We start from the raw sequence: 57,671 nt of genomic DNA, 5'->3' as shown, positions 1-57,671 counted from the left end.
AGGCGATGACCAAAGCTGAGATTGATTATATTGTGCAGGCATTTGCTTTGGCGAGCCGCCGTGCAAAAGAGTCAGGCTTTGATGGCGTTGAGATCCATGCGGCGCACACTTATCTGATCAATCAATTTTTGAGCCCATATTACAACCAACGTCAAGATGAATACGGCGGCAGTCTTGAGAACCGTATGCGATTTTTGCTGGAGATCTATACTGCGATCCGTAAGTTGGTTGGCGATGACTATCCGATCTTAGTTAAGTTAACCGCCTCTGAGTTTTTCGATGGTGGCTTAACCTTCGATGACACGCGAGCTATCTGTAAAAAGCTGGAAGCGGTTGGCGTTGATGCGATTATTATCTCTGGCAACATTCATGGTAATGCTAATTCTGTAGTGGGTGAACAATTTGATGGTTATACCATTCAAAGTGAAGGTTACTTCCGTGAGTATGGTGCAGTTGTTAGCCAAGAGGTTGGAGTACCGATTATTACTGTTGGTGGTTTGGCCGATATTGCTGCCATTGACGAGATAGCGACTACCACCAATATTCAATATTTTGCTCTTTCACGACCACTTTTAGCTGAACCGCATTTAGTAAAGCGTTGGCAGGATGGTTGTAGTAAAGAAGTCGACTGCGAGCGCTGTTCAAAGTGTCGTACTAAACGTGGTAATTTCTGCGTGGTATATAAGAAGCGCTAAACAGTAGATAATGTTGATGCTAATTATGGCTAATTGGCGTCAACACCCCCTCCTGAGTTGAAAAGTATTAATTGCTAAACTCTGCAGGTAGTTTTGCTTGAGTATCTCCGCATAAGCAAACTATTAATTTCAGTTTTTCCATCATGAACTTGTTAATTATATTAGCTTCGACCTATATTTGAGTGAAATGCTTATTTATAGATGTTTAGCATAGGATTCTTCGTGGCTGTTATCGTTCCTACCTATCCTCATAGCGCGCTGTGTCTGGGTTTTGTTAACATTCGAGTGTTTATTGTTCAGTAGGTTTTAAGTGGTTAGGAGTATATGAGGACTGCGTCACAAATTGTGTTTATTCGCGACATAAGTTTGTCGACAGCAAGTTGAATTAACATTATTTTATCCTTAGTCCATATTAATCGTAATCTGGATAACTTTCGAGTGTTATAAGACTCACAAAAAAAACCGTTCACACACATAATTCATACTCTTTCTTTTAGTAGAAAACCCGTCTGACCCTTTCAGCACGGGGAGCAGTCTGTGGCGTGCACTTAATTAAATTTGTTTTTAGGTTGTTACGGACAATAAAAAATGAAAAAACACTTCGAGCTTATCGATAAGCCGACATTTTTCGGCGCAATAATGCTGCTTTGTGCAGTTGTGATCCCTTTGCTGATATTTCCAGACGAAGGAGCAAAGTGGATTGCAGTTGCTAAAACATTTATGACAGACAAGCTGGGCTTTGCATATTTAGGCCTAGGTTTGGCGGCATTCTTCTTCATGATCTATATCGTTTTTTCTGATATCGGTCAGATCAAATTAGGCGATCCTGATGAAAAGCCTGAATTCGCACTGGCGTCTTGGGCGGCAATGCTATTTTGTGGTGGTATCGGTGCCAGTATCCTTTACTGGGGTACCATTGAGTGGGCTTATTACTACCAAAACCCACCATTCCAGCTAGAAGCTGGCAGTGAAGAAGCGGTGCGCTGGGCAGCAACTTACGGTTTGTTCCACTGGGGACCAATCGCTTGGTGTATCTATATGATCCCAGCCATCCCAATTGCTTACTTCTTTTATGTACGTAAGCAGCCTGTACTTAAAGTATCTGCTGCGCTTATGCCTGTTATTGGCGAAGCCAATAGCTTCGGTAAGCTAGGCAAAGTAATTGATGTACTGTTTATCTTCGGTCTATTGGGCGGCGCGGCAACAACCTTAGGTTTGGCTGCACCACTGATTAACGAAGGTATTAGTTACCTGTTTGGTATTCCAGCATCGACAGGTAGCCAAATTGCGGTGTTAATGGTGTGTACCGCCATCTTTGCTTACTCATCTTATATGGGTATGGACAAAGGCATTAAGATTTTAAGTAACATTAACTTCTGGGGTGCGTTAGGTTTACTGCTATTTGTATTGGTTTGTGGCCCAACAATCTTCATGTTGGAAACAGGCTTAGACTCAATCGGCCGTATGTTGTCTAACTTCTTTGTTATGGCGACCTGGGCTGAGCCATTCGGTGGTATGGGTACCTTTGAAGATACTCACTTCCCACAAGATTGGACGATTTTCTACTGGGCATGGTGGTTAGTATTTGCGCCAAGTATGGGTCTATTCGTTGCACGTATTTCACGTGGTAGAACGATTAAGCAGATGGTGTCTGGTGCGGTATTCTTTGGCTCACTAGGCTGTTCAATGTACTTCATCATCTTGGGTAACTACGGTTTATCATTGCAGTTGTCTGGTGAGCTTGATGTGGTGAGTATTCTTAATGCAGAGGGCGCGACTCGTGCAATCTTCGCTATTTTAGAGACGTTACCGTTTAGTACGTTGATTATTGCCGTATTTACTTTGTTATGTGTGATTTTTACTGCGACAACATTTGACTCGATCTCTTATATTTTAGCGTCAGTTGTACAGACTAACGTGACTGAAGATCCAATGCGTTGGAACCGCTTATTCTGGGCATTTACCCTATCATTCATGCCATCGGCATTGATGTTTATGGGCGGCTTAGCAACATTGCAAACAGCGGCAATTGTGGGTGGTTTACCATTATTGATTATCGCGGTAATGCTAATGATCTCTGGCGTTAAAGCGGCGACGTTAGACTTAGCGCATCAAGATGATTACGTCGATCCTGTGATTAATATTTCAGATCTTCCTGATGTTGACCCTTGGAGCAAAGAAGGTCAGGCATTGGCTCGTTTTGAAGGGCTACGTGATAACGCGATTGAAGCTGCTGAGCTTGAGCGTGAAGCTAACGATGCTATCTGGATGCTTAAGAAGCAGTTACGTAAAGAAGCACTGTCACGCGGCGAATCGAGTATTGATTTGGGCGACGCGCCTGATGAGATCATCGAGCAGCTACGCCAGTTAACTGACGATTCAATGAAGGCTAAAGAGGCCAAACTTGCAGCGTCAGAGCTTGCACAAGAAGCGCGTGTAGCTTTTGATGCGCTAATGCGCAGCAAGGAAGAAGAAGAGGCATTATTAGCTCAAGAAGAAGTTAAGCTGGCTATTCAGGCACGCTTGAATACCCCTAGCTAATAGTAAAATTGCCGATTAATGCTTGAACATGGATTTTCAGGCATTAAGCGACAAACGCTAGATACAAAAAAGCCGCTGGTAAGCGGCTTTTTTATATTAATCATAAGGTTAGCGCATGGTAACAAACTCTTCTGCGCCAGTAGGATGAATCGCTACAACGGCATCGAAATCAGCCTTAGTTGCGCCCATCTTCATTGCCACACCAAAGCCTTGTAGAATTTCATCCATACCGTAACCGATACCGTGAATACCCACGACTTTTTGATCGTCGCCAGCACAAACTAGCTTCATCTTACAAGCTTGACGATGTGCAGTAACGGCTGTGTACATTGACGTGAAACCAGAGGTGTAAACCGTTACGTTTTCTTCGCCGTACTGCGCGATAGCTTCTGGCTGGGTCAGACCCATAGTGCCAATTGCTGGGTGGCTAAATACTACGGTTGGAATAAGGTTGTAATCCATCTTCGCATCAGTCATACCATTGAATAAGCGCTCTGACAGGAGACGGCCCGCTTTAACGGCAACAGGTGTTAGCTCAACGCCGCCAGCCATGATATCGCCAACACAGTAGATGCCAGCATCTGTGGTGTTTTGCTGCTCGTCGGTGATCACGTAGCCTTTAGCATCTAGCTCAACCTTAGTGTTTTCGAGACCAATGTTGCCCGTTGATGGATGACGACCAATTGCCCAAATTAAACAATCAACATCGTAGCTTTCGCCATTTTCAATCTTAAGGGTTAAGCTGCCATCGTCATTTTTGGTGACCGACTCTGGTGTGCTGTGAGTATGCAGAGTTGGGCCATCGGTAGCCATCGATTCCATTAATGCTTCGCTTAGCATAGGGTCAAAGTTACGCAGTGGTGCATGTTTACGTACAAATAGGTGGGTATCGCTACCTAGTGCTTGTAATACGCCAGCAACCTCAACAGCAATATAACCCGCGCCCACAACCGCTACCCGCTTTGGCTGTGCTTCTAAAGCAAAGAACCCGTCTGAATCGATGCCGTACTCAGCTCCGGGAATGTTTGGAATCGTTGCCGCGCCACCTGTGGCAATTAAGATGTTATCGGCAGTGTAGTGTTCGCCATTCACTTCAATAGTTTTACTATCGATAAAGCGGCCATAACCACGCACTAGCGTTACACCATTGCTTTCAAGACCACGGTCATATGAGCCGTGAATACGGTCGATATAGGCTTCGCGGCTAGCAACAAGCGTACTCCAGTCGAACTTATTAACGGTTACGTCAAAGCCATAATCTTTGGCATATAAGTGCATAGCTTCGGCAACCTGCGCACCGTACCACATTACTTTTTTCGGAACACAACCTACGTTTACACAAGTACCGCCAAGCTCTTTGGCTTCGATAAGCAATACTTTGGCACCGCGCATGGCAGCTCGGTTAGCTGATGCAATGCCGCCGCTTCCTGCGCCAAGACAGATATAATCAAAATGTTGAGCCATGTGTATCTCCAATAAAGTTGTGAACTGCTGAACAAAGGCAGATAAATAGGGCGCCTTTGAACTTATCATTATAATGAATACTAGCTTGAGCATTGATCTGCTCTTAGCTAGTTGAGCCTAACTGTATGAGCTTAACGAGCCCGCAGTTGCGGTTGATGCCTTGCAGTTAGAGACCCATTTTCAGCCTCAGGCAAATATATTTGCCGTATACCAATAAGACGTAGGTAGCTGTCAATAGACGAACTTCCATCGCCAAAAACTGTGATTGGCTTGTCGGTCAGCTCAAGAACAAGCCATTGTAGAGGGAATTTTTTAATCCAGCTAGCCCAATCAAGAATGAGTTAGATGAGTTTAAAAATACTGTATTAGCTTGCTTAGTAGACTATTAAATGGGGACGAATACATCTCGGTTCAAGTGTTTAATTACCGCCGTGAATTATCTTTTGCTTAATCACTGGTGTAACCGTTACTCTGCATCAAGGCTTGGCGAAATAGACCGAGATATTAGAGTATTTGTTGCACTGAGCTAGCCGCGAGATTGTTGCGAAGCATTAACGCCGATACTGACAAACTGCATGATCGGCTTGCTCTGGACCTTCTGCACCACATTTCATGCATTGCCATTCATCTTGGCGCATATCGAGCTCTTGCTGATAATGTTGATTACGCGAGTTTACTCCTGAGTCTAAGTTACGCTCAAGGGAAGTCATACGGGTGTTCAACCAGCGGCAACTGGGATTATTTGCCACAGAATCTCGGCTGGCGAGTTTTTGTTTGCGACTTTTTGCTTTGGTCTTTTGGTTAGTCGTTTTTTTGTTTGTAGGCTTTTGTGTTGATGATTTCTTAATAACAGGATTGCTAAAACGTAGATCTGTATGGGTTTTGTTGCTGGGCGTAATAGGTTGCCCCTTGTCATTCAAGATGCTGCCTAAAGGCAGAGATGTAGGCTCATTGGCTGATGTATTAAGGGGAATACACATCAATATGCAGGTAAGCAGCATGAGGTGGTATAGATATAACATTCCTTGTTCCTCGGTATGCAGAAAACAATCCGTGTTTTCTGCTTGGGTTTAGCGACTCTGCGTTTTCGAGTGCCAAATTACGATATTTGCCTAATTATAACGGATGACTAGAGATCTTGGATTAAAAGCTCCAGCTTAAGTGGATACCGGCATAAGTCTCGTCTAAGTCACCAACGGTACCGTTATTGCGAGCTTCAAGTTTGATATCTTCTTGGGCGATGGTTTGGCTAATATGGCCTGAAAGCACTAAATTATTAGGCAGTTGATATTCGGCTTCGACACCAAATTGAAAGTGGTTAGCACCATCGTGCTCTTCGGTAACATATTGAAAATCGAAACCTTGGGTGACGTATGGACTAACGGTAAACCCTGGAGCCAATTCCCAGTTACTGTGTAAGCTTACTTCGATAAAGTAACCAGCGGCTTCGGTCGAATAGGTGTAGCTTACAGAAGGGAGCAACCATTCTACAGCTGTGTACTCTAAGCTACTAAATAGCTCATTGTCGTGGGCGCGCTCGTCGCCGTAAAACTCAAGGCGTTGATAACCTACGCTACCGCTTAAATTTTCAGTTAGGTCAAAGCCATACTCAATACCAAAGTTCCATTCCGTATAGTGCTGGCTGTCGCCCCGACCGACAGTGGCATATACGTTGAGGTTGTCTTTTTGTATTGCGGCAGTGGCCCAATAGATGCCACCTTTATCTAAGTTATTACGGCCTTCTGAGATATATTTTGAATCCCAGCCTAAGTCGAATAATGCTTGAACTTGCTGGTTGTCATTATCAGCAGGTAATGTTTTAAGGATCTTAGTGCTATGAGAATCATCGATGTTAGGCGCTTCATCGGCAATTGCGGCTGAGCTCATTAGGAGTGCTGCTAAGGCTGTGCATTGATAGGTTTTTATCATGTCAGGACTCAAATATTGGCGAAAGAAATTGACCCTGTGCATACTAGTTTTTAATACGAGAATGTAAATGATAATGGCTCTTATTTGCGACCCGCTTTGCAATACCAAAAGTGTGCAAAGTTTGTGCGGTTAAAGTTTGATTTATATCATAGTAAATACGATTTCTTACTGCTAGAGCTTACATTCTTTACAAAGAATTATGGGTTAAATATTGAATAATCGCTGATTCGCCCTTATCTCTTACTTATCAACATAGAATGTTAAGGAATTATCGATGAGCAATCCTTTGCTAAACAGTGCCAAGCTTCCCCCTTTTTCAAGTATTCAACCTGAACATATTCAGCCTGCTGTTGAGCAAGGTATTGCTAATTGCCGCCAAAAAATTGAAGAGGTGTTAAAGCACCAAGGCCAATTTACTTGGGACAACCTTATTGCTCCACTTGAAGAGGTGGATGACGAGCTAGGTAAGATCTGGTCACCAATTTCGCATATGAACTCGGTAGTCAGCAGTGAAGAGTGGCGTCAGGCACACGATGCATGTTTACCTTTGTTGTCTGAGTACGGCACGTTTGTGGGCCAGCACCAAGGTTTGTATCAAGCATATAAGTCATTGGCTGAATCTGCTGAGTTTGCGACTTATTCGCAAGCTAAGACAAAGCTTATTGAAAACAGCCTACGTGATTTTGAATTGTCAGGTATTGGTCTAAGCGATAGTGACAAACTACGCTATGGCGAGTTAGTTAAGCGTATGTCTGAACTCACCAGCAACTTCTCTAATCAGTTACTTGATGCCACTCAAGCTTGGACTAAGTTAATTACCGATGAAACTGAGCTTGCTGGTTTACCAGAGTCTGCTGTAGCTGCCGCTAAAGCGATGGCAGAAGCAAAAGAATTAGATGGCTGGCTATTTACACTCGACTTCCCATCTTACTTGCCTGTTATGACTTACAGCGAAAACCGTGAACTGCGTGAAGAGTGCTACCGTGCATTTGTGACTCGTGCTTCTGATCAAGGTCCAAACGCCGGTGAGTTTGATAACGGTCCATTGATGGATGAGATTTTAGCTGTGCGCCACGAGCTGGCCAATCTACTTGGTTTTGACAGCTTTGCAGATAAGTCATTAGCAACCAAAATGGCAGAATCTCCAGCACAAGTTTTAGACTTTTTGACTGAGCTTGCTGCGCGCTCGAAGACACAAGGTGAAACCGAGCTGGCAGAACTTAAAGAGTTTGCTGCCAAAGAATGCGGGGTTAGCGAATTAGAATCGTGGGATCTGTCTTTTTATGCTGAAAAATTAAAGCATCATAGATATGAGATCTCACAAGAGATCCTGCGTCCATACTTCCCTGAGGACAAAGTGTTATCTGGTTTGTTCTATACGGTATCACGCCTGTTTGGCTTAACGGTTACCGAGCAAAAAGAGTTCGATACCTACCATAAAGATGTGCGTTTCTTTGATATTACCGACGCTAACAATGAGCATCGCGGCAGCTTCTACCTCGATTTATATGCTCGTGAAGGTAAGCGTGGTGGTGCTTGGATGGATGATTGCCGTGCTCGTCGCGCAACGGTTAACGGTTTGCAAGACCCAGTGGCTTACTTAACCTGTAACTTTAATGCTCCTGTGGCAGGTAAGCCTGCACTGTTTACCCATGACGAAGTGACCACACTATTCCATGAATTTGGCCATGGCATTCACCATATGCTGACTAAAATCGATGTGGGTGGCGTATCTGGCATCAGCGGTGTGCCTTGGGATGCTGTAGAGTTGCCAAGCCAGTTTATGGAAAACTGGTGCTATGAAGAAGAAGCGTTAGCGGAGATCTCAGGACACTACGAAACTGGTGAGCCTTTACCTAAGGCTCTACTAGACAAGATGCTAGCGGCGAAGAACTTCCAGTCAGGCATGATGATGTTACGTCAGCTTGAGTTCTCACTATTTGATTTTAAAATGCACCTTGAATATGACCCAGCTAAGGGCGCAGAGATCCAGCAAAAGCTTGACGAAGTTCGTGACCAAGTTGCGGTAATTAAGGCGGCTGAGTTTAATCGCTTCCAACACAGCTTTGCGCATATCTTTGCTGGTGGCTACGCGGCAGGTTACTACAGCTATAAGTGGGCTGAAGTGCTTTCTGCAGATGCTTTCTCACTGTTTGAAGAACAGGGCATATTCAATCGTGAAACTGGTCAACGTTTCTTAGAGAACATTTTAGAAATGGGTGGTAGTGAAGAACCTATGGAGCTATTTAAACGCTTCCGTGGTCGCGAACCACAAACCGATGCATTACTAAGACATAGCGGTATAACGGGCTAGCATAGACTGCTATCTATAATTGGAAAGGCGCCTTAGGCGCCTTTTTTGTTTGATCTGTTTCACACTTGTTATCTGGTATGACCTTTGTTAGCCTTTCGATTCTTTTCAAGGATGTTAGGTAGTATTGTAAATGAATCTGTATTTTAGACTGGTATGGTTATTCTTATGGCGTATACGCCACTGTAAAAAAATTGGCTTTTTAGGTACCAGCAAACTGGCTTATCGCGCCTTACCTAGCGACTGTGACATTAATTTTCATTTGACCAATTCTCGCTACCCCGCTTTTATGGATCTAGCTCGTACCTATATGATGGCTGAAATGGGTTTTTTGAAGCGTTTCATTAAGCTGGGTTGGATGCCAATTGTTAATGCTGCTGAATTTACTTATATCCGTGATATTAAACCATTTGCTCAGTTTGAAATTGAAACTAAGTTGGTGGGTTGGGATGAGAAGTACTTTTATATTGAGCAACGTTTTGTCAGTGAGCGCGGCTTGCACTGTATTGCCCATGTGCGAGGGGTGTTTGTGTGTAAACGTAAGCAGGTACCAATTCCTACCATGCTTGCAGAGGTTGGCTATGAGCAAGCTGCGCCAGAAATGCCTGCAGAGGTCGTAAAGTGGAAAGCATTTTTACAGCTTAAAAAAGAACGTAACTTACCGCCAGTACCATCAGAGCCTGTAGAGTTTAAGTCTGCGAGTTAAAGCTTTTTTGACACAATCGGTTAGGTATGTGCGCGTTGTTCACTTTGGTCACCTGTAGCTAAAGTGAGCTCTATTTCTTCTATCACTTGGTTTACAGATCCCCTTAACTTAGCTTGGATCCAATAGCGGCCTATATTTTGGTAATCAAGTAGATGTAATTCATGCTCTAGTGCGTAAAGGCAAGGAATGAATGCGCAATCTGCTAGTGAAAAGCTATCACCACATACCCAATGATTATCTGCTAGGCGATGGTCTATATTGTCTAGTATCGATAACAGGTCTTTTTCCAGCTGCTTAGTATTAATTTGGTTGTTAGTTGCTTTGGCTGCTAGCCATAAATCAATATTGGGATCTAACAACATATCGCATTGTCTGTCGTATTGACGCACGTATAAGGCTTGGGTTTTCTCGATTGGAATAAGTTGGGTGCCTGAGCTGATGTAGTTATCGAGATATTCGATAATAATTGTGGCATCGTTGAAAGACTCGCCGGTTTGTATGTTGAGTAAAGGAAGGCGGCTAGAACGGTTTATTTGCAGAAAACTACGCCTACTGAATGCGTTGTGAAGATCGATAATATGCGGATAAAAGCTTGCTTGCTTTTCATAGAGTGCAATCAATGTTTTTTGTGACTGGCGTGCCAGCGGGTGGTAATACAGATCCATAGCTTATTTCAGTTCGTAAATTGGGTAGTTACTATTAACTCTAGTCGTTAATATTAGGAGTCTCAACGCCACGCAAAATGCGCGGTACAGATAATGGACTGACTAATTCGGTAATCATTTTTTGCTTCAAACGCTTACTTGCTAACCTTGAGCGTTTAATTAGCGTGTGTTTTTTTAGATTGAGAAAGAATATGAGTCAAATTGAAAAGTTTGCTGCCATTTATACAAGGGCCGCAGAACGAAAAGGTGGTGATGCCGGATTAGAAGCTTTACTGCCGAGTGGCTTGAGTGATCAAGAGCTAACTCAATATAGTGACGCACAGTTGTTATCTGAGATCAGCAAAAAGGTATTTCAAAGCGGCTTTGTTTGGCGCATCGTTGAGGCTAAATGGCCCGAATATGAAAAGGCATTTTTTGGTTTTGAGCCTTTTAAAGTATTGATGCTGTCACCGGAACAATTACAAGAGCGTGCTAGCGATCCTAAGCTTATCCGTCACCTGAAAAAAACCATGGCGATTTATGATAATGCGCACATGGTTAACGATATTGCTCGTGAGCATGGCAGTCTAGCTAAGTTCATTGCTGATTGGCCAAGTGAAGACATTACCGGCTTGTGGGCTCTACTTAAGCGCAAAGGTGTGCGCTTAGGAGGAAACACCGGGCCTTACTTTTTGCGCTCAATGGGTAAGGACACCTTTTTATTAACCAATGATGTGCAAGGATACCTAAAAAGCCACGGTCTTGTGGATTATGGCTTTAGCTCAAAAGCGGGCATGAAGCAGGTGCAAGAGGTGTTTAATCATTGGCAACAAGAGTCTGGAAGAAGCTTGGCAGACATCAGCAGAGTATTGGCATGTAGCGTTGGAGACAACCGAATTTAGTGTTCACTACCAATGCTGAAATAACTAAGTGATTTAAACCTGCTAAGCGCTTTAAAGTAATGCTAAGTTAATGTTAATAAGCTATATCTTAATAGGTTGTGCTTAAACTAAGGGCTAACATGTTTTGGCTAGTTACGCCGCTGTTAACATAACTGAAACATACGTGGCTGATTTTATGCAAATATTTTCATTAGCTTACAATTTTAACGGGCATTTTTCTTGTTGGCTTGCGCCCATTATGAGATAAAGGTCCGTTATATATTCGACAAAAAAATATGCTTCCAAAGGTGGGTTTGACGGCACTTTCTGCTTTCAAAAAAAATATTACCGAGTAGATGGCTTTTATTAGGAGTTCTCATGCGGCAAATAGTGAAAATTGCCTCTGTTTTAAGTGTGGCGTTATGGATAACTGGCTGTGAGCAAAAACCTGAGCAAGGACCACAGCAACGTGGACCTATGGAAGTTGGTGCTCTGACAGTTACAGCTAAACCTCAATCGATTATGGTTGAATTACCAGGTCGCAGTAAGGCGTATTTGGAAGCAGAAGTGCGTCCACAGGTTAGCGGTATCATTATGACCCGTGGGTTTACTGAAGGTAGAGATGTCGAAAAAGGGCAGTCTTTATATCAGATCGAACCATCTACATATGAAGCGGCGCTTGTTAGCGCAGAAGCAGATCTTACTAGCGCAAATGCAAGTCTAGTATCAGCTAAAGCTAAAGCTGTGCGTTTTGAGAAGCTAGTTAAGCTTAATTCTATTAGTGAGCAAGACTATGATGAAGCTGATGCTGCTTACAAAGAAGCGATGGCGCGTGTAACCGTTGCTAAAGCGGCAATTAACACAGCAAAAATCAACCTTGAATACACTAAAGTTACCGCACCGATTTCTGGTCGTGTTGGTAAGTCTGATGTCACTCCTGGTGCCCTTGTTACTGCAAATCAAAGCCAAACATTAGCTACGATTCAGCAGCTTGACCCAATTAACATTGATATTGCTCAATCGAGCGCGCAAATGTTACGTCTTAAGTCACAACTTAAACGTGGTCAAATTGAAGCCGCTGCAAACGCAAATGTAGAGCTAATCCTTGAAGACGGTACGCCATACGGTCAAACCGGTGTGTTGCAGTTTGCTGAAGTGACGGTTAATGAAAACACGGGTTCAGTTATTATCCGTGCAGAGTTTCCTAATCCGGATGGCGTGTTAATGCCTGGCATGTATGTACGTGCTGTGCTGAATACGGGAACTGATCCTGAAGCGATTCTAGTACCACAAAAAGCCATTACTCGTAACACCAAAGGTCAAGCGGTAGCTATGGTGATTGAAGATGGCAAAGTGGCTGCACGTATCGTGACAACTGCTGAAGTGATTGATAACCAATGGCGTATTATTGATGGCTTAAAAGTAGGCGATCAACTAATCGTTGAAGGTTTACAGAAAATTCGTCCAGGCGCTCCGGTAAAAGCTGGTCCTTTGGTCGCTGACAAGAAACCAGAAACACAACAGAAATAGGGCAGAGTTATGGCACGTTTCTTTATCGATCGCCCAATTTTTGCATGGGTGATCGCTATTATTGTGATGCTGGCGGGTGTGCTCTCAATTGTGGGCTTACCAGTATCGCAGTATCCAAGCATTGCACCACCATCAGTGGTGATCAGTGCTGTTTACCCTGGCGCATCAGCCAAGACGATGGAAGACTCAGTAACCCAGGTTATTGAGCAGCGAATGACGGGTCTAGATCACCTTCGCTATATTACATCGACTAGTGATAGCTTTGGTAATGCGCAAATTACACTTACCTTTAACGCTGAGGCTGATCCTGACATCGCGCAGGTACAGGTGCAAAACAAGCTACAGCTTGCTATGCCACTGCTACCACAAGAAGTACAGGCTCAAGGTGTTAACGTAAGTAAGTCGAGTGCAGGCTTCTTGATGGTAGCGGGTTTCGTATCAGAAGATGGCTCTCTCGATAAAAATGATATTGCCGATTATGTTGGCTCAAACATTCAGGATCCGCTAAGTCGTGTACCTGGTGTGGGTACTATCGAGCTATTTGGCGCGCAATATGCGATGCGTATTTGGCTAGACCCTCTGAAACTGACTCAATATAACCTGACAAGCCAAGATATTATTGCATCGATCCGTGAGCAAAATGCTCAGGTATCAGCAGGTCAATTAGGTGGTGCACCATCGGTTGCAGGCCAAGAGCTAAACGCAACGGTATCGGCACAAAGCCGTTTACAAAACGCTGAGCAGTTTAAAAAGATCATCATTAAAGCTGACACTTCAGGTGCGAAAGTATTCCTAGAAGATGTAGCGCGTGTTGAGCTGGGTGCAGAAAGCTACGCGGTTGAGTCATTTTACAATGGCAAACCTGCGGCTGGTATTGGTATTCAGCTAGCAACCGGTGCTAACGCATTGGCAACTGCTGAAGGCGTGCGAGCAAAAATCAATGAGATGAAGCCATTCTTCCCTGATGGGATGGAAGTGGTTTATCCGTATGACACAACCCCATTCGTTGAGAAATCAATCGAAGGTGTTGTCCATACGCTACTCGAAGCTGTAGTACTTGTATTCTTGATCATGTACCTGTTCTTGCAGAACTTCCGGGCAACGCTAATCCCAACAATTGCGGTACCAGTTGTATTGCTAGGTACTTTTGCGATTTTGGCTGCAGCAGGCTTCTCAATTAACACCTTAACCATGTTCGCTATGGTACTGGCAATCGGTCTTCTGGTAGATGACGCGATTGTTGTGGTGGAGAACGTCGAACGTGTAATGCAGGAGGAGGGCCTCAGTCCGATTGAGGCTACCAAGAAATCGATGGATCAAATCACTGGTGCGCTAGTGGGTATTGGTCTAACGCTGTCAGCTGTATTTGTACCGATGGCATTTATGTCTGGTTCAACCGGTGTTATTTATCGTCAGTTCTCAATTACGATTGTGTCAGCAATGGCGCTATCTGTAATGGTGGCAATTATTCTAACTCCGGCACTTTGTGCGACCATGCTTAAGCCAATCGCCAAAGGTGAAAGCCACGTTAAAACCGGTTTCTTTGGTTGGTTTAACCGTAAGTTTGATGCATTGACCTCACGCTATGAGGCTAGTGTCGCAGCTATGATTAAGCGCACTGGTCGTACTATGATGGTTTACCTAGCCATTACGGTTGCAGTGGGCTGGATCTTCATGCGTATGCCTACAGCATTCTTACCAGACGAAGACCAAGGGATCTTGTTTACGCAGGCTATTTTGCCAGTGAACTCGACGCAGCAAGAAACCAAGGCTGTACTAGAGCGTGTTACTGATTTTTACTTGAATGAAGAAGGCAACAACGTTAAGTCAGTATTTAGCGTATCAGGCTTTAGTTTCGCGGGTAATGGTCAAAACATGGGTATTGCGTTCGTTGGTCTTAAAGACTGGGCAGAACGTAGTGAACCAGGTCAAGACGTACAGTCAGTTGCTAACCGAGCCATGGGCATGTTTATGGGGATGAAAGAAGCCTTTGTATTCGCCTTTGTTCCGCCAGCGGTAATTGAGTTAGGTACGGCTAACGGTTTCGACTTCTACTTGCAGGACAAGAATGGTCAAGGCCATGAAAAGCTGGTTGAAGCGCGTAACATGTTACTAGGTATGGCTGCACAGAATCCGAACCTAGTGGGCGTACGTCCTAACGGTCAGGAAGATGCGCCACTTTATCAAGTTCATATCGATCACGGTAAATTACGTGCATTAGGTATTGATATTGATTCAGTGAACAGCGTACTGGGAACAGCTTGGGGTGGTAACTACGTTAACGACTTTATCGACCGTGGTCGTGTGAAGAAAGTTTACGTGCAAGGTGAAGCCGAATATCGTATGCAGCCAGAAGATTTAGACTCTTGGTATGTACGTAACGATAAAGGCGAAATGGTTCCATTCTCAGCATTCGCTTCGGGTAGTTGGCAGTATGGTTCTCCACGTCTAGAACGTTTCGGTGGTTTACCAGCGATGAACATTCAAGGTGGTACGGCACCTGGTTATAGTACCGGTGCAGCAATGGATGACATTGAAGCTATGGCTAAGAAGCTTCCACCAGGATTTGGTATCGAGTGGAACGGTCTTTCTTATGAAGAACGTCTATCGGGTAACCAAGCGCCAATGTTGTATGCCTTGTCTATTGTGGTGGTATTCTTAGTACTAGCTGCACTTTACGAGAGCTGGTCGGTACCATTTGCGGTAGTACTCGTTGTACCTCTGGGTATTATCGGGGCCTTGATTGCGATGAATGGTCGTGGCTTACCAAACGACGTATTCTTCCAAGTAGGTCTGCTAACTACTGTGGGTCTGGCAACCAAGAACGCCATCTTGATTGTGGAATTCGCTAAAGAGTTCTATGAGAAAGGTGCAGGACTTGTTGAAGCGACGCTACATGCGGTTCGAGTACGTTTACGTCCAATCTTGATGACGTCTTTAGCATTCGGCCTAGGTGTTGTACCACTTGCTATCAGTAGCGGTGTTGGTTCTGGTAGCCAGAACGCCATCGGTACTGCGGTACTTGGCGGTATGATGAGCTCGACCTTTATGGGGATCTTCTTTATCCCAATCTTCTTCGTCATTGTTGAGCGTATGTTCAGTAAGCGCGAACGAGATGCAGCGAAAGCAGCAAAGGCAGAAGCTAAAGCCGCTAAAGCGAACAAATAACCTAAAGGTTACAGAGTTCACTCGCTAACACTAAAAAGCCCAGCAAATGCTGGGCTTTTTGTTATTAAAAGATAGGAGCTAGGACGGTGCTACGCACCTAGGAGGACCTAGGACCTAGGACGTTCGCAGGCTCACTGCTAGGACGGTGCTACGCACCTGCGAGGAAAAGCTAACAGCTTAACAGCTAAAGCCTACTCATAGTGCTTGGAATCTTTTGGTTGTTGCTTTCCTAGGTCCTAGAACCTCGGGCCTAGGATCTATCTTCTAATCCTTTCGCAGGCTCACTGCTAGGAAAAGCCAAAAGCAAAGGCTTAAGCTGGCTTATGGCGGCTGTAATCTTTTGATTGTTGCTTTGCCTAGGTCCTAGAACCTATCTTTTAAGACGTATCGGACAGCTTAGTAATAGATCGTCGTTGTCTAATGTGCGTACCTGACATTCTGTTGCTGTTATTAAGCCGTATGCAGCAAGGCCATTATTGCGCGGAATAGTGGTTGAACCTGGATTGAATAACAAAATATCATCGCGATACTCAGCAACAGGAATATGGCTATGACCATAAAGTAAGGCGTCACCGCTTTGCAGTGGTGGTAGGTTATCTGGGTTATAAATATGGCCATGGGTTAAGAATAAACGCATTTGTGGTAGCAGCACATGAGCGTAGCTAGCAGTGATGGGAAACTGCAGTAATGCTTGGTCGACTTCGCTATCGCAGTTGCCACGTACGGCAATGATTTTAGCGCTGTAGGCATTTAACGCTTCTGCTGTCGCAACTGGATTATAACCGTCAGGAATGGTGTTACGCGGTCCATGATTAAGTAAGTCACCTAACAGAATAAGGTGGTCAGCACTGGATGCTTCAAAGCGAGCTAACATAGCTTGGGTTGCTGGCAAACTTCCGTGTAAATCAGAAGCGATAAATAGTTTCATAAGCGAGGGTTAGCTCTACAGACAATAGTAACAAGGCGGTTAATACGACCTTGTTCGGTGTGGATTTTGCTAATTATAGTCGCTAACTCCTAGAGCGAGTGTGAGATAAGACTAAAAAGGCTTAGCAAATAAATTGCTAAGCCTTTTTTCTATTGCAATAAAGCTCAACCTTTAAGGCGTGTAATAAGTCGCTGCACCTGGGCCAACTGGTAGGCCAATCACGAATACCCAGATAAAGAAGAAGCAGGTCCAACCGATAAAGAATACGATTGAATAAGGCAGCATGGTGGCAACTAGCGTACCAATACCTAGGTTCTTTTTGTACTGCGAAGCAACGGCCAAAATTAATCCAAAGTAACTCATCATCGGAGTGATGAGGTTGGTTACTGAGTCACCAATTCGGTAAGCAGCCTGAATCGTTTCCGGCGCGTAACCCACTAGCATCAACATAGGCACGAAGATAGGTGCGGTTACTGCCCACTGGGCTGAAGCACTACCTAGCATTAAGTTGATAAAGCCACACATCATAATAAACAACACGAATACCAGTGGGCCTGTAAGGCCAACAGCATTTAGTGCGTCTGCGCCAGATACAGCCAACACAGCACCTAAGTTAGTCCACTTAAAGAAAGCCACAAACTGCGACGCAAAGAACACTAAAACGATATACATGCCCATGCTACTCATACTGCTAGACATAGCATTAATGACATCAATATCGCGCTTCATACTGCCTACAACACGGCCATAGACTAAGCCTGGAATGGCAAAACACACAAAAATAAACGCTACAATTCCTTTAAGGAAAGGCGAGCCGGCAACTAAACCGGTTTCTTGATTTCGAAGTGGTGCACCTTCTGGAATAATGGTTAGCGCCAGAATTGCTGACATCACAAGTACAGTTAAACCGGCGATTTTAAGGCCCTTTTTCTCAAGGGCACTTACTGTATCCATCTTCTGTTCGCTAAGGTCAATCGCTGCTTCGCTAGCATCGTATTTACCTAGTTTGGGCTCAACAATTTTCTCGGTAACGAATGCACCTAAGAAGGTGATTAAGAAGGTTGAGACAAACATAAAGTACCAGTTTACTTCAGGGCCAACTAGGTAGTCTGGATCGATCATTTGCGCTGCTGCTTCGGTGATCCCTGAAAGCAGAGGATCCACTGTGCCAAGCAATAAGTTGGCGCTGTAACCACCCGATACACCGGCGAATGCGGCTGCAAGACCCGCTAGAGGGTGACGACCTAAGGAGTGAAAGATCATCGCTGCCATTGGAATCAATACCACATAACCAAGTTCAGATGCGGTGTTTGATACGATACCGGCAAACACTAAGGTGAGTGTTACCAAGCGCTTAGATGCGCCCATTACCAGCAAACGCATGGCGGCAGATAATAAGCCTGAACGGTCGGCAATACCTACACCCAATAAGGCTACAAGCACGGTTCCAAGAGGGGTAAAGCCGGTAAAGTTAGTCACCAAATTGGAGACTATCATTCTAAGGCCTTCGGCATTCATTAAGCTGACTACATGAATTAAGCCATCGGCACTGCGACCTGATGCACCTTCTGGGCGTGGATCGACAACGGTTAATTCAAAGTAACCAGCGATTCCGCTAATCACTACAACTGCAGCGCAGAACATGGCAAAAAGAGTAATAGGGTGAGGCAGCAAGTTACCTAGGCGTTCAACGACATTAAGGAAGCGGACAAACCAACCACTCGGCTGATTATTAGGATCGGAAGGGACATCACCTGGCAAAGGCAGGCTGTCGCCATTATTGGAGCTCATAGGGTCTTCCTTTAATAATTATTATTTTGTTATTTTTATTCTACTTATGTGCGGCAAGAGTAGCTACTAATAAGGACTTCTTGTTAAGCCAATGTGGCATGATGGCGAGATATAATTAATTAAACCTTAAATCGGTTGGTTTTATGGTTTTTACTATGGGTTGGCATTACCTGAATAGGTACGGTTTTACTGCTACTTTGTGGCTTTTTTTCTTAGTGAGCGGAGATAATTTTTGGCTAAAAAAAAGGACTCATATTGAATGAGTCCAAAAGGGATGATTCGCTGTTTCCGTTGGGAGTGGAATTACTATAGCTAGGGTTAGCTGTATCAAAGCTGAATGGACGAAATGAGCAAGATTAACCCTTGTTAATCTTGCTTATCTTTATAAATAAATACAGCTTGAGCCTTTTGTTTTTCTATCTGGTTTATTGTTTTTTAGGCAAAAAAAAGGACTCATTTTTGAATGAGTCCAAAGGGGATATATGAATTACATGTCCGTTGGGGATGTGATTAATATAGCTAAGGCAAGCTGTACTAACACTGAATAAAGTATCAACAACTTAGCAAGATAAAATGATTGTGATGTTTTTTTGGAAGCGAGCTTGGGTAGCAAATAGATGCAAACAAAGAAGTAGTAATAAAGTTAAATAAAAGTGCCAATTAGTTTGTGTATTTAGTAGGATAAAGTGAGAAAATCGAAGAGATAACTATTTAGTTGTATAAAAAAGCACTACTTGGTGATGATGTTTCGTCGTTGATTTTTAACGTTTTTATTAAACCACCAGTGCAAATGGTGTACACCTTGGTTGACTTTCAATTGCTTAGGTTAAATCAATGGCTAAAGTCAGAAAAGTCTGACTTCTCCCTGCATTTTTCTAGGCTATTTAAATGAGTTTTGTGTTTACCAGGTTAAAAAATACCGCTAAAAGTCAGGTTGGCTGATACGTTAGATACTGGATTTCATGGCTTAAATCAGTAACAGTATTGGCGGCAAGTAGAAGGTATTTGACAGTTTCAATCCTACAACCATGGATTCGCTCCAAACTATATAAATAAAAAAAGAACAGACAGGAAGTACAAATGGAAGGGATATTATTAGGCTTAGGCCTTGCCGTGATTATCGGTTACCTGTGGTATGTGAGTTTAATTAAAAAGCGCAATACGGGGCGTGAGGCTCTATCGGGCATTGATGTACAGCTAAAAAAGCGCTCCAACTTAGTGCCTAATATTCTTAAAATTGCTCAAAAGTATATGGACCATGAAAAGTCCTTACTGACAGAAATCACTGAGTTAAGAGCCCTTGCTACCAAGGGATATAATGAAAGCGATCCCCGTTCGGTAAAAAATCATCTTGAGGTTTCTGAAAAGCTCAACCAAAAGGTGTCACAGCTGATGGTGTCGGTAGAAAATTATCCCGAACTCAAATCTGACAATACCATGCTGCAAGCAATGCAGACTTACAATGAAGTTGAAGCGCAATTATCTGCAGCTCGACGCTTTTATAACTCCGCTGTATCTGAACTTAATACTGCGGTAGAAATTTTCCCTGGTTCGATTATTGCTAAGATGGCTAATGTAAAAGTGATGCCTTTCTATGAGGCTGATGAAGCAGCAAAAGCCCCTGTAGATGCGGCTGACTTCCTAAAGTAATGATTAATAATCGTTAACACTTATTTAATTTTTGGCCGTTTGAAGGTGTTAATTCTTAGGGGTTATAGACATTATGCATCTGCTTTCCTTTGTGTTCGGTGCGCCAATTAGGGCTATTCGTAATAGTAATAATCTAGTGGCTGACCCTGCTGAAATTGCGCAATTCAAACAATATTATCAGCAGCATTTAGAGCCGCTGACCAGTAAGTTTGAAAATGCTCGTGTCGCGAGTTTAAAGGCTTGTCGTCAGCGTTTGTACCTTTGCGCTGCTATCTACCTTGGTATTGTTATTTTGGCGTTTATGTTTATGCCATATATGCACTTATCTGAGCCATTGATGGTTTATTTTATCGGCCTCGTTGTATTGGCTTTACCGCTTGTATGGTGGCTCTACAACCCAATAAAACATTATAAAAAAGACGTAAAACTCAAGATTTACCCACTGATTTTTAAGTACTTCGGTCAAGACTTTATTTTCAGCGTCGATCATAAAATGAGCCTGTCTGCGCTAAAGGCTTCAAAGTTATTACCCTATTATGAAGACGCGAACTTTTTTGACTATGTACAAGGTACCTATAACGGAGTTGAGATAGCCTTAAATGAATTACACCTGACTAAACAAATTAGGCGTGATAAATCCACCGATACGGTGAGTGTATTTAAAGGCGTCATGATAGAGCTCAGTAGTCATAAAGATTTTCGGGGACACACTGTGGTGGTTAAAACCCGTGGTGGTTTAGTTAATTTCCTATCGGATTCATTTAAAGGCTTGGAGCGAGTTAGGCTAGAAGATCCGGTTTTTGAAAAGCAATTTGATGTGTTTTCTACTGATCAAATTGAGGCGCGCTATCTGCTTACTGTGAGTTTTATGCAGCGTTTGCAGGCACTATCGGCTAGTTTTGACAATAAAATTCAATGCGCTTTTTACCGTAATCAGCTACTGATTATGTTGGGGAGTAAGGATGATCGTTTTGAGATGGCCTCTATATTTAAGCCCGCGACATTTCAATACGAATTTAGTCAGATTAATAAAGAGATGAAGCAGTTATTCGCTATAGTTGATGTGTTGCAATTGGAACGGGCGACAGGTTTATGATTAAACAAGGATACTTGGTTGGATTACTATTGTTATCGGCAAATGTCATCGCTGAGGTTAGTAAACCGCACTTTGTTGCTAAGCCTTCAGATAAAAGCGTTTTAGGTAAAGCGTCTGAATCAAGTAAAGCAGCGGTAAGTGCTAATGTGAGTCAAGAAACTAAGCAAGGCGATAAAGTTTACCACTATCGCACTGCAGACGGCGGGTTGGCTTTTTCTGATAGAGCGCCAGAGGAAGGTCATTATCAAGTATTGTTGTTCGATTGCTATGCTTGCTCGCCAAAATCCAATGTAAATTGGTTCTCTATACCGTTATTTACCACTCTTTATCAGCAGCAGATTGCCATTGCGGCCAAACGGTATCAACTTGATCCGGCATTAATTCGTGCCGTTATCCACGCAGAATCGGCCTTTAAGCCCGCAGCTTTATCAAAAGTTGGTGCACAAGGCTTGATGCAGTTAATGCCTGAAACGGCTAAAGAGCTCGGCGTAAATGATGCCTTTCATCCAGCGGAGAATATCCTTGCTGGTAGCCGTTATTTAGCCAACTTACTGGATAGATTTGATGGCGATATTGCTTTAGCTTGCGCAGCATACAACGCTGGAGCCTCTAGGGTTGAGCAGTATAAAGGCATACCACCCTACCCAGAAACTCAAGCATATGTAGAGCGAGTGCAAATACTGCTTAAACGTTATCGAAGTGCCTAGTGTTACGCTACTGCGACTTGGTTTAGCGGCAAGGTATGCGCTTGCTTAGCGCGAGAACGGATATCTAACCACACCATTGGCACTACAATTAAACATAAAGCGATGTTAGATAAAGGCATCGCCATCCACACGCCATTTACCCCTAAAAACTTAGGTAATATCATTAGAAATGGAAGCTGGATTAGCATATTGCCACAGGCAATAACCAGTGCTTTCACCCCTTGGTTGGTTGCCATAAAGTAGATGGACGAAAGTGCGATAAAACCATCTAGCGGCATAGCAAATAGGTGCATCTTTATGCCATCAATCGCAGTGGCTATAAGCAAAGGGTCATTATTGTTAAATAGCCCAACCATGGTTTCTGGTAACAGGTTTAGCAGCAATACCCAGCTGGTACCGGCAATTAAGGTTACCTTTACAGATAGCTTAAGCATCTTGTTAATATTTTCATGCTGCTCGGCACCGTAGTAATAACTCACGGGCGGCTGCATACCCTCAGCGATACCTTCTGCCACTAAGTAATACAACACCATCAAGTAACCAACAATGGCAAAAGCACCAACTGTCAGTGGCGTGCCATATTCAGTGAATAAGCGGTTATGCAGCGCGAATACAAAGCTAGTGTACAAGTACATAAATAGGCTTGAAGATCCTAATAGTACGATTTGCTTGGCAAAGGGAGCGTTAAACCAGCTAAATGTGCTCGACCAGTTAATGCTGCTTTTGGCTGAGCAAAAATAGATCAGGCCTAAAATACAAACTACGACTTGGGCACTAATGGTCGCTATTGATGCGCCCAATAAACCAAAGTCGAATACGCCTATCAATAGATAGTCGAGAGCGATATTGATAAACGCACCTAACACCATTAAGCCGGTGGCGAAGTTAGGGCTTTCATCATTACGGATGAGTAGTGGCAAGGCTGAGGCGATAACCGTAATCACTGCGCCCCAAGTGAATACGCCAATATATTCCTGCGCCATGACTAAGGTATTGCCAGCACCGCCTTGAGCTTCAAGGAAGAAATCGCTAAAGACGGCTAAAATTGTAGTCGATATGGCAGCTAAACCAAGCATAAGTATTAAGCTGCTAGTCAAAATAGTTGGTGCTGCGCGCGTGTCACCCTTACCGCGTTGAATCGACAGTAAGCTACCGCTACCCATGCCCACCATGATGCCAAAACCCACCATAAAGTAGATCACTGGCCAAGCCATATTGATAGCCGCTAGTCCTTCAAAACCTATGTAATGGCCAATAAAAATACCGTCAACGATTTGGTATAAACCGTTAACTAGCATGGCGGCAATCGCTGGCAAGGTGTAACGCCAAAATGTGCGGCTAATGGACTGAGCTTGGGTGTTTTCGATGCTTGCTTCTAACATGGGAATATCAATATTGAACAATAAAGCTCGGCAAGTTACTCTGTATTTGAGATTGAATAAAGTTAGTTACTATCTGTTTTTGGTATAGGTGAGTAGGCGATGAACTGGACGATTGATGAGCTTAATGCATTTGTAAACTCGGTAAAGCTCGGCTCATTTTCCGCTGCCGCGCGCAAAATGGGCAAAGCGCAGTCGCGTATTAGTACGGCAATTAGTAACTTAGAGGCGGGGTTAGGCTTTGAGTTATTTGACCGCAGCGCTAGACTGCCACTGCTTACGACACTTGGTGAAGAGATGTATATTGAAGCGCAGTCAGTACTCGCTCAATGCCAACGCTTAAATGCCCGCGCAATGACGGTGACATCTGGTGAGGAAATCACCCTAACGGTTGCTATGGATGAAGCCGTTCCTGTGACCGCTTTTGAAGCTTTATTTCAGCGAATATCGACGCAATTCCCACTGCTTAAATTGACGATTATTAATGGATCGCAAGAGGACATCGCTGCATGGGTTGATGCAAAACGTGCTGATATCGGCATTATGTTTCACTCGTCGACCATGCTACCTGATTCACTCGACTTTATGTCGATAGGCCAGTTTAAACAGAGCTTAGTGGTTGCGCCATCTCACCCGCTAGCAGCCAGCCCCGCGCCGACATTAGAACAACTCATGCAATATCGGCAGCTAGCTATTTGCGATATTACTGGGCAATCGCAAACCCCGCCTTTGTCGGCAAATTATTGGTATATCGATAGCTACTATTACATAGTTGCTCTGGTATTGCAGGGCGTCGGCTGGGCGTTGGTGCCTGAGCATGTAGCTAAATCAGACTGGTATATTGAAGATCTTAGCGAGCTTTCAACTGAATATATAACTGAACCATTGCTGGTGGAAATGGGCGTAGTCAATCGCCGCGATAAACAAATAGGCCCGGTAATGCATTGGTTGTTTGATGAGTTGCATTCGGTGTTGCACTAGCGACATATCGTGATAGCTAGCAGACATACCTATTAACAATTCTTTACTGCTTGGCTCTGGTTTAGCTGCAGGATTTTGCTACTGTGTTGTTTAAAATAACAACAAAGAATGCACCTATTATGCTACCTACTTCCTCTATAAACAGCCGCGTGCTATCAAGCGTGGCAATGTTATCTCTTTTATTGCCTGCAGTCGCAATTGCTAAGCAAGGAACATCAAGTTCAGCAGCTCCTTCGATGGAAGACATGCGTTTATACGATATCGCTAACGCGGCCTCGGCGAGTCGTTTGCATAAAGATGTGGCTAAACTGGTGACCTTTGGCACGCGACATACTTTGTCTGAAACCGAGTCTGACACGCAAGGTATTGGCGCGGCAAGGCGTTGGATCCATGCTGAATTTGAGCAAATATCTAAAGACTGCGGTGGCTGTTTAGAGGTGATAAGTTTAAGTGATACCGTGACGGGGAAACGTATCCCTAATCCCACTGAAGTGGTTAATGTTATTGCCATTCAACGCGGCATGCTTGACCCAAAACGCGTGGTGATGATGAGTGGTGACATTGACTCACGTGTGACTGATGTGATGAACGCTAAATCCATTTCTCCCGGTGCTAATGATAACGCTTCTGGGGTTGCGGGTGCGATAGAAGCGGCGCGGGTGCTATCGCAGTATCAATTTGCAGGCACCATTGTTTATGCTGCGTTATCTGGTGAAGAGCAGGGCTTATATGGCGGTGCGACGCTAGCACAGTATGCTAAAGATAACGACTGGCGAGTTGAAGCGGTTCTTAATAACGACATGATAGGTAATATTGCCGGAATTAATGGCGTTATCGACAATCGTTCAGTGCGAGTGTTTTCAGAGGGAGTGCGCATTGCCGAAACACCTGATGAAGCTAAAGAACGTTACTTTAGTGGTGGCGAGAACGATTCTGCATCGCGAAATCTCGCTCGTAAGATTAAAACGTTAGCTGATCAATACATGACAAATCTCGATGTTATGTTGGTATACCGCTTAGATAGATTTGGCCGTGGTGGCCACCATTTACCGTTTAATAAAGCTGGGTTTCCAGCGGTACGGATTATGGAAACCAACGAACATTACGATCGGCAGCATCAGGATATCCGTGTAGAAAACGGCATTGCTTATGGTGATGTGATTGAGGGGGTCGATTTTGATTTTAACGCCAAACTGACCGCCCTTAATGCGATTAGTTTAGCCTCTATGGCGTGGGCGCCAGCGCCGCCAACTGAAGTGACCATAGCGGGTAAAGTCTCTGCTAATACTACATTAAGTTGGCAGCCAAGTGATGCGCAAGACATAGTGGGTTACCGTGTCTTTTGGCGCTTAACTACAGAGCCTGAATGGACCCATAGCCGCTATGTTGGTAAGGTCGAGTCATTCACCTTGAATAATATGGTAATCGATAACTACCTATATGGGGTTGCCAGTGTGAGTGCCAATGGCAATGCAAGTCCAGTTGTTTTCCCCGGCGCTGCAGGCGCATTTTAAAGCGACCTGATTGAGTCGTTTTTTGAATAATTAGATCAAGGATTTATGCAAAAGCTTATGAAAGAGCTAGTACAAAGGACTGTGATTATATTGTTGATCAGCACAGCAATAACAGGGTGTTCATCAAACTCAATGACTAATGCTGGCTGTGACTTTGTCAGTGGCGCACATAGCAATGCGGAGCAAAGAGAGCAGCGGCAAGTGATTGGCGGCAGTTCGGAATCATCAGCGAATAATAGAGATACTGAGGTTGGGATCATCAATGCCATTTTCGGCGTGTTTAGTCGGCAAGCTAATGATGACGAAGAGTGTTTATAGGCATCAGGTACTAGGACGCTCGCAGGCTCACTGTTCGATAGGTACTAGGACGTTCGCAGGCTCACTGCTAGGATGGTGCTACGCACCTACGAGGACGCTAACAAGTTGGCTACTAGGAAAAGCTAAAAGCAAAGGCTTAAGCTGACTCATGGCAGCTGTAATCTTTTGATTGTAGTTTTTCCTAGGACCTAGGACCTTTCTTTGCTTTCCTAGGCTCTATCTTTTATTCCGGCACTTCTTGCTTAACCGTTGTTTTACCGCCGTTATGACCAATGCGACGCTCTAAATAATCCAGCATCTCTTTAGCGGTAGTATCTAGCTGCCAAGGTGGGTTAATGATCCACAGACCAGCTGCTGTCATGCCAAACTCATTACTATCAGGCTTAATCGCTTGCTCGATACGTAATTGGTTTTTAATGCCGCTTTCAGCTAATAGCTTCAGCATGCCTTCGGTTTGATCGCGATCTACAACCGGATACCACAACATAAACACACCGGTAGAAAAGCGTTTGTGGGCTTTAATAATGGCTTTAGCCACATCTTGGTAGTCGGTTTTGATTTCGTAACTTGGGTCAATCAAAATGACGCCGCGACGCTCAAGTGGCGGTACTGCAGCAATCAGGCCTTTAAGACCATCGCCTTTGATAACGCGTACAGCGCGATCACCGCTAAATTGCTCATCCAGGGTTAAGAAGTCAGTACCGTGCAGTTCGTGCAGTACCATGCGGTCTTTTTCACGCATGTTCATGTCAACAAAAGCAGGTGAGCCAGGGTAGAACTCTAACTCCGCTTTACCTTGGTTGAAGTGTTTTACATCTTCGATGTATTGCACTAAAGACTCTGGTAAGTCGGTTCTTTCCCACAGTCTGGCAACACCATCTAGGTATTCACCGGTTTTCTTTGAAAACTCATCAGTTAATGCGTAACCGCCAGCGCCTGCATGGGTGTCGATATAAGCCATAGGCTTATCTTTTTTGTGCATGAGTTTAAGCACTTGTAGCAAAATAGCGTGCTTGAGAACATCGGCATAATTGCCAGCGTGGTAGCCGTGACGATAACTTAACATTGCGTATAAACCAAAGATGAACAGAGCGCTGATTATATACCCAAACCGCACAGATGTGCAGAATTCAGTAGTCCCCGACCGTTCAGATTGAGGCCAATAGAGGCTATTTGATAGCTGATTGGCTCAAATAGTCGATCACAACTTAAGCGTTTGGCGCTGCATCCACATAATATTGTCACTCACTAGTGGCAGTTGCCATATCGCAGTGCCATCGTCTTGGTAGATGCGGTAGAAACTTAATTGCTCTTGCGTTAAGTGCTGTTTCCTTAGGGCAAGGTAAATAGTTTGCGCGGTATCAGACAGTGCATTGGGTGACGATAGGGTGGTTTTACCAATCTCGATATCAAAACGTTCGACAGTACGTTGTTGCCATTTCTCAGTCTTACGTTTGAAATGACCGCGAATTTCGTAACGGATCGGTGTGGTGTAACAGTCTTCGTCAGTGATACAGGCGGCGAAGTAAAAGATACCATTATCTGGTGCAAGGTTGACTAATGAGATGCGAATGTCGCTGCGAACAAGGCGATGATCGTCAATAGCGAAGTAAAGATCGCCATGATAGATCTGCTCTTTTAAATCCCCTTGATGCTTCTTAAGCTCCGGCAAATCCAACTTGTTATAGGTCTTCTGCTCCATCCTGATCTTAGTGGTTAAAAAGTCAGATAACTCTAGTTGGCTACCGTGCTCGGTTTCGCTACTGATATTAATTAGTTGCTTGCCACTGCATTGATTTTGTTGATAGTCAGGACAAATGGCAAAGCTGTCCATCTTGTCGCTGAGGAGTGCAAAACTGGTAAAGCTACTAAAAGGGGCTTGCCAATTAGGCTCGTCATTGATTTGGTTTTTTAAGCGCTTGTTGGTGCTGTCGGCGGATAATTGTGGCTGCTTAACGGCAGTGAAAACGCGAATATTACCGGCAATACTGCTTAGCTTACTGTTTACTAGGCTTTCGTTATAAGGCGCTTGATGGTGGTTAAGATAAGCGTAACTGAGCAAGATAACAGAGACGATAACCGCACCGGCAAACAGTAACGCAGCCTTGGGCTTTTTTAAGCGGTAGTGGTGATTGCTTTGAGCCGCGATATGCAACACATAACCATGCCTAGGAATGGTTTTAAATTCAACTTCAGGGTAGTTAGCCAGCTTTTTCCTAAGCACACTAATACACTGTTGCAGTGATGATGCAGACACCACTCTGTCTTGCCATCCCGCTTCTAGTAAGGCTTCGCGAGTAATTAGAGTACCTTGATGCTTGAGCATCAACTGTAGCACTGCGGTCTCGGCGAAGCTGAGTTCGATACGTGACGAGTCTTCAGCATCAACTAGATGTTGCTGAACCACGTTTAAGCTTAGCGTTGACGTTAGTTGCACAGGTATTCTCTAATAAAACAGATATCTAATTCAGTATATTCTGACCTTTATTACGGTGGAAATTGAAGCCCGTAAACTTTGATCCAGTTCCAGCTTTATGCAAAGGTTGCTGACTGGCTCAATAATATTTGTCGAACATTTAAAAAGTTGCAGCCCAACACAAAGTGCTGGGCTGCTTGATATCTTTTGCAGGGACATCAATTACTTTTTGGGTTGCATCTTAAAGGTTATGCACCTGTTTAAGGTTGTCTAGCGAGTGACAAACGGCGCACGCTTCAACTTGCAGCTCGTTAGCGGCAACGCCGAATCGACCACCGTTTTGCTCCATATGAGCACGTACGGCTTTGTTGATCACCATCTTACCGTTAGCGTCTTCTTGTTTGGCATGACACGCGTAACACGTCGCTGAAACGGGGGAGGTGTAAGCATCAACCGTGATATCGGTTGCTGGGTGAGCACGTGAATCTGGATCGTAGTCCAAGTCTAGTGCTAATGGACGACCCACAGCCGTTAGACGGTCAACGCCAAAGGTGTCGCCTTCGTGGCAGCGGTAACAGTTAGCTTTATCTGCTGGGAACTCGATATTACGCACGCCGTTGTCACGATCTTGAGTCGCTCGTTGATTGGTATGTAGTGAGTGCATCCATACTTTGTGATCAGGGTGGCTCACGGTTAACTGCTCAACATAATCCCAATCGCTTGGTTTAGTGTGCATTTCACGAATCGCCTGAGTCGGCGGCGTGTTCGGGTTATGGCACGCTAAGCATGGGTCAACGATATCAGCTGTAGAGCTTAAGAAACCTGGCTTACCACCTGGCATCATAGCGCGCTCTTCAAACGGACGAATATGCTCGCCTAACTCATCGTGATCGTGACCTGAGAAGCAAGTTGTATCGGCTAGTTCTTTGTTGATCTCCGTTTTGCGGCTGTGACAGCTACGGCAAGCAAGCTCGGTGTTGTCGTTAAACTCATCGTAACCATGGCAAGTACCACAAGTTTTGTTGCTAACAATTACCGGGCGTTTGGCTTCTGGTGCATCAGTTAGGCCATCTTTATCGAAGAACCAACGCTTGTTCGCTTCAGCGTTTTTAGTGTGGCCTGCTTGGTCACAGCTCACTAGGTTTTGTGCGCTATCGAAGCAGTAAATAAAGCGGTTAGTGATAAAGCCTGCATCATCAATTAAGTCGCCTGAGATGGCGTCTTGAGTAACAATTGGGCCCATTAAGTAAGTAAACACATTGTCTTGTGAGCCATGTAGCGGTGTACGCTCACGCTCGCCAGCGGGTGTGTTACCACTGCCGTCTTGGGTAATGTCTTTCTTGTTACTCTTAACAAAAATGCTGTAACCACGGCTGGTGGTAAAGTCTACAGAGGTGCCCCAGTTAACATATAGCTGCAGGTTCTTAATCCAATCGGCATCGGCAGGATTGTTGTTAGCAACGCTAATGCGTTCGCCTTGGCGGTCAAGCAGCGCAAAGCTGATTTCAGCGTAATGCTCACCATCTTGTTCAACCAGCTTGGCTTTTTCTAAGCTGATATTAACAATATTTCGCTGATCTTCTGCTACCGCGTTTTCTGACTTACTTAAATGTACCTCGTAGGTATTTTCAGGCGAGTGACAGGTCAAGCAGTTGCCATTATCAGGCTGGGTGCTGTGATCGTAAACAGGGTTAGTTGTCATGTCGTGACAGCTAGAACAGGTTTCACGCGTTGGTACTAGGTTCCAGTTGGTCGCTTGAAGCTCTGATTCGCTGACCTCTTTGCTATGACAGCTTGCACAATTGCCTAGCGCCTGAGGTGTTATACCAATATGCGCGGTGTGAGCCAATACCGGCCAAACCATCTCTGGGTTATCCATATTGTTGCTGGTGTGGCAACTTGCACAGTTTTCAATGTTAGCGCCGCCGTGCTTAATCGAGGCGATATCATCGTGACAGCTCAGGCACGAGCTACCGTCGATAATGCCGCGATTATCTGTGACTTCGCTACCATCCACTTTAAAGTCTGAGATAACTTCAGTTGCTGGAACATTTTCAGTTGCTAGTACGCTAAATAGGACGCGCTGGGTAAAGTCGCTGTTATGGCTTACATCGCCCATGGCAAGTGGCGCATTCATGGTGTAGCGGTAGCTACCGTCCATGTTATCAACTAAGGTACCTTCGCAGCCTTTAGCTGGTGAACAGGTTTCACCTGCGAGCTTTTGCCATTGTGAGCGCTCGCCTTCAATTTGTGGCAACAATTGTGCTGCGTTGACTTTAATTGCAGCAATTTTTATTACTGGAATAGCAAGTTCGTTCTCGGCGCTGAAGTCGATACTCAGTACGTTATCGGTAATAGTGGTGCTAGTCAGTGTTAGCGTTAATACTTCGGCTTGAGTGCTGGTGTTGCCGCCCGGCTGACCATCTTCGCCGTCTTTTCCGTCATCACCAGAACATGCGGTCATACCGATTGAGCATGCAGCAAGAAACGTGGCGTAGCACAGCTTCTTATTAAACGTTTTTGGATTCATCATCATTTTTATCCTACTTATTTCTTTTTAGAGCCGTTTGATTTATCAACGACAGAAAAAGTGTGCCTTAAGCAGATCGACTAGGATGTGAACATCTACCTACTTATAGTTATCTTGAAGTTTTTTAGGTAGATTTCAGTTGCTTTGAGCTGTTTTGAGGCTTTTTGAGGGGATAAATTGCCCGAAATAAGCCTAATTTATGTAAAACAGGCACTGGCGGTTGATATGGTTTCTTAGCGAGGAGTGGTATTATCTGCAGGTTAACACTCAAACATAGAGCCTAATTGTGACCAGCATTTTCTTTAATCGACATTACCCTACAATCGAATCAGCCTGTGAGCGCTGGGGGCTGGTTTATGATGCCGACGCTGAGTTTGAGTTGGTATTTGAAGATAATATCTTGACGCTAATCAAGCGTGATGAGCCAAAGCTGAAAGGTATTTCGGTTGATTTCGTGTCTGGCGCTGTGGCGCATCGCCGTAAGTTTGGTGGTGGTCGTGGTCAATCGATTGCAAAAGCCGTAGGTCTTAAGCAGGGTGTGATGCCTACCGTGGTTGATGGTACTGCCGGTCTTGGCCGTGACGCCTTTGTATTAGCAAGCCTTGGTTGCAAGGTGTTAATGGTTGAGCGTCATCCGATTGTGGCTGCACTGTTAGAAGATGGTTTACGCCGCGCTTATGAAGACGCTGAAATTGGTAGCTGGATGCAGGATCGTATGAGCTTGTTTCACGGCTCTAGTATTGACTCATTAGCTGATGCAGCTAAAGCGACAAACACTGAAGTGGATGTGGTGTATTTAGATCCTATGTATCCGCACCGTGAAAAATCAGCACTAGTTAAAAAAGAGATGCGCGTGTTTCAGTCATTAGTTGGCGCCGATCTTGATGCTGATGGCTTATTAGCACCGGCTATGGCACTCGCCACAAAGCGCGTAGTGGTTAAGCGCCCTGATTATGCAGATGATTTAGATGGGGTAAAACCTAGCATGGTGATTGCCACTAAGAAAAACCGTTTCGATGTATACGTGAAAGCGGCAATGACGGCTTCGTAAGATAACAAACAGTTAATTGTGTTGGCATTTATTCGCAACTGCCAAGTACCAGCTATATAGCCCCTTATTAAACTCGATAGTAAGGGGCTTTTTGTTACCTCATATTTGTTACTCACTACGCCAGTAACGCTAGGAAATAGGCAATTTTCGGTATTATTCGATAGCAAGATAGCGCGGAACTGATTAGTAAATGCTATTGATTTACATGGCATTATCAGAGACCATCCGCTTTGTGGTCGTTGTTGCTGAGTATGTTTACCTATGAATTATTATTTGTTGTCCGCAGTATTTGAACCTGATGAAGCGAGCTTCACAGAGCATCAACCTCAGCAGCTTAACTTTTATCATACAGAGCCTAAATCATTTGCTACACCGCCTGTTGTTAGCCTAGATGCCTTTTATGAAGGCCGGGCAATGTCTGACTTTTTAAAACTCGGTATTGGCTTTTTAGCTAGCGAAAAAGTGCAAAGAATCTTCCAGATAAACGGATTTACCGGAATACAGTTTGTGCCTGTAGAAGTGCATTGTGACACTGTTAGCAACGGTTATTCTTTTATGAATTGTATCGCGGATTATGATCTACTTGACCCTTTAGCATCTAATGCCAAACGCTTTAAAGAGGTGATTGGTGGCTATGCTAAGGTGTCGAGCGAAAAGCTCGATACTCTGAAGTTTTTGCAGTGCATAATTGCTCACGACTGCTTCACCTTATCGAATTACAAACAGGTTTATTATGTCAGCGAACGAGTCAAGCTAGCGTTAGAGCAAGCCGGTGTTCGTGGGATCGGCTTTATTGCTGCAGATTTCGCCGCTACATCGGCATAAGTTTAGAGGTTGCTTGAGAACATTATGGAAAATGCACAAAAGTATCTAAGCCTTTATAACAAACTTGCCGAAGATCGCCTGCAACGTTTTGCTGAGACATACCCTTACATCCGTTCATGGGATGAGTTGCAGCAATTATATAGCGTTGAACTTGAGCTAGAAGACACTGTTAAGTTACTTGCAAATCGAGATGACTTGCCAAAGGCGATAGCGAGATGTCTACAAGATACTCAGCCGGTTGAGCTATTTGGATGTTATCAAGCGTTCAAGACTCAGGATTGCCAGATGCTTAATGACGTTATCTTTCAGTCCACAAGGCAAAGACTATTATCGAGCGCCATCACTGCTGGTGGCACTGACCACAGCAGTTTTTATCACAATATAATGGCAGGTTTTGCTTGTAATGATTTCGAAATTATTCAGTCATTTGCACCTGCTGACTTACCATTTTGCAAGTACCCCTACTACAACGCACCAGCGCTGAATCTAGTGACCTCTCTGTATTATCAAGATCAGGCTAAGCAAGCAGAAGCATTAGCTTTGGCTGAAAAATTTTTGAAAAAAAAGCTGCCAATCTTAGATGCTGCAGTTATCAATTTTCTAGTGGCGCTGATGCAAGGTGATAGTAAGCGCGCGAGTGAGGAGCTGCAGCAAGCTAGTCTTGGCTTTGCGCGTAGCCGGATGTATGGCGCACTCGATAAATGTTTTGCACTTGAACTACACGGGCTTTATAACTTCGCTCGATGTGTTGAGCCTGAGTTATTTGTACAAATCAGTTTGCCAAGCGGTGCTGTTTTTTCGAAAGCGTTCGCTGAGTGGCAGCGTGATAATGCTTATGCAATGGGTAAGATTAATTATCAGTATCCGCCAGAACGAGAGCTAATGAATTTGATTTTAATGGCTAAACTGCCGAAAGTGACGCTGGTAGAGCATAAGAAAAATAGCTTTATGCAGGATGAGTCAGCATTTTTGAATAAGTTAATCGATGCCATAACGCCAATCGGAAAAGCGATGGAGATACAGTGAGCGCAACAGTCAGTATTCAAGACACAGTATTAATTCCATTTACTCGAAGTATGTATCAAAAAGCCTCCTTAGCTATCGGCTTAGGTTTTCTAATTGGTGCGTGTTTTTATGATGCTCAGGCTATTTCGCTGGTGCTAACCATTTTCGCAACGCTTTATGTGATTGTCAGTTTTGTTTTTAAACCTAAGTTACGCCAGCAGATTTACCTTCAAGATGACGAACTGCGGGTATCAAAGTCGGCGCGAATGTCTGCCTTTGATAAATGGGTGTTTGGTTGCTTCATTGTGATTGCGGCAGCGAGTAACTTTTATGCTTTGGCGAATATCACCATGCAAATGGTTGGTGTTGTGGCCTATCAAATCTGTCTATCTGTATTGGTTTATAGACGATTGCATCGGCAAGATGAGCTTGTTTTACCTTTGGCTGAGAAATATATGCTGCTGGAGAACAAGCAGTCTAACTGTTTGCTACTGCAAAGGTTTGATATCTATTTAGTAAAACAGCCTGTTGAAGTGTTCCCGCTGCTAGCTGGTGAGGAAGTGGAACAAAGCGAAGCTAAGCAGCGTGAGCTTGTATTTGTTGGCACGATCTCTCTTGAAGAGAACCCATTCGATGGCGATGATGCCAAAACGGTTATTGCGCAGCTCAATCAGCACCTATCCATGATGACGGGGCACACAATCACTAAACAGTCGTGGCGTGATGGAGTAAAGATATTTTTATTGAGCTTCACTGGTTTATACGCTTACGTTTTTTGGCTGCCAGGCCTGTTTAAGTTTATGTTTCCTGTTGGCCGCTATCGAAATAAGTTCGGTGATGTTATTTACAGGACTGAGTCAATGTCAGATGGGGGCGTGGTCTTTATGATGGTCATCATGTTTATTATGCTCGCCCTGCCTTGTTTGGCCTACATATTTAGCTTTTATAGTGATGTTAAGTCTCGAACCTTTAAGTCCGTTTGCATCACTAAAGATGCAACTTGGCTGCTAACTCCCGGCATAAATGGCCATTATTCGAGAAAGATATCATCCGCCGAAATCGCTTATATTAGTCACGCCGATGTTCAAGTTGGAGCCGAAGATAATGCTCCGCTACGTTTATCTATCGACGGTGATATAAAGCTAATTGGAGTGGATAATAATCTCATTCCATTAAGTGGTTGGGCTTGGAGCGGCCGATATATTCTCAATCATTTAGTTCAGCTAGGGCTACCAGTAAGGTTAGCGCTGCAAGATAACTAGCCAAAGGTTGCAACCTAGTAGATTGACTCACTTAAGAGCGAGTGGATGAGGTATTGGTTGTCATTAATAGTTAAAAGCCTAGCTATTTAGCTAGGCTTTGTTGTTTCTGCGCGAGGGAAAATACAGCAGTAAGTAACAGCAATTAGTATAGGTACAGCACCGAAGCTAAACCTAAGAAGCAGAAGAAGCCGACCACATCAGTCACTGTAGTCAAAATCACCGAGCCTGATAGTGCTGCGTCTTGATTCATCTTCTGTAGAATCATCGGTACAACCACACCCGCAATTGCCGCTACCGCCATATTAATTAAAATGGCCGCGCCAATTACAGTGCCGATAATTGGGTCGTTAAACCAGTAGCCTGCAATTAAGCCAATCACCGTTGCCCACAGCACCCCATTTAAGATCCCAATACCGAGTTCGTTCTTTAGCAACGACATGAAGTTACCCGAGGAGATCTGGCCCATGGCCATACCGCGGATCATCAGAGTTAACGACTGGCTACCAGCGATACCGCCCATTGAGGCGACGATTGGCATCAATACCGCTAGGGCGACAACTTTCTCTAATACATTCTCAAACAGGCCAATGGTGGCAGATGCTAAAAAGGCTGTGAGCAAATTAATCCCCAGCCATACTGCGCGGCGGCGTGCACCTACGGTAATCGGCGCGAACAAATCGTCATCCTCGTCCATACCGGCGGTTGCCATCAATTGGGCTTCATAGTGCTCTCGCACCAGTGCAGTGGCGGTACGCAGTGTCATACGGCCAATCATAATACCGCTAGTATCAACAACAGCGATTTCTAATTCGTTACTGTGTTCAATGGCCTCTGCGGCTTCAATCAGGCTAGCATCGGCCAAGATTGAGCGACTATCTTCCCATAATAGGCTTTCAAGTGTGCATTCTGGTGCGGCGCGAAATACATCGTGACGTCGAACACTACCGATGTATTTGTCATCATCATCGAGCAGGAATACATGATCGTTACAGTCGAGTTTGATTCGGCGGAAAAATCGCTGCGCTTGAGAAACTGTCGATGTCAGATTAAGCGCTAAAAATTGGTGCTCAGCATAACGACCAATCTCATTTTCAGAGTATTGATCGTAACGGTCATAGTGCTGTCGCTGACGCTCACCCATTTGTGACAGCGCACGCTCAGTCATTGCGTCAGGTAGCGTGTCACTCCACTCAATCAGATCTTCAGGTGAGATCTGTGAGAATAGCGAGTCTAACTCAGCTTCTGGCATCTCATCTAGAATGCCGTTACGTGGATCGGCACGCATCAAATCGAGTACAGCAATACGCTCGTCGGCATCAACCTGTGACCAACGCTCATAACGCTCATCGAGCGGTAATGACTCTAGCAATAGCGCGACTGTTCCAGGTTCTGACTCTTCTAACATGTCATTGAACAGCTCAGCTTGCTGGTCACCTTCAGCATTGGTCAGTTGCTCAACCGATTGGCTCACTTCTACCATAGCTAACTCAGGCGCTTCATATTCTGAATCGCTTAGATGTTGGCTGTTATCGATAGGGAGTTCATCTTTTGGCAATGACATGATTATCTGACCTTAAACTGAGACTTTTAAAAAGGTAAAACCGACTTTTGAATGCTAATGCAATACAGCAAATACAAAAAGCTAATATAAAAATAGTATAAAAATTTTATTGATTAAATTGCTGACTCGCAATGAGTTTGCTAGTCATGGTTTAACCTAGCAGGAGCTAATAATAACATTTTACTGATATTAAGCGATACAGCGAGATCATACTGAAAAGGCAAGGTTGGTATTATCGTTTGAGTAAACGATTCCATAGGTTTAATAAATTTGCAGAGTGAAATTGGTGAGGGCAGTAACGTACAAAAAAAGCCTTCATAAAGATGAAGGCTATGGGTGACGTGGTTAAATCAACATTTTACGAGTGGCTTGTAGAATGTGAGTGCCACAAATAGAGTGTGGAACTCTTTAGAAGTAATAAGCAACGCTGACATTGAAGCGTTTATCCCAATCGTCGCCAACTTCCGGCAGACCGATATGGTCGTTGTTAGCCGTTGAGAAAGTCATATTCTTACCCATGATAAAGTCAATTTGGGTATAGGTTGGGCCAGCACTGATAGCGGCACCTAAAACGTTTTGCATACTATTATCGTAGCTGTCGTCATCTACATCTGGGGTCATTAAGCCAAAGTCATTATAAAACTTGATGCTGCCCCAATCTGTAGCCAGAGTTTTAGCTATGTTGGCACTGTAAACTTGGCCTTTAGATGCAACTTCAAACTGCCAACTTACGACAGAAATACCGATTTTATTATGATCAGCACTATCAGCTGCATCAAATTCATATTGCATTGCTTGCAACTGTAAGTTCCAGCCTTTAAACGTACTATCTAAATGGGCTGCGAAGGCATACCTGTCACCGTTATTACCAGTTTCGGAGTTATAAATCTGACCTGCTTCAACAGATGCACCGAATGTAGTTGAGCCGCCTTGGTAATCCATTGTGTAGGTTTGGCGTAAGTTGACTTGATTGGTTTCTTCGTTGTGATACTCAGTACCATTAATTGTGCCGCTGTAAAGATCTGCTGCATAGCGTTTGTTCTCTGTAGGGCCGTATTCTGCACCTTTGTAAAACGCCATATCAGTTTGCCAACCGTTATGTTGGTAAACAGCCTTTACACCTATATCATGGTCATCTTCGAAACCTAGATAGTAAGGTAGGCCGAACCAATAACTATTTGAAATATATCCGAGGTTACCAAACGGCACCTTGTTTATACCAAATTGTAACTGCCAATCTGGGTTGAAGTCGTAAAAACCATAACCGTATTTGATGTAGTTTGTATTAGCCGTAAAGCGATAGTCAGATTTCAAGCCCCAATTGCCTTTTTTACCATCAAAGCGTAAAGAAAGCATATCAAAAGTAGCATCCCCGCCTTTATCCTTTGAGCTTTCGCTGTAATCTTTATAGGCATAATTGACACGTACTCCACCGTGAATATTGATACCATCTTTTTCTTGTTCTGCTGCAATAGTATTAAAGCTGCTAAGCGCTAGCGCACTTGCAACCAAAGAAAGGCAAAAAGCTTTATTTGATTTCATGATCATGTTATCCCAATATCTTATAAATTCATGTTAAATTTTTTGTTTATTGTCTTAATTAATATTTATATAACGCTGTCTTTTTTGTTTTCAAATAATATGAACTCCTTCAGTTTTAAATATGATTTATTGGAAATAAATTAATAATTAACTGGAGTAGCAGTTAGGGCTTGGTTTACTTAATTTTAACTAAGCCCTTAACCTTTATTAGTTGCTAGTTGCAATCCCTTTGCTTTTAAATTCAGCAGAACTGGTTGTTTCTAACGTTAATCCTTTAGTTTCTGGAGCCATAAATACTGAGATAATCAAACCAAATAATGAGATAGCAGCACCCACTAATAAAGTTGGAGAAATACCATAATTGGCCATGAAAATAGGTAATGCGTAAGTTGAAATTATGGTGCCAATACGGCTGAATGACATGACAGCCCCGACTGCTGATGCGCGGATCTCTGTTGGAAAAAGTTCATTTGGATATAACCATTGTAGTATTCCAGGCCCGCCAGAGAAGAAAGCATAGGTCGCAAATGCACCAATGATTAGCCAAATGCTCGGGTCTGGAACAACGCCTAATAAAGCTAACGAAGCAGTCATTATGCCAAAGCTACCGATCAATAAAGGTCGACGACCAATAGAGTTGAGCCAATACATAGCAGGAATACAGCCAGCCATAAAAAATAGGCTAATAACAATATTACCTAGTGCAGCATCTTTTCCATCAGTAAAACCCAGGAGTTCAATTATTTGCGGCCCAAAGGTGTAGATGGCAAACATAGGAATAACTTGGCAGGTCCAAATGAAGCCGATAAATAGAATTCTTTTTAAATACACAGGTTCAAACAATTTACTGTATTTAGTTTGCTCTGCAGATTCATGTGCAATATCAACATTGGGACCGAAGTACTTTTCCATTGTTTCTTTACATTCTTTAATACGTCCTTTTTTTAATAGCCATCTTGGTGACTCTGGCAAATGGAATCTACCAAGAAGTATTATTAAACAAGGGATTATGGCGCTACCAAACATCCAGCGCCAACCATCTTCTACATCATACAGAAGGTAACCAACCATGTTTGCAGCAGTCGCGCCGACGTACCACATTGCGGCAATAAAGCCCATTGTGTAAGCACGTTTTTTAGTCGGAGAAAACTCGGCTACCATTGACGTTGCAATAGGATAGTCGGCTCCAATGACAATACCGATTAAAAAACGCATGACCACAAGCTCAATAGGCGAGGAGATGAACATTGTGGCAAAAGAGAGCACGGCGATAGCAATGATATCTATCATAAACATTAATTTTCGACCAAAAATATCAGCAACATAGCCAAAAAGTGCAGTGCCGATAAATAGACCCGCTAACGTAGCGGCTCCGACTAAGCCAATCCATTGGGCATCAAGCTCTAATGCGGGGGTGAGTTGTTGCAGGGCAAGGCCAATAATCACCAAGACATAGCCATCTAAAAAAGGGCCTCCACTTCCCCACAACATTATTTTTCTGTGTAACGGAGTAAACTCCATATCATCAAAGTTAGTTCTTGGTTTCATGCGACTTACCACCAAATATAATTTACAAATTAAAATTATGATTTTATTTATTATTTGGAGGTGCCAGCTCCATTTGTATGTTTTATAAGCTCAGCGAAGATATTACTCTGTAAAAATATTAAAACGGTGATATGAATAGTGTTTTGTTATATTTTTTAATAAAGGTTTTGCATTTGTGAAGTGACGACAAATATATTTGTGATGCACGACTAAAGGGTCGGAATATATATTCCAACCCTAAATTACATTTAATTGAATTGTGTGGTGTTATCCGTATCTATATTCGATACCAAACGTTCCTCTTGGGTATTCCCACTTTTCTAAAATGGTTTCACCACAAAGAAATTTACAGGTTCCACATTCTAAACAGCCAGCAGAGTCAAATCGAATACTTCCATCATCTTCTAATTTATAGAGCCCTGCTGGACATGCATTAACTAGTTTTCGATATTCATTTAAATCTGGATTATCTTTTAAAATAATATGTGCATGGCCTTCATCGACATGGAACTTATTGGCACCAAGTTTGACATCGACATTAACTAGTTTACTCATATTGAAGTCACTCCTTTAAAGCCATCTTTGATTAAGTTCATGTAGCCGACTTCTTTACAGTGCTTCATGAGTGTTTTTCTAATAGGTTGCGAAGGGCTACCATCCACAGTGAACATGCTTTGCATAATATCAGCAACCATCTTGGGGTATTGATTGAAGATGCGCGGGTTCTCCATGAATTTAGGCAACTCTTTATACAACTTGAGGTCCTTCATGATGAAGCTATCTTCTAATAATGTTTGGTAAGAAGATAAACCTTGTGCACTAAAATCGTTTTTCTCTCGTGCTGCTAGTACTGCTTTTGCAGCGGCCTCACCAGAGGCGATAGCCAGATCCATACCGCGGACTGTGTAGCCTATGTTTAGGCAAAAACCTGCAGCATCACCGGTAATTAATACGCCGTCATCAACAAGTTTTGGCACCATATGAATACCAGCTTCAGGTACAACATGGCCTGAGTATTCAATCAGCTTGCCGCCTTCTATGAGAGGTTTAATCATGGTGTGGTTTTTAAAGTCTTCAAGCATTTGCGGTACAGTTTTATCTGAGCTGCCAATATCATGTAAACCACAGACGATACCTAATGAAACCGACGTTTTATTCGTATAAATGAAGCCGCCCCCCATCAAACCGTTAGCGGGTGAGCCTGCAAATAACCATGCACAACCTTCGTCATCATTAAGGTTAAAACGATCTTGAATTACCTGTTGCGGTAGTTCGATTAATTCTTTTGCTCCAACAGCCATAGCATCAGATTTAACGCGCTTAACCATGCCAAGTTGTTCACCTAAAACCGGGTTAACTCCTTCCGCTAGAATCACGGATTTAGCCGTTAGCTCATCACCATCAGCTTTAACGCCAATGACTTTTCCGTCCTGAGTTAAGATTTCATCAACCCGAATACCACTAATAAACTGAGCGCCCACTTCTTCAGCTTTGCCCATTAACCACTGGTCGAAATCACCTCTAAGCAAGGTGTAAGATTCTTCAATTGCAGTTTGTTCTCGGCCGTTGTGGTAGTCGAGAGTGACGCCTGTATCGTCGGTTAGAAAGGTGACTTTTTCTTTAGTTACCTTTCTTTCTATTGGCGCTTCTTTAGCAAAACCAGGGATGATTCTTTCTAAGCTGTGGCTATACAAACGGCCACCAGTCATATTCTTGCTACCAGCATAGTTGCCGCGTTCAATAACTAGAACGTCTGCGCCTTCTTTCGCAAGAACGTATGCAGCAACACAGCCTGCAAGCCCTGCTCCTACGATAATCGCGTCAAATGATTCTTCTGACATACTCGTCACTCTCTACATATATTTGGCTAGTCGCCTCTCTCATATGAGGAAGAGGCGATTGAAATAACAATATAAATTGTGTTTCAGTTAAGCTTTTAAAGCGCTGATCAGTGCTGGCATGACTTTGTTGATATCACCAACAATGCCGTAATCCGCATATTGGAAAATCGGCGCATTCTTATCTTTGTTAACAGCTAAAATAGTCTGAGAACCGAGTGCCCCAACCATATGTTGAATTTGACCAGAAATGCCCAATGCTAAATAAATCTCAGGTTTTAACATTACGCCTGATACGCCAATGTAACGCTCACGTTCCATCCACTTTTCAGTTTCAGCTATTGGACGAGAACAGCCGAGTTCAGCTCCCATTAGCGCAGCTAATTCGCCAGCGACGTGTAGATTTTCTTGAGTACCAATACCGCTACCAACGCCGATAACACGTTTAGCTTTACCTAAGTCAACGCTCTCACCTTGTTTTACTCGACGTTCAATACACTTAATTTGGGTAGTCGGTTCCACAAAAGTTACATTAACAGCTTCACCTGTGCGACTAGCGTCTGCTGGCAATGCCTCATATACGCCGCTACTTAAAGTGATAATCGCTACCTGGCTGTTAATTTTTTCTTCCGCTATCGCTAAACCGCCATATGCCATATGCTTTGCACATATGCCATTTTCAACGCTGATTTCGGTAACATCATTAACAACACCAGCTTGTAATTGGACACCTAACTTGCTGGCAAGAGCTTTGCCACGTTTAGTTGGTGCAAGTAGCACTAAGCTATTTTCGCTATTTGCTGCTATCACTTGCGCAATAGTGTGGCTGTAGTCTTCTGTGATTTTTTGGCTATCTTTATCACCTAAGTAATACACATGAGTAGCCCCTAGTGCGTAAGCGGCTGTAATTTCAGATTCTGCACCAATAATAAATGCTGATACTTTTTCACCTAACGCTGCACCAGCAGCGATCATTTCAGGTAAACGGGAAGCGATATCGCTAAATACCCAGATATTAGATAGTTTGCTCATCATTTATCCTTAATTAGTTAAGTGCTTTACGTAAGTGTTCTGCGAATTCGGCAAGTTGCTGCTCATCATCACCTTCGATCACAATATTTTGGCGAGCCTTTTGTTTTGGCGCGATAACAGAGACGAATTCAACTAATGCTGGAAACTCTGTTAGTTCAAGATCTGTCGCGCTTAGGCTTGTTACAGGCTTTTTAGCTGCCGCTAAAATCGTTTTCATTGAAGGGATAGTGGGCTCATTAATATCGGCTGATACCGAGATAACTGCCGGAAGTGAAATTTCTAATACTTCAACTTCATCATCTAATGAACGCTCAACCGTAATCTTTCCTGATTCAGCCGCAACAATTTTACTAACAGCATTAATGTTGGCAATGCCAAGTAGTTCGCCTAGTTGTAAACCCACTTGTTGTGCATATAAATCGCCAGAGCCATCGCCACAGATTATTAGGTCAAATCCGTTTTTCTGGGCTGCTGCCATCAATACACGTGCAGTTTGATGTGGTAATAATTGTTCAAATTTTTCGTCAACAACAACGGTTAGCTCGTCGGGGCCGCGAGAAAGAATATCTTTACGCGATTTAGGGTTTTCTAGTGCCTTACCGCCAACACTCATAGCAGTAATACTGCTGCCATCGATAAGACCTTTGAGTTGAACGCCAGCTTCTACTGCACAGAGATCGAATGGGTTAATTTTAGGTGCAGCTTTGTTGGTATCTAAGCTACCATCAGCAGTTACGGTGATATCTTGCTCTTCAGGCACTAACTTGTAACACGTAATAATTTTCATTATTTCTCCCGTTAAAATACTAAGTATTTTAAAACCTAAATTAGGAATTTCATTCGCCACCACTGTTTATTAGTAATGGCGTTTATTTAAATAGGTTTTAATTTAATAACTTATAAAATCATTAATTGTTTAGAATAGTTCTATAAACTTTTCTTTTGAGCAACCTCGCTAAGTTGAAACAATTATATGGTGATAAATTAAAAAGCTAATGTTATGTCGGTCACACTTATTGACGGGTGAAAGTTAGTCTTTCTAACAGCTGTATTAGTTTCTCTAATATACTTTTTAAACCCGCTTTTAAGGTTTTTAATAGCGTTATTAGTCAGGCTAATAGGGGTTTTTAGGTTAGCTAATAAGCTTATTAGTAAAGCTTAAAAGGGCCTGTTAAGTAATTCTAATACGCTTATTAGAATTACAGATTTTTATGTTTTTAGATTTTTTATAAATTTTTGTCATTGGTTTTTCGCTATCATTTATCGGAAGCGGTTAATAATTTAGTTTGGTTGTATCTTGTTGTTTTTAGTTGGTTATTTCGTTATCCTCTTTCTTTTTTCACTTGGTGGTCAACCCTTTTTATATCAGCTTTCATGGATTTTTTTAGAAGATGTTTTTTAGTTTTTATTAATCAGTTATAGCCATTTTTATCTCATTAAATTCCTATTTCAAATGAACGTGATAACGATCACTGTATAGCAAAATCTTGGCTGGCATGATTCTTACGCAAATCAGCGGGCTTATTTTAGTTTATTAATTGTTTATATATCCTTTGGTTTTATAAGTAATTAATTTTGTTGTTTGGTGATTGATTAAATTCCTTAGTTATATTTGTTTTTATTAACTTCTATTTCTAAGTAATAAAGTAATTAGATAAATACTCAGTTTAAAACTTTAACTATTATCCTCCTAAAATAGAGAGGGAGAAGTATTAATATGAACAATAAAACGATGGATGTAGATGCCAAAGCAGGGAAGAGGAAGGTCACTATTGATCCGATTATCTTTTTTCCTTCATTAATCGCCGTTGTATTACTTTCTTACTTTACCGTAAGAGATTTAGATGCGGCGAACGTTGCGATTCAAGAAGTATTTCATTACTTGACCCATACATGGGGTTGGGCATTTGAGTGGTATATGATTTTCATGGGGGCTGGCTGGGCTTGGCTTACTTGGGGTCCATACTCGAACAACCGTTTAGGCCAGGAAAAACCCGAGTTTAGTACTGGAAGTTGGATCTTTCTGATGTTTGCCTCTTGTACCTCTGCAGCAGTTTTGTTCTGGGGCTCACTAGAAGTTTATTATTATGTAACTTATCCACCTTTCGATCTTGAACCGCTATCAGTTCAAGCTCAAGAGTTAGGTCTTGCATACAGTCTATTCCATTGGGGACCGCTTCCTTGGATGGGTTATGGCTTCTTTACCGTTGCTTTGGGTTACTTCCTTTTCGTTAAGAAAATGGATGTAGTTCGTCCAAGCGGCACACTAGAGCCTATTTTAGGTAAGCATCACAAAGGGTTTATCGGGATCTTTATCGATAACGTCTATGTTGTTGCCTTGATCCTTGCTATGGGTACCAGCTTAGGTTTGGCTACTCCGCTAGTGACTGAATGTATCCAGTGGCTATTTGGTATTCCACGTACCCCTGAAGTTGACACCATCATTATCTCTGCATGGATTGTATTCAATGCTATCTGTGTTGCCTTTGGTCTAACTAAAGGTGTGAAGATTGCGAGTGACTTACGCAGCTACTTAAGCATCATCATGTTGGTATGGGTGTTCCTGATTGGCGCAACTAGTTTCACTATTAATTATTTCACTGACTCTATTGGCGTAATGCTAGAGCTACTTCCTCGTATGTTGTTCTACACAGCATCAGTGAGTGAAGGCAGCTTCCCTCAAGATTGGACCGTGTTCTACTGGGCTTGGTGGGTAGTGTATGGCATCCAGATGTGTATCTTCTTAGCGAAGATTTCTCGTGGCCGTACAGTTCGTGAACTTTGTCTGACTATGGTGGCTGGTTTAACTGCTTCTACCTGGTTCCTTTGGACCATTCTAGGCAGTAACACCATGAATTTGATGAATGAAAACCTCATCAATATGCCACAACTCATTGAACAATACGGTGCTGCTCGCGCCATTATCGAAACATGGGCAGCATTACCTTTCAGTACGATCACAATGTGGGGATTCTTCATTCTATGTTTCCTTGCCACTGTGACTTTAGTTAACGCCTGTTCTTACACATTAGCGATGTCTACCTGTAAAGGTGCTGACGCTGATAACGAGCCACCAATTTGGGTTCGTGTTGGTTGGTCTGTACTTGTCGGTGTAATCGGTATTGTTCTGTTATCACTTGGTGGCTTGAAGCCGCTGCAAACAGCAATTATTGCCGGTGGCGCTCCACTTATTATCGTCAACATCATGATTATCATCTCTTTCTTAAAAGATGCTCGTAAAAATAATTGGAAACCTGTCGGTGAAGAGGCTTAGCCACACCTGGGATCCACAGTTGAAATTTAGAGGAATAAATAATGGATTTTAAATTAACCGACGAACAAGAGCTTTTTGTAGCAGGTATCCGCGACTTAATGTCTAAGGAAAACTGGGAAAACTATTTCGCAGAATGTGATGAAAATAGTCAGTACCCAGAGCGTTTTGTAAAAGAGCTGGCTGAAATGGGCATCGATAGCTTGCTGCTACCAGAAGAGCACGGTGGATTTAACGAAGGCATGGTTACGCTTGCCGTGATCTGGGAAGAGTTAGGCCGTTTAGGAGCACCGACATACGTCTTGTATCAACTACCAGGGATTAGCACGATGCTAAGACATGGTAGTCCAGAGCAGATCGATAAGATCATGACGCTACGTGGCACAGGTAAGCAAATGTGGAACTCAGCGATCACAGAGCCAAGTGCGGGTTCTGATGTGGGTAGTTTGCTAACCACTTATAAGCGTCGCGATGGCAAGGTGTATTTAACGGGTAGTAAGTGCTTCATTACCAGTGCTGCAGGCACACCATACATAGTAGTGATGGCCAAAGATGCTGACTCTGAGAAACCAATCTTCAGTGAGTGGTTTGTCGATATGTCAAAGCCTGGCATCAAGATGAGCAAGTTACCAAAGTTAGGTTTAAAAATGGATAGTTGCTGTGAGCTTCAATTCGACGAGTTTGAGCTAGAAGAGTCAGACATTTTCGGCATCGAAGGCAACGGTTTCATGCGTGTTAAAGAAGAGTTCGATTCAGAGCGCTTCTTAGTGGCGTTAACTAACTATGGCGCAGCGTACTGTGCGTTTGAAGATGCGGCTAAATACGCTAACCAACGCGTTCAGTTCGGTGAAGCAATTGGTCGTTTCCAGTTAATCCAAGACAAGTTTGCTCACATGGCTATCAAGCTTAACAGCATGAAAAACATGGTTTATGAAGCGGCTTGGAAGTGTGATAACGGCACAATGACATCGGGTGATTCTGCGATGTGTAAGTTCTACTGTGCTAATGCTGGCTTTGAAGTGATTGACTCTGCAATGCAAGTGCTAGGTGGTTATGCGATTGCTGGTGAACACCGTATTAGCCGTATGTGGCGCGATATCCGTGTTGACCGTGTCTCTGGTGGTTCTGATGAAATGCAGATCCTGACCTTAGGTCGCGAAGTGTTAAAACGCTACCGCTAGTTAAGCGTAGTGATTAACAGATTAAGTGCTGACGCTAGTGAGTACTTAATCTAGGTAGTACTTAGTGTGGAATTTGGGTTCTTTAATTTTCAGCAGATCGACACTGCAACTCAAATTCCAACACGCTGCCATTCACTACTGTAATGCTTGGTAAATGCCAATTAAGACTATCTTCTCGGCGCTGCGCCGTGATGAATTTTTATTCGAATATTTTGAGAGATGGGTATTATGTCAAATAAATTGTCCACACCTACGTTTGGTCCTCTTGCTGGTTTAAGAGTGGTGTTTTCTGGTATTGAAATTGCGGGTCCATTCGCGGCACAAATGCTTGCTGAGTGGGGCGCAGAAGTTATTTGGATTGAAAACGTTGCTTATGCTGACACCATCCGCGTACAGCCTAATTACCCTGAACTATCGCGCCGTAACCTTCATGCATTATCACTTAACATCTTTAAAGATGAAGGCCGTGATGCGTTTCTTAAGTTAATGGAAACAACTGATATCTTTATTGAAGCAAGTAAAGGCCCAGCCTTTGCGCGTCGTGGTATTACCGATGAAGTGTTATGGGAACAAAACAAAAAGTTAGTTATTGCTCACTTGTCTGGTTTTGGCCAGTACGGTACTGACGAATACACTAATTTGCCGGCATATAACACTATTGCTCAAGCATTCAGTGGCTACTTAATTCAAAACGGCGATGTTGACCAGCCAATGCCAGCCTTCCCATACACGGCGGATTACTTCTCTGGTATGACGGCAACAACTTCAGCGCTAGCTGCTTTATACCGTGTTCGTGAAACTGGTGTGGGTGAAAGTATCGACGTTGCAATGTATGAAGTGATGCTACGAATGGGGCAGTACTTCATGATGGATCACTTTAATGGCGGCGAAGTCTGCCCCCGTATGACTAAGGGTAAAGATCCTTACTATGCAGGTTGCGGCCTATACAAGTGTAATGATGGTTATATCGTTATGGAACTTGTTGGCGGTATGCAGATCGAAGAGATGTTCAAGGATATGGATATCATGCATTTATATGGTGGCGAGGAGGTGCCTCAAGGTACGCAGTTAATCCATCGTATTGAGTGCCCATTTGGCTATCAAATTGAAGATGCATTAGACGAATACTTAGCACAAAAGAGCATTGAAGAAGTATTGGCAAGATTTGCAGAGCTAAATGTTGCTTGTGCAAAAGTGTTGACCATTCCTGAGTTAGATAGCAATCCGCAATATATTGCACGCGAGTCTATTACTGAGTGGAAGAACATTGACGGTAAGACCTACAGAGGTCCGAACGTGATGCCTAAGTTCAAGAATAATCCTGGCCAGATCTGGCGTGGTATGCCAAAGCATGGCATGGATACCGCAGCAATCTTGGAAGATATAGGTTACTCACAAGAGCAAATTCAGAGCTTAAGCGAAAAAGGCTTGGCAAAAGTATCTGAGTGTAAGTGAGGCTAGAAGAATGGATATCGTTGGCAGCAAAACATTAAGATGCATGTGGGAAGAGCGTGCTCGTAAATTTAGTAATAACACAGCGTTGGTTTATGAGGATGCTGCCGGCGATGTCCAAGAGTTTACTTATAGTCAGCTTAATGACGAAATTAATAGAACCGCTAACTTATTTCTGAGTTTAGGTATTAATAAAGGCGATAAAGTTGCAGTGCAGTTATATAACAGTCCGCAGTTTATTTTCTGTTGGTTTGGTCTCGCAAAAATAGGTGCGGTTATTGTCCCTATCAATAATCAATACTTATTTTCTGAGAGTCAATTCATTATTAATAAGTGTGATATTAAAGCCGTCGTTATAGAAGAAGAGTTTCTGGCTATTTATAGCAAAATGAAACAACAACTAGGTAACTCAATAAATAATATTTTGGTCACAAGAACCACTAGTCTAGATATATCTGATTCAATGAACTTCGATATTCTAGTAAAGCAACAAAAGACCGAACTAGCCAAACAGGTCACGATTAGTAGTGATGATGTGGCCGAAATATTATTTACCTCAGGGACAACGTCACAGCCAAAAGGAGTGGAAATAACTCATTGTAATCTGCAATTTGCAGGCTACTACACGGCGTGGCAAACCTGCTTGAGAAGCGATGATACTTATCTAACGATGATGCCGAGTTTTCACATTGATTTTCAATGTAATGCGGCGATGGCAGCCTTTACGGTTGGTGCGAAGTTAGTGATGCTGGAGAAGTATAGTGCACGTAAATTTTGGCAGCAAATCTGTGACTATAGAGCAACACTAACACATAGTATGCCAATGATTGTTCGCACCTTGATGTTGCAACCCAAAGTAGCCACTGAGCAAGATCATTGCCTACGTGACATGTTGTTTTTTTTGCATATTTCAGATCAAGAAAAACTTGATTTTGAAACCCGTTTTAATGTGCAGTTATTTAACTCTTACGGTATGACAGAAACCTTAGTTGGCCTGATTGGTGATAGTCCAGCAGAGGAGCGTCATTGGCCGTCAATCGGTCGTCCTGGGCTTGGTTATGAAGCCAAAATCGCCGATGAGAATGGCCAAGAGTTGGCTGCTAATGTGGTTGGTGACCTTTGGGTTAAAGGTGTACCTGGCCGAACCATTATGAAGGGCTATTATCAAGACCAAAAGTCGACCGAAGAAGTATTAAGTGCCGATGGTTGGCTATATACCGGTGATAAAGCTTATGTGGATGAAAGTGGTCTATTTTATTTTGTCGATAGAAAGACAAATATGATTAAAAGATCCGGAGAAAACATTTCAAGTTCTGAAATTGAAAAAGTTTTAATGTCCCACCCATTTATTTTAGATGCAGCTGTTATTGGTGTGCCTGATTTAATTCGAGATGAAGCTGTTAAAGCGTTTGTAATATTTAATGAGGGTGTGTCTTTAAGTGTCGACCAAATTTTACAATTTTGTGCTGAGAATATGGCGAAATTTAAAGTTCCATCTTTTATCGAAATAAAAAAATCTTTTCCAAGAACCTGTACCTGCAAAGTACAAAAAAAACTTCTGATGTGAAGTTAACTTAATTAGCTTTTTAATAAATGAGTCTGAAGTGGCTCTATATTGGAGTATTAGCATGAGTGAATCATTACACGTTACCCGCAATGGCGCTATTTTAGAAATTACTCTTGATAGACCGAAAGCCAACGCGATTGACGCTAAAACAAGTTTTGAAATGGGTGAGGTCTTCTTAGCATTCCGTGAAGATCCTGAGTTACGTGTGGCGATTATCACTGGTGCAGGTGAACGTTTCTTCTCAGCAGGTTGGGATTTAAAAGCGGCTGCTGAAGGCGAAGCGCCTGATGCAGATTTTGGCCCAGGTGGATTTGCAGGTTTAACTGAGATTTTTGATCTTGATAAGCCTGTGATTGCAGCTGTAAATGGATATGCATTTGGTGGCGGGTTTGAGCTAGCGTTAGCTGCAGATATGATTATTTGCTCTGAAAATGCCAGCTTTGCTCTACCAGAAGCCAAGCTAGGCATTGTTCCTGATAGCGGTGGAATGTTGCGTTTACCTAAATTGTTACCGCCTGCCATCGTTAATGAGTTGATGATGACTGGCCGTGGTATGGACGCTGAGGAAGCTCTGCGCTGGGGTGTTGTGAACCGTGTAGTTGAAAGTGATCAATTAATGGCAAGTGCTCGTGAGCTTGCACAGCAAATTGCTCAAGGTGCCCCTTTAGCTATTGCGGCGATTAAAGAAATCTACCGTGAAACGAGTGAGCTTTCAGTTGAAGATGGGTATCGCCATATTCGAGCTGGTGGTCTGAAAAACTACCCATCAGTGCTGCACTCTGAAGATGCGCTAGAAGGTCCTTTAGCTTTCTCTGAAAAGCGCGATCCTGTGTGGAAAGGTAGATAGTTTTCTTAGATTTTGACTCTCGATAAAGCCTGATGTTTCACTGAAATGTCAGGCCTTACTTTAACTGTTTGTCGGTAATGAAAGGATTTACAGATGGCGTTGAATTTAGAGATGCAAGGGCAAACCTATGGCCCATTTATTAATGAATATACAGCCAGAGATGTGATGCTATTTGCATTAGGTTGCGGTGCAGCTAGTGATGGCAAAACAGATCTCGATTATGTGTATGAAAAAAATTTAAAGGTATTACCTATCTTTGCAGCCACTCAGATCGTTGATGCTGAAGTGACTAAAACTATTGATTACGGCTTTAATTGGGGAGGCTCGCTTCACTGGGGCTTTGATTTACAAATCCATCAGCCGTTACCTACTAACCCAGGAAAATTGACCACTAAGGTACTGTTGAAAGGACTATTTGATCGAGGTGAAGGGCGGGGCTGTTTAGCTCAACATATAGGTGAAACGTTCGATGAAGCTGGAGTAAAGCTGTTTACCAATGAAAGCTGGGACTGCGCTTTGTATGACGGTGGTTTTGGCGGACCTAAGGCTCCTACTGATATTGTCGAGATCCCTGAACGTTCACCTGACTTTGAAATCGAGCAAGACATTCCATTAAACCAAGCGTTAATTTATCGTTTATCTGGTGACGACCATCCACAGCATGTGGATTGGGATTATGCGCAGGAGTTTGGCCATCCTAAGCCAAATTTACACGGTGTGAGCACTGCTGGTGTCGCTTGTCGTCATGTTATCCAAGCGATGTTTACTGGTGAGCCAGAACGTCTTACGCGCTTTAAAACTCGGTTAACTAAATCTTTATATCCAGGGTGCAGAGTGAAAACCCAGATCTGGAAGTGGGGCGATAACTGTGTGCATTTTAGAGTGATGGATGCGAATGATCCTGAGACCTTTTATCTTAACTTTGGATTAGTTGAGTGGAAGTAAGTCGAAATAGGAGGTGTTTGCCTCCTGTCTAAAGATCACTTAAAGGATTCAGTACTTAGCAATAGTGATTTTAATGCTTGAGGCGTTATTGCTAAGTGATGAGTCAGTCAAACTTCTTAGAGTAATTAGTCTATGCCTTGCTATGAATTTGAAGGGTTAATACCAGTGGTTGATCCCAGTGCTTACATACATCCCACAGCGGTTCTAATAGGTGATGTGATCATAGAGGCTGATGTATATGTTGGGCCTAATGCATCACTGCGTGGAGATTACGGGCGGCTGATATTACAGCGTGGCAGTAACCTTCAAGATGGTTGCATTATGCATGGATACTGCGACATGGATACAGTGGTTGAGCCTGATGGCCATATTGGACATGGAGCTATTTTACATGGCTGTGTCATTAAGCGTAATGCTTTAGTGGGGATGAATGCCGTCGTTATGGATGGTGCGGTCGTTGGAGAGAATAGCATCGTAGCTGCGATGAGCTTTGTTAAAGCGGGCTTTCAAGGTAAGCCCAAGCAGCTATTAATGGGCCAACCAGCAAAGTATGTTCGTGAGGTAACAGAACAAGATCTGCATTGGAAAGGACTCAATACTCTGGAGTATCAGGAGTTGTCACGACGCTCGGCAAAGAGCATGCAGCTAGTCGTGCCATTGACTCAGATTGAACCTGATAGAGCAAGGTTAAAAGGGACGACTCAAGTACTCTCGCAGGCAAATTTTACGCAACTCGATTGATCAGGTTCCGCCTGAGTGAGTCTTTAATGGCTCAAGGTTTAAGAGGGAGTACGGCCCCAATAAAAGCTTAAACTTGTTAGCGCCTCAGGCGGTAGACCTTATTTTGCATTAATAGCAGTTTAAATATTGATATATAAGGAAAGTTGTATGCCGTTAGATCCAAAAGTTGCACTGTATTTGCAGCAAGTTAGCGACTCAGGTGCCAAGCCTTATGAGGATATGACTCCTGCCGAGTCTAGGCGTCTAGATATGAATGAACTGACTAAAACACGAACTGAGCGAGTGCTAGAGCCCGTTGTTGCAATTGAACATAGTTTTATTCCCGGTCCCACAGCCGATCTTCCTGTCCGAATCTATCGTCCAACGACTGCCAATAGTGATGAGTTGCAACCTGCAATTATTTTCATACATGGCAGTGGCTGGGTTGTATCTAATATTGAGACTAACGATCATTTTAGTCGTGCGCTTGCGAACCGCACTGGTTCTGTTGTTGTGGCTATTAACTATCAAAAAGCCCCTGAACATAAGTTTCCCATCCCGATGGATGATTGCTACTCATCAACTTTGTGGATCTTTGAACATGCAGAATTACTTGGGTTAGATCCTCAGAGGATCGGGATTTTAGGTGACAGTGCGGGTGGTAACCTTGCGGCGGCTGTAACACTAAGATTGCGTGATGAGAATGGACCTAGGCTTGCTTATCAAGTCTTGGTGTATCCAGCAGTCCAATATGGTTGGGATACGCCTTCTGCTCATGCGAATGCTGAAGGCTACCTGCTACAGCGGGCCAGTATGAAATACTATTGGGGACACTATGTACGTAGTGAAGCTGATGCACTAAATCCCTATTGTTCTCCTCTTAATGCTCAAAGTCATAAAGACTTACCGCCAACCTTTATTTATACCGCCGAATTTGACCCATTATGTGATGACGGCTTTCTATATGCGCGAGAGCTACGCGGAGCAGGAGTTAATGTTAAATATCGCTGTTTTGACGGTGTCATCCATGGATTCATTAAAATGCTAGGCACATTCGATCAAGCTGATGAATTTCTTAATGAACTTAAGCAAGATCTACTAGAGATCTAGGTGTCACCATTGTAAGGAATTGCTTGGCTGTGCTCACAAAATAGACAGTTTCGTGAGCTCATTCGAATTATTGGTAACTAGTCTACAAACAGCAGGAAATTCCTATCCTTATGTGCTCAGAGTTACATTTTTAGTTTAAAACCCTGTGCTAATCTGGCACCTCATGCATTTAAACTATGTATATAAAATTATGAACAATAACATCCCATTAAGGGCGTTACAGGTTTTTGAATCATGCGCGAGATTAGAAAGTTGCTCACTTGCTGCGAATGAATTGTGCATAACTCAAAGCGCTGTTTCGCAACAAATAAAACTGCTTGAGGATTATTTCCTAGAAAAGCTATTTCACCGCAATGCGGGTAAGATAACGCTAACAGAGTCAGGCCTTGAACTGCGTCAAAGATTAGCTCCCGTTTTTTATGATTTAAATAGTGTTTGTGCCAGTCTAGTTCCCGACATGTCCAACGAGGTTAGAGTTCACTCCTATAACTCATTGGCAGCTCGTTGGTTAGTTCCGAAAATGGCTGAGTTTAGAAAGCAGCATCCAGAATTCAACATTAACGTGGGTATGTTTCAAGATGATGTTGAAATGAGTGACATGCTCGCAGATATTTTTATTATTACTCGTGAGATTCAAGATGGTTACACCATTATTCCATTAGTGGAAGAAAAGCTGGTGGCATATTGCAGTCCTGAATACCTAGATAAACACCCGAATGTTTCGTTGGAAACGTTTCATGAGCAAACATTGCTCTACTCAAAACATAAAGATTATGGTGTAGATTGGGAAGGATGGTTTAGAGTTAACAAAGTCGGTGTTGGGCCGTTACAGAGAAAGTCTATCTATAACCACAATATGCTAGCTGTTCAGGCTGCTATTTTTGGTCAAGGTATCGTTCTTGGGCTAGAGCAAACATTGCAGGTTGAAGTCGACTCTGGAAATCTAATCAAATTAGATTTACCGCATTGTTATACAGGATGGACCTATTCAATCGCATATAAATCTTCAAGAAAAAGGGACGCCCGCATTATGAAGATCGTTGACTGGATCATTAAAGAATACGCTAGTAACGTATTTTAGCCTCAAATTTAATCTACCTGCTTAAAAAGGCTTTTGGTATTAATTTATAAGGTCAGGGAAACATTGACTAAACTTTAGATCAATAAATTTTTTTAGAAGTAACAGTGGCAAGCAGGGGAGCAGCCACTGTTTTTTGTGAAAAGAGATTAATATCTTTACTTCTTAATAGGGAAGAATTGCCTTAGTGAACGTACCCAACCAAAAGTTAGTGGTGCTAAGCACACCATAAATACGGTGTAAGCGATCATGCAGTAATGAGCCATGTTCATACCGAGTAGGGTCCAGTCGTCTTCACCACAACCACCAGTTGGGGCAAACTCGAATGGTAGCCATTCATCAAGAGGTAAATTAAGTGGGAAGCGTGGGTCAGTAGAACAAGCTGAACCTGCTGCATCCCCTGCAGCAGCAAAGAAGTCCATAGACGCATCGACAACCATATGTGCCGCATCATGGATCTTCATTAATTCATACGACCACATCCAACCTTGGATCACCGCATACCAAGCCAGCAATAAACCTAAGAACTTGAGTATGTTATTTTTCGGGTCGATCAAGATGATCAAACCAGCAATTACGATACAGCACTGGCTGAAACGGATGTAAACACAGAGCTCACAAGGATCCATTGCCAGAAATAGCTGGAAGTAGAGGATCGCAGATAGAATAAGGAATGCTGCCGCTCCCACCATAACGACCCAAATCGGTCGTTGATTCTGCATAGTCATTAAGTTGTCGGCCGGAGCAGCCTTAAACTGATTCCAATAGTCTTTAATTGACATGATTATTCCTTACTTAGCCGACAGTTCTGCAATCAGCTCTTTCAACATATCCATAGAGCGGATTGATTTAGTGTTAATCAGGTATTTACCGTTAACGGTGATCGCTGGCACGCCCTGAATTTTAGCGACTTCAACACCTTGGTCCCACTTGGTCATTAGCTGTTTTACTTTTGGATCTTGAGCGTAGGTATCAAACTCAGCACGACTCATGCCTAAGGTGTCTAACGTAAAGGCGATAGTCGAGTCTGCATCTTTAAACTTCACTTTTTTAACGTGGTATTGGTCGTAGTATTTGTCTTTTAATTGCTTGAATACTTTGTCGCCTTTGATCTCTTTGGCGATAGCGAGAGCAGTGGACTTTTCAACGCCAAAAGGTGGCTTACTGGTGATGTGGAATTGATCTAATGTGCTGCCTGCAGGTAATAGTTTTTCGTTTGGGATCCCTGCTTTTTCATACTTGTAGCAGAACGGGCAGTTAATCGAGTAGATCTTTACCACTTGGTTTGGTGCATTGAATTGTGCAGCTTCTGGTAGTACTTGGTATTCAACCCCTTCTGTAGCGGCATTAGCGCCAAAAGATAGGAATAGGGTTGCAGCGATGGCGATGAGAGACTTTTTCATTGGATGTTCCATTAAATAATATAAGATTTTTCGCTGTCAGCGCCTCTAGGGTAAGGCGCTGACTTAGGCTTATTACTGGTTAAACATAGATTCAGGGTGCACGACGGTTGAGCGGTAACCAGGTTCATGTTTGGTTAGCGTTTTCACTTTGATTTCTACTTTGACTTCATTGGTCTTTGGATCCACTTCTGTAATCCAATGCTCAGGCGCTTTGTCAGCTTCTAGCAGACCAGCAGAAGCTGATGCCATAAACATGGTGTTATGATCAGGTTGGAATTCAGTAATTGAGGTAATTGGGCTATACCACTCGTATCCGCGATCTTTGCCATATTCCCAAGTTTGCTGCACTGTCATCTTGTCCATATCAACTTTATATTCAACGCCACGTGAGTATTTCATTGTTGGTAATGCCGGCTGTTCTAGAGAGCGTCCGTCACCATTGTCAAACACTGTTACAGTGCCACGTTCAGCAACAGGCCATGCGGTATGTTGTGTCCAAGTCCAGTCAAAATCGCCTTCACAGTCCTTAGCGTCGCACTTTAACTTTTTGCCTTTGCTATCTACTGGCACCAGCACTTTATCTGCTAGATCCCCTTCCCAGCCGATAGGTGTACCTAAGATCCATTTAACTTCATTATCTCGACCAATTTTAATCACCGCTGATTGGTGGCGAGCACTGATAATGATGCTGTCATCTTCTGCGTCATAACCAATTGAGTTGATGTGTAGCCAGTTACGACCTGTATCAATACCTGCTACATCTCCATAAGGCTCGTTAGCTAATTCCTCAGCTGTCATTGTTTTACCAGCAGAATCGATATCCACGTTTAGACAGACTGCGCCCATATCGAGTGAACTCAGTACATCGTCACGTAAAGGATCAAGGATCTTATTAAAGTCCCAGACCTTAACTACATCGCCGTTGGTATTGACCTCGATGACGTGATCTCGAATGGTATCAACCTTAGTTCCGTCTGGTGTGATGTAATCTTTCTTACCCACTCGAAGTAACAGGTTGCCATTTGGCATTTCTGTTACTTCATGAGAGAAGCCAATATAGCCACGAGGTAGTTCGCGTTTGAAAATAGGCATACCGATAAAATCGTACTTGGCGTAGTAAGGTGAAAGGAAACCATCATGTTGGTTAAACATTAATCCCTGACCAAAAATGAGTTTGCCATCTCTAGTTTGCTTGAATGACATGGATCCACCAGGGCGGTCATAAATCACGTCAGCGCTCAGGTGCCAGCGTAC

The 57,671-nt window shown here is 43.2% G+C and carries 46 protein-coding genes (2 of these 46 cut by a window edge); 26 read left to right on the top strand and 20 right to left on the bottom strand.

The window, feature by feature from the left end:
• Positions 1–695 carry the 3' portion of an NADH:flavin oxidoreductase gene (locus L2747_RS15195; RefSeq protein WP_248999863.1) on the top strand. The gene continues 397 nt to the left of window position 1, outside the view, so only the last 695 of its 1,092 coding nucleotides appear in the window; its start codon lies beyond the left edge, outside the window; its stop codon occupies positions 693–695.
• A gap of 588 nt (positions 696–1,283) precedes the next feature.
• Entirely contained in the window at positions 1,284–3,236 is a 1,953-nt protein-coding gene (locus L2747_RS15190; protein ID WP_248999862.1) for a BCCT family transporter, read from the top strand.
• 108 nt (positions 3,237–3,344) lie between these two features.
• Here the strand turns inward: L2747_RS15190 and gorA are convergent, their stop codons facing one another.
• The 3 genes from gorA to L2747_RS15175 form a co-directional block, all read right to left on the bottom strand.
• Positions 3,345–4,700 (bottom strand): glutathione-disulfide reductase, encoded by a 1,356-nt coding sequence (gorA, locus tag L2747_RS15185; RefSeq protein ID WP_248999861.1) that lies wholly within the window; start codon positions 4,698–4,700, stop codon positions 3,345–3,347.
• Positions 4,701–5,251: 551 nt separating this feature from the next.
• On the bottom strand, positions 5,252–5,722 hold the full coding sequence (locus L2747_RS15180; RefSeq protein ID WP_248999860.1) for a hypothetical protein: 471 nt from the start codon (positions 5,720–5,722) through the stop codon (positions 5,252–5,254).
• A 121-nt stretch (positions 5,723–5,843) separates the two neighbouring features.
• Positions 5,844–6,629, bottom strand: coding sequence for a hypothetical protein (locus tag L2747_RS15175; protein WP_428848523.1), 786 nt, complete (start codon positions 6,627–6,629; stop codon positions 5,844–5,846).
• A gap of 274 nt (positions 6,630–6,903) precedes the next feature.
• Here L2747_RS15175 and prlC point away from each other — a divergent pair, with 274 nt between their 5' ends.
• Both prlC and L2747_RS15165 read left to right on the top strand, forming a co-directional pair.
• On the top strand, positions 6,904–8,943 hold the full coding sequence (gene prlC / locus L2747_RS15170; RefSeq protein ID WP_248999858.1) for an oligopeptidase A: 2,040 nt from the start codon (positions 6,904–6,906) through the stop codon (positions 8,941–8,943).
• Between the two features lie 130 nt (positions 8,944–9,073).
• A complete protein-coding gene (locus L2747_RS15165; RefSeq protein ID WP_248999857.1) occupies positions 9,074–9,646 on the top strand; it encodes a thioesterase family protein in 573 nt (190 codons plus the stop codon).
• A gap of 20 nt (positions 9,647–9,666) precedes the next feature.
• Here the strand turns inward: L2747_RS15165 and L2747_RS15160 are convergent, their stop codons facing one another.
• Positions 9,667–10,311 (bottom strand): glutathione S-transferase family protein, encoded by a 645-nt coding sequence (locus L2747_RS15160; protein WP_248999856.1) that lies wholly within the window; start codon positions 10,309–10,311, stop codon positions 9,667–9,669.
• A gap of 191 nt (positions 10,312–10,502) precedes the next feature.
• Here L2747_RS15160 and L2747_RS15155 point away from each other — a divergent pair, with 191 nt between their 5' ends.
• The 3 genes from L2747_RS15155 to L2747_RS15145 all read left to right on the top strand — a co-directional run bounded on the left by L2747_RS15155 (position 10,503) and on the right by L2747_RS15145 (position 15,869).
• The gene (locus L2747_RS15155; protein ID WP_248999855.1) at positions 10,503–11,192 is read left to right on the top strand and encodes a DNA-3-methyladenine glycosylase I; all 690 of its coding nucleotides are present in this window, start codon (positions 10,503–10,505) and stop codon (positions 11,190–11,192) included.
• A gap of 357 nt (positions 11,193–11,549) precedes the next feature.
• On the top strand, positions 11,550–12,701 hold the full coding sequence (locus L2747_RS15150; protein WP_248999854.1) for an efflux RND transporter periplasmic adaptor subunit: 1,152 nt from the start codon (positions 11,550–11,552) through the stop codon (positions 12,699–12,701).
• A 9-nt stretch (positions 12,702–12,710) separates the two neighbouring features.
• Complete coding sequence (locus L2747_RS15145) at positions 12,711–15,869, top strand: efflux RND transporter permease subunit (RefSeq protein WP_248999853.1); 3,159 nt, start codon at positions 12,711–12,713, stop codon at positions 15,867–15,869.
• A 370-nt stretch (positions 15,870–16,239) separates the two neighbouring features.
• On the opposite strand, the gene yfcE is transcribed toward L2747_RS15145, so the two are convergent.
• Entirely contained in the window at positions 16,240–16,797 is a 558-nt protein-coding gene (gene yfcE / locus L2747_RS15140; protein ID WP_248999852.1) for a phosphodiesterase, read from the bottom strand.
• Between the two features lie 171 nt (positions 16,798–16,968).
• The gene (locus tag L2747_RS15135; protein WP_248999851.1) at positions 16,969–18,588 is read right to left on the bottom strand and encodes an AbgT family transporter; all 1,620 of its coding nucleotides are present in this window, start codon (positions 18,586–18,588) and stop codon (positions 16,969–16,971) included.
• Positions 18,589–19,668: 1,080 nt separating this feature from the next.
• Between L2747_RS15135 and L2747_RS15130 the strand changes: the two genes are divergently transcribed.
• The 3 genes from L2747_RS15130 (at position 19,669) to L2747_RS15120 (ending at position 22,041) form a co-directional block, all read left to right on the top strand.
• The gene (locus tag L2747_RS15130; RefSeq protein ID WP_248999850.1) at positions 19,669–20,238 is read left to right on the top strand and encodes a LemA family protein; all 570 of its coding nucleotides are present in this window, start codon (positions 19,669–19,671) and stop codon (positions 20,236–20,238) included.
• Between the two features lie 73 nt (positions 20,239–20,311).
• Positions 20,312–21,334, top strand: coding sequence for a DUF3137 domain-containing protein (locus L2747_RS15125; RefSeq protein ID WP_248999849.1), 1,023 nt, complete (start codon positions 20,312–20,314; stop codon positions 21,332–21,334).
• Positions 21,331–22,041: a lytic transglycosylase domain-containing protein gene (locus L2747_RS15120; protein ID WP_248999848.1), complete on the top strand. Its 711-nt coding sequence runs from the start codon at positions 21,331–21,333 to the stop codon at positions 22,039–22,041. Before L2747_RS15125 ends, L2747_RS15120 begins: the two co-directional genes overlap by 4 nt.
• Before the next feature lie 2 nt (positions 22,042–22,043).
• Here the strand turns inward: L2747_RS15120 and L2747_RS15115 are convergent, their stop codons facing one another.
• Positions 22,044–23,423 (bottom strand): MATE family efflux transporter, encoded by a 1,380-nt coding sequence (locus L2747_RS15115; protein WP_248999847.1) that lies wholly within the window; start codon positions 23,421–23,423, stop codon positions 22,044–22,046.
• A 99-nt stretch (positions 23,424–23,522) separates the two neighbouring features.
• Between L2747_RS15115 and L2747_RS15110 the strand changes: the two genes are divergently transcribed.
• The 3 genes from L2747_RS15110 to L2747_RS15100 all read left to right on the top strand — a co-directional run bounded on the left by L2747_RS15110 (position 23,523) and on the right by L2747_RS15100 (position 26,233).
• A complete protein-coding gene (locus L2747_RS15110; protein ID WP_248999846.1) occupies positions 23,523–24,401 on the top strand; it encodes a LysR family transcriptional regulator in 879 nt (292 codons plus the stop codon).
• Positions 24,402–24,568: 167 nt separating this feature from the next.
• The gene (locus L2747_RS15105) at positions 24,569–25,915 is read left to right on the top strand and encodes a M28 family peptidase (protein WP_248999845.1); all 1,347 of its coding nucleotides are present in this window, start codon (positions 24,569–24,571) and stop codon (positions 25,913–25,915) included.
• Positions 25,916–25,960: 45 nt separating this feature from the next.
• Entirely contained in the window at positions 25,961–26,233 is a 273-nt protein-coding gene (locus L2747_RS15100; protein WP_248999844.1) for a hypothetical protein, read from the top strand.
• Positions 26,234–26,456: 223 nt separating this feature from the next.
• On the opposite strand, the gene L2747_RS15095 is transcribed toward L2747_RS15100, so the two are convergent.
• The 3 genes from L2747_RS15095 to L2747_RS15085 all read right to left on the bottom strand — a co-directional run bounded on the left by L2747_RS15095 (position 26,457) and on the right by L2747_RS15085 (position 31,182).
• A complete protein-coding gene (locus L2747_RS15095; RefSeq protein ID WP_248999843.1) occupies positions 26,457–27,299 on the bottom strand; it encodes a 23S rRNA (adenine(2030)-N(6))-methyltransferase RlmJ in 843 nt (280 codons plus the stop codon).
• 135 nt (positions 27,300–27,434) lie between these two features.
• On the bottom strand, positions 27,435–28,670 hold the full coding sequence (locus L2747_RS15090) for a winged helix-turn-helix domain-containing protein (protein ID WP_248999842.1): 1,236 nt from the start codon (positions 28,668–28,670) through the stop codon (positions 27,435–27,437).
• Between the two features lie 220 nt (positions 28,671–28,890).
• Entirely contained in the window at positions 28,891–31,182 is a 2,292-nt protein-coding gene (locus tag L2747_RS15085) for a multiheme c-type cytochrome (protein WP_248999841.1), read from the bottom strand.
• Positions 31,183–31,465: 283 nt separating this feature from the next.
• Between L2747_RS15085 and L2747_RS15080 the strand changes: the two genes are divergently transcribed.
• The 4 genes from L2747_RS15080 to L2747_RS15065 all read left to right on the top strand — a co-directional run bounded on the left by L2747_RS15080 (position 31,466) and on the right by L2747_RS15065 (position 35,322).
• Positions 31,466–32,230, top strand: coding sequence for a class I SAM-dependent methyltransferase (locus L2747_RS15080; protein ID WP_248999840.1), 765 nt, complete (start codon positions 31,466–31,468; stop codon positions 32,228–32,230).
• 261 nt (positions 32,231–32,491) lie between these two features.
• Positions 32,492–33,055, top strand: coding sequence for an imm11 family protein (locus L2747_RS15075; RefSeq protein WP_248999839.1), 564 nt, complete (start codon positions 32,492–32,494; stop codon positions 33,053–33,055).
• 24 nt (positions 33,056–33,079) lie between these two features.
• Entirely contained in the window at positions 33,080–34,081 is a 1,002-nt protein-coding gene (locus L2747_RS15070) for a hypothetical protein (RefSeq protein ID WP_248999838.1), read from the top strand.
• On the top strand, positions 34,078–35,322 hold the full coding sequence (locus tag L2747_RS15065) for a hypothetical protein (protein WP_248999837.1): 1,245 nt from the start codon (positions 34,078–34,080) through the stop codon (positions 35,320–35,322). The genes L2747_RS15070 and L2747_RS15065 overlap by 4 nt, the downstream gene beginning before the upstream one ends.
• A gap of 142 nt (positions 35,323–35,464) precedes the next feature.
• On the opposite strand, the gene L2747_RS15060 is transcribed toward L2747_RS15065, so the two are convergent.
• The 7 genes from L2747_RS15060 to L2747_RS15030 all read right to left on the bottom strand — a co-directional run bounded on the left by L2747_RS15060 (position 35,465) and on the right by L2747_RS15030 (position 43,630).
• Positions 35,465–36,883 carry a magnesium transporter gene (locus L2747_RS15060; RefSeq protein WP_248999836.1) on the bottom strand — a complete coding sequence of 473 codons (1,419 nt, stop codon included), beginning with the start codon at positions 36,881–36,883 and terminating at the stop codon, positions 35,465–35,467.
• Positions 36,884–37,291: 408 nt separating this feature from the next.
• Positions 37,292–38,431 (bottom strand): hypothetical protein, encoded by a 1,140-nt coding sequence (locus L2747_RS15055; RefSeq protein ID WP_248999835.1) that lies wholly within the window; start codon positions 38,429–38,431, stop codon positions 37,292–37,294.
• A gap of 201 nt (positions 38,432–38,632) precedes the next feature.
• A complete protein-coding gene (locus L2747_RS15050; RefSeq protein WP_248999834.1) occupies positions 38,633–39,973 on the bottom strand; it encodes an MFS transporter in 1,341 nt (446 codons plus the stop codon).
• A gap of 267 nt (positions 39,974–40,240) precedes the next feature.
• Positions 40,241–40,528, bottom strand: a complete 288-nt coding sequence (locus L2747_RS15045; RefSeq protein ID WP_248999833.1) for a ferredoxin family protein — start codon at positions 40,526–40,528, stop codon at positions 40,241–40,243.
• On the bottom strand, positions 40,525–41,814 hold the full coding sequence (gene fixC, locus L2747_RS15040) for an FAD-dependent oxidoreductase FixC (RefSeq protein ID WP_248999832.1): 1,290 nt from the start codon (positions 41,812–41,814) through the stop codon (positions 40,525–40,527). The genes L2747_RS15045 and fixC overlap by 4 nt, the downstream gene beginning before the upstream one ends.
• An 87-nt stretch (positions 41,815–41,901) precedes the next feature.
• The gene (locus L2747_RS15035) at positions 41,902–42,843 is read right to left on the bottom strand and encodes an FAD-binding protein (RefSeq protein WP_248999831.1); all 942 of its coding nucleotides are present in this window, start codon (positions 42,841–42,843) and stop codon (positions 41,902–41,904) included.
• 13 nt (positions 42,844–42,856) lie between these two features.
• On the bottom strand, positions 42,857–43,630 hold the full coding sequence (locus L2747_RS15030; protein WP_248999830.1) for an electron transfer flavoprotein FixA: 774 nt from the start codon (positions 43,628–43,630) through the stop codon (positions 42,857–42,859).
• A 930-nt stretch (positions 43,631–44,560) separates the two neighbouring features.
• Here L2747_RS15030 and caiT point away from each other — a divergent pair.
• From caiT to L2747_RS14985, 9 genes are all read left to right on the top strand, one after another.
• Complete coding sequence (gene caiT / locus L2747_RS15025; RefSeq protein ID WP_248999829.1) at positions 44,561–46,117, top strand: L-carnitine/gamma-butyrobetaine antiporter; 1,557 nt, start codon at positions 44,561–44,563, stop codon at positions 46,115–46,117.
• Between the two features lie 41 nt (positions 46,118–46,158).
• Positions 46,159–47,295, top strand: a complete 1,137-nt coding sequence (gene caiA / locus L2747_RS15020; protein WP_248999828.1) for a crotonobetainyl-CoA dehydrogenase — start codon at positions 46,159–46,161, stop codon at positions 47,293–47,295.
• Positions 47,296–47,523: 228 nt separating this feature from the next.
• Positions 47,524–48,750, top strand: a complete 1,227-nt coding sequence (gene caiB / locus L2747_RS15015) for an L-carnitine CoA-transferase (protein ID WP_248999827.1) — start codon at positions 47,524–47,526, stop codon at positions 48,748–48,750.
• A gap of 10 nt (positions 48,751–48,760) precedes the next feature.
• A complete protein-coding gene (caiC, locus tag L2747_RS15010; protein ID WP_248999826.1) occupies positions 48,761–50,314 on the top strand; it encodes a crotonobetaine/carnitine-CoA ligase in 1,554 nt (517 codons plus the stop codon).
• Between the two features lie 61 nt (positions 50,315–50,375).
• The gene (gene caiD, locus L2747_RS15005; RefSeq protein WP_248999825.1) at positions 50,376–51,161 is read left to right on the top strand and encodes a crotonobetainyl-CoA hydratase; all 786 of its coding nucleotides are present in this window, start codon (positions 50,376–50,378) and stop codon (positions 51,159–51,161) included.
• Between the two features lie 93 nt (positions 51,162–51,254).
• Positions 51,255–52,106: a MaoC/PaaZ C-terminal domain-containing protein gene (locus tag L2747_RS15000; RefSeq protein ID WP_248999824.1), complete on the top strand. Its 852-nt coding sequence runs from the start codon at positions 51,255–51,257 to the stop codon at positions 52,104–52,106.
• A gap of 132 nt (positions 52,107–52,238) precedes the next feature.
• Positions 52,239–52,847, top strand: a complete 609-nt coding sequence (caiE, locus tag L2747_RS14995) for a carnitine operon protein CaiE (protein ID WP_248999823.1) — start codon at positions 52,239–52,241, stop codon at positions 52,845–52,847.
• A 147-nt stretch (positions 52,848–52,994) separates the two neighbouring features.
• Positions 52,995–53,936, top strand: coding sequence for an alpha/beta hydrolase (locus tag L2747_RS14990; protein WP_248999822.1), 942 nt, complete (start codon positions 52,995–52,997; stop codon positions 53,934–53,936).
• Between the two features lie 190 nt (positions 53,937–54,126).
• Positions 54,127–55,017, top strand: coding sequence for a LysR substrate-binding domain-containing protein (locus tag L2747_RS14985; RefSeq protein ID WP_248999821.1), 891 nt, complete (start codon positions 54,127–54,129; stop codon positions 55,015–55,017).
• 155 nt (positions 55,018–55,172) lie between these two features.
• Here L2747_RS14985 and L2747_RS14980 read toward each other — a convergent pair whose 3' ends face one another.
• The 3 genes from L2747_RS14980 to L2747_RS14970 all read right to left on the bottom strand — a co-directional run.
• On the bottom strand, positions 55,173–55,796 hold the full coding sequence (locus L2747_RS14980) for a disulfide bond formation protein B (protein WP_248999820.1): 624 nt from the start codon (positions 55,794–55,796) through the stop codon (positions 55,173–55,175).
• Between the two features lie 9 nt (positions 55,797–55,805).
• Positions 55,806–56,417, bottom strand: coding sequence for a thiol:disulfide interchange protein DsbA/DsbL (locus L2747_RS14975; RefSeq protein WP_248999819.1), 612 nt, complete (start codon positions 56,415–56,417; stop codon positions 55,806–55,808).
• Positions 56,418–56,489: 72 nt separating this feature from the next.
• A protein-coding gene (locus L2747_RS14970) for an aryl-sulfate sulfotransferase (RefSeq protein ID WP_248999818.1) crosses the window boundary here: on the bottom strand, positions 56,490–57,671 show its 3' portion. Its footprint extends 579 nt past the window's final position; 1,182 of the gene's 1,761 nt are visible here — the last part of the coding sequence; its start codon lies off the right edge, out of view — the gene reads right to left on this strand; it ends in the stop codon at positions 56,490–56,492.

This window comes from Shewanella marinintestina, from assembly GCF_023283845.1.
GTDB classification, from domain to species: domain Bacteria; phylum Pseudomonadota; class Gammaproteobacteria; order Enterobacterales; family Shewanellaceae; genus Shewanella; species Shewanella marinintestina.
Note: the sequence above shows the minus strand (reverse complement) of the source record. Positions and strands in the feature narration are given on the sequence as shown.

Excerpts from the sequence above, each read along its gene's own strand:
- L2747_RS15150 (WP_248999854.1), top strand. The coding sequence starts at position 11,550 with ATGCGGCAAATAGTGAAAATTGCCTCTGTTTTAAGTGTGGCGTTATGG.
- L2747_RS15095 (WP_248999843.1), bottom strand. The coding sequence starts at position 27,299 with ATGTTAAGTTATCGTCACGGCTACCACGCTGGCAATTATGCCGATGTT.
- L2747_RS15000 (WP_248999824.1), top strand. The coding sequence starts at position 51,255 with ATGGCGTTGAATTTAGAGATGCAAGGGCAAACCTATGGCCCATTTATT.
- L2747_RS15070 (WP_248999838.1), top strand. The coding sequence starts at position 33,080 with ATGGAAAATGCACAAAAGTATCTAAGCCTTTATAACAAACTTGCCGAA.
- L2747_RS15145 (WP_248999853.1), top strand. The coding sequence starts at position 12,711 with ATGGCACGTTTCTTTATCGATCGCCCAATTTTTGCATGGGTGATCGCT.
- L2747_RS14980 (WP_248999820.1), bottom strand. The coding sequence starts at position 55,796 with ATGTCAATTAAAGACTATTGGAATCAGTTTAAGGCTGCTCCGGCCGAC.
- L2747_RS15055 (WP_248999835.1), bottom strand. The coding sequence starts at position 38,431 with ATGATCATGAAATCAAATAAAGCTTTTTGCCTTTCTTTGGTTGCAAGT.
- L2747_RS15175 (WP_428848523.1), bottom strand. The coding sequence starts at position 6,629 with ATGATAAAAACCTATCAATGCACAGCCTTAGCAGCACTCCTAATGAGC.
- L2747_RS15050 (WP_248999834.1), bottom strand. The coding sequence starts at position 39,973 with ATGAAACCAAGAACTAACTTTGATGATATGGAGTTTACTCCGTTACAC.
- L2747_RS15155 (WP_248999855.1), top strand. The coding sequence starts at position 10,503 with ATGAGTCAAATTGAAAAGTTTGCTGCCATTTATACAAGGGCCGCAGAA.
- caiC (WP_248999826.1), top strand. The coding sequence starts at position 48,761 with ATGGATATCGTTGGCAGCAAAACATTAAGATGCATGTGGGAAGAGCGT.
- L2747_RS15035 (WP_248999831.1), bottom strand. The coding sequence starts at position 42,843 with ATGAGCAAACTATCTAATATCTGGGTATTTAGCGATATCGCTTCCCGT.
- L2747_RS15045 (WP_248999833.1), bottom strand. The coding sequence starts at position 40,528 with ATGAGTAAACTAGTTAATGTCGATGTCAAACTTGGTGCCAATAAGTTC.
- L2747_RS15120 (WP_248999848.1), top strand. The coding sequence starts at position 21,331 with ATGATTAAACAAGGATACTTGGTTGGATTACTATTGTTATCGGCAAAT.
- L2747_RS15165 (WP_248999857.1), top strand. The coding sequence starts at position 9,074 with ATGAATCTGTATTTTAGACTGGTATGGTTATTCTTATGGCGTATACGC.
- L2747_RS15110 (WP_248999846.1), top strand. The coding sequence starts at position 23,523 with ATGAACTGGACGATTGATGAGCTTAATGCATTTGTAAACTCGGTAAAG.
- caiB (WP_248999827.1), top strand. The coding sequence starts at position 47,524 with ATGTCAAATAAATTGTCCACACCTACGTTTGGTCCTCTTGCTGGTTTA.
- L2747_RS14990 (WP_248999822.1), top strand. The coding sequence starts at position 52,995 with ATGCCGTTAGATCCAAAAGTTGCACTGTATTTGCAGCAAGTTAGCGAC.
- caiE (WP_248999823.1), top strand. The coding sequence starts at position 52,239 with ATGCCTTGCTATGAATTTGAAGGGTTAATACCAGTGGTTGATCCCAGT.
- gorA (WP_248999861.1), bottom strand. The coding sequence starts at position 4,700 with ATGGCTCAACATTTTGATTATATCTGTCTTGGCGCAGGAAGCGGCGGC.
- L2747_RS15180 (WP_248999860.1), bottom strand. The coding sequence starts at position 5,722 with ATGTTATATCTATACCACCTCATGCTGCTTACCTGCATATTGATGTGT.
- L2747_RS15100 (WP_248999844.1), top strand. The coding sequence starts at position 25,961 with ATGCAAAAGCTTATGAAAGAGCTAGTACAAAGGACTGTGATTATATTG.
- L2747_RS15190 (WP_248999862.1), top strand. The coding sequence starts at position 1,284 with ATGAAAAAACACTTCGAGCTTATCGATAAGCCGACATTTTTCGGCGCA.
- L2747_RS15135 (WP_248999851.1), bottom strand. The coding sequence starts at position 18,588 with ATGAGCTCCAATAATGGCGACAGCCTGCCTTTGCCAGGTGATGTCCCT.
- prlC (WP_248999858.1), top strand. The coding sequence starts at position 6,904 with ATGAGCAATCCTTTGCTAAACAGTGCCAAGCTTCCCCCTTTTTCAAGT.
- L2747_RS15085 (WP_248999841.1), bottom strand. The coding sequence starts at position 31,182 with ATGATGAATCCAAAAACGTTTAATAAGAAGCTGTGCTACGCCACGTTT.
- caiT (WP_248999829.1), top strand. The coding sequence starts at position 44,561 with ATGAACAATAAAACGATGGATGTAGATGCCAAAGCAGGGAAGAGGAAG.
- fixC (WP_248999832.1), bottom strand. The coding sequence starts at position 41,814 with ATGTCAGAAGAATCATTTGACGCGATTATCGTAGGAGCAGGGCTTGCA.
- L2747_RS15075 (WP_248999839.1), top strand. The coding sequence starts at position 32,492 with ATGAATTATTATTTGTTGTCCGCAGTATTTGAACCTGATGAAGCGAGC.
- caiA (WP_248999828.1), top strand. The coding sequence starts at position 46,159 with ATGGATTTTAAATTAACCGACGAACAAGAGCTTTTTGTAGCAGGTATC.
- L2747_RS14985 (WP_248999821.1), top strand. The coding sequence starts at position 54,127 with ATGAACAATAACATCCCATTAAGGGCGTTACAGGTTTTTGAATCATGC.
- L2747_RS15125 (WP_248999849.1), top strand. The coding sequence starts at position 20,312 with ATGCATCTGCTTTCCTTTGTGTTCGGTGCGCCAATTAGGGCTATTCGT.
- L2747_RS15060 (WP_248999836.1), bottom strand. The coding sequence starts at position 36,883 with ATGTCATTGCCAAAAGATGAACTCCCTATCGATAACAGCCAACATCTA.
- caiD (WP_248999825.1), top strand. The coding sequence starts at position 50,376 with ATGAGTGAATCATTACACGTTACCCGCAATGGCGCTATTTTAGAAATT.
- L2747_RS15160 (WP_248999856.1), bottom strand. The coding sequence starts at position 10,311 with ATGGATCTGTATTACCACCCGCTGGCACGCCAGTCACAAAAAACATTG.
- L2747_RS15115 (WP_248999847.1), bottom strand. The coding sequence starts at position 23,423 with ATGTTAGAAGCAAGCATCGAAAACACCCAAGCTCAGTCCATTAGCCGC.
- L2747_RS15130 (WP_248999850.1), top strand. The coding sequence starts at position 19,669 with ATGGAAGGGATATTATTAGGCTTAGGCCTTGCCGTGATTATCGGTTAC.
- L2747_RS15105 (WP_248999845.1), top strand. The coding sequence starts at position 24,569 with ATGTTATCTCTTTTATTGCCTGCAGTCGCAATTGCTAAGCAAGGAACA.
- L2747_RS15030 (WP_248999830.1), bottom strand. The coding sequence starts at position 43,630 with ATGAAAATTATTACGTGTTACAAGTTAGTGCCTGAAGAGCAAGATATC.
- yfcE (WP_248999852.1), bottom strand. The coding sequence starts at position 16,797 with ATGAAACTATTTATCGCTTCTGATTTACACGGAAGTTTGCCAGCAACC.
- L2747_RS14975 (WP_248999819.1), bottom strand. The coding sequence starts at position 56,417 with ATGAAAAAGTCTCTCATCGCCATCGCTGCAACCCTATTCCTATCTTTT.